The organism is Glycomyces tritici (assembly GCF_030403505.1).
In genome coordinates, this window is the sequence record NZ_JAUEMJ010000011.1 from 112725 (window position 1) to 168942 (window position 56218).

Annotated in this window: 49 protein-coding genes and 2 pseudogenes (1 of these 51 running past the window's edge); 21 read left to right on the forward strand and 30 right to left on the reverse strand. The window is 68.4% G+C overall.

The window, feature by feature from the left end; translation table 11 throughout:
• On the forward strand, positions 1–1206 hold the 3' portion of the coding sequence (locus tag QWI33_RS25550; protein ID WP_289959672.1) for an ATP-binding protein. It extends 1017 nt beyond the left edge of the window; only the last 1206 of its 2223 coding nucleotides appear in the window; the start codon falls outside the window, past its left edge; it ends in the stop codon at positions 1204–1206.
• A 62-nt stretch (positions 1207–1268) separates the two neighbouring features.
• Here QWI33_RS25550 and QWI33_RS25555 read toward each other — a convergent pair whose 3' ends face one another.
• Positions 1269–2216: a hypothetical protein gene (locus tag QWI33_RS25555; RefSeq protein ID WP_289959673.1), complete on the reverse strand. Its 948-nt coding sequence runs from the start codon at positions 2214–2216 to the stop codon at positions 1269–1271.
• A gap of 332 nt (positions 2217–2548) precedes the next feature.
• Here QWI33_RS25555 and QWI33_RS25560 point away from each other — a divergent pair, with 332 nt between their 5' ends.
• Complete coding sequence (locus tag QWI33_RS25560) at positions 2549–3889, forward strand: extracellular catalytic domain type 1 short-chain-length polyhydroxyalkanoate depolymerase (protein ID WP_289959674.1); 1341 nt, start codon at positions 2549–2551, stop codon at positions 3887–3889.
• A gap of 140 nt (positions 3890–4029) precedes the next feature.
• On the opposite strand, the gene QWI33_RS25565 is transcribed toward QWI33_RS25560, so the two are convergent.
• Positions 4030–4290 (reverse strand): hypothetical protein, encoded by a 261-nt coding sequence (locus QWI33_RS25565; RefSeq protein ID WP_289959675.1) that lies wholly within the window; start codon positions 4288–4290, stop codon positions 4030–4032.
• Entirely contained in the window at positions 4290–5102 is an 813-nt protein-coding gene (locus QWI33_RS25570) for a phytanoyl-CoA dioxygenase family protein (RefSeq protein WP_289959676.1), read from the reverse strand. The genes QWI33_RS25565 and QWI33_RS25570 overlap by 1 nt, the downstream gene beginning before the upstream one ends.
• A gap of 306 nt (positions 5103–5408) precedes the next feature.
• On the opposite strand from QWI33_RS25570, the gene QWI33_RS25575 reads away from it, so the two are divergent.
• Positions 5409–5534, forward strand: coding sequence for a hypothetical protein (locus QWI33_RS25575; RefSeq protein WP_289959677.1), 126 nt, complete (start codon positions 5409–5411; stop codon positions 5532–5534).
• A 109-nt stretch (positions 5535–5643) separates the two neighbouring features.
• On the opposite strand, the gene QWI33_RS25580 is transcribed toward QWI33_RS25575, so the two are convergent.
• Genes QWI33_RS25580 through QWI33_RS25590 form a run of 3 tightly spaced genes read right to left on the reverse strand, consistent with a single transcriptional unit; the run spans position 5644 to position 8844 of the window.
• Positions 5644–7257, reverse strand: coding sequence for a CotH kinase family protein (locus QWI33_RS25580; protein WP_289959678.1), 1614 nt, complete (start codon positions 7255–7257; stop codon positions 5644–5646).
• A 2-nt stretch (positions 7258–7259) separates the two neighbouring features.
• Positions 7260–7943 (reverse strand): DUF4956 domain-containing protein, encoded by a 684-nt coding sequence (locus QWI33_RS25585; RefSeq protein ID WP_289959679.1) that lies wholly within the window; start codon positions 7941–7943, stop codon positions 7260–7262.
• A 43-nt stretch (positions 7944–7986) separates the two neighbouring features.
• A complete protein-coding gene (locus tag QWI33_RS25590; protein ID WP_289959680.1) occupies positions 7987–8844 on the reverse strand; it encodes a polyphosphate polymerase domain-containing protein in 858 nt (285 codons plus the stop codon).
• A 187-nt stretch (positions 8845–9031) separates the two neighbouring features.
• Between QWI33_RS25590 and QWI33_RS25595 the strand changes: the two genes are divergently transcribed.
• Together QWI33_RS25595 and QWI33_RS25600 are read left to right on the forward strand one after the other, a co-directional pair.
• Positions 9032–9178 (forward strand): hypothetical protein, encoded by a 147-nt coding sequence (locus QWI33_RS25595; protein ID WP_289959681.1) that lies wholly within the window; start codon positions 9032–9034, stop codon positions 9176–9178.
• A 434-nt stretch (positions 9179–9612) separates the two neighbouring features.
• On the forward strand, positions 9613–9909 hold the full coding sequence (locus QWI33_RS25600; RefSeq protein WP_289959682.1) for a hypothetical protein: 297 nt from the start codon (positions 9613–9615) through the stop codon (positions 9907–9909).
• 201 nt (positions 9910–10110) lie between these two features.
• Here QWI33_RS25600 and QWI33_RS25605 read toward each other — a convergent pair whose 3' ends face one another.
• The gene (locus QWI33_RS25605) at positions 10111–11010 is read right to left on the reverse strand and encodes a helix-turn-helix domain-containing protein (RefSeq protein WP_289959683.1); all 900 of its coding nucleotides are present in this window, start codon (positions 11008–11010) and stop codon (positions 10111–10113) included.
• Positions 11011–11114: 104 nt separating this feature from the next.
• Here QWI33_RS25605 and QWI33_RS25610 point away from each other — a divergent pair, with 104 nt between their 5' ends.
• Positions 11115–11882 (forward strand): nuclear transport factor 2 family protein, encoded by a 768-nt coding sequence (locus tag QWI33_RS25610; protein ID WP_289959684.1) that lies wholly within the window; start codon positions 11115–11117, stop codon positions 11880–11882.
• A 217-nt stretch (positions 11883–12099) separates the two neighbouring features.
• Here the strand turns inward: QWI33_RS25610 and QWI33_RS25615 are convergent, their stop codons facing one another.
• A complete protein-coding gene (locus QWI33_RS25615) occupies positions 12100–14760 on the reverse strand; it encodes an RICIN domain-containing protein (protein ID WP_289959685.1) in 2661 nt (886 codons plus the stop codon).
• 537 nt (positions 14761–15297) lie between these two features.
• Here QWI33_RS25615 and QWI33_RS25620 point away from each other — a divergent pair.
• Entirely contained in the window at positions 15298–16485 is a 1188-nt protein-coding gene (locus tag QWI33_RS25620) for a serine hydrolase domain-containing protein (protein WP_289959686.1), read from the forward strand.
• Between the two features lie 109 nt (positions 16486–16594).
• Here QWI33_RS25620 and QWI33_RS25625 read toward each other — a convergent pair whose 3' ends face one another.
• The 4 genes from QWI33_RS25625 to QWI33_RS25640 form a co-directional block, all read right to left on the reverse strand.
• Positions 16595–17584 (reverse strand): elongation factor 1-beta/delta, encoded by a 990-nt coding sequence (locus tag QWI33_RS25625; RefSeq protein ID WP_289959687.1) that lies wholly within the window; start codon positions 17582–17584, stop codon positions 16595–16597.
• A gap of 2 nt (positions 17585–17586) precedes the next feature.
• Positions 17587–18165, reverse strand: coding sequence for a hypothetical protein (locus tag QWI33_RS25630; RefSeq protein ID WP_289959688.1), 579 nt, complete (start codon positions 18163–18165; stop codon positions 17587–17589).
• 193 nt (positions 18166–18358) lie between these two features.
• Complete coding sequence (locus QWI33_RS25635; protein ID WP_289959689.1) at positions 18359–19567, reverse strand: MFS transporter; 1209 nt, start codon at positions 19565–19567, stop codon at positions 18359–18361.
• 1 nt (position 19568) lies between these two features.
• The gene (locus QWI33_RS25640; RefSeq protein ID WP_289959690.1) at positions 19569–20285 is read right to left on the reverse strand and encodes a DJ-1/PfpI family protein; all 717 of its coding nucleotides are present in this window, start codon (positions 20283–20285) and stop codon (positions 19569–19571) included.
• Between the two features lie 115 nt (positions 20286–20400).
• Here QWI33_RS25640 and QWI33_RS25645 point away from each other — a divergent pair, with 115 nt between their 5' ends.
• Entirely contained in the window at positions 20401–21360 is a 960-nt protein-coding gene (locus tag QWI33_RS25645; RefSeq protein WP_353895560.1) for a GlxA family transcriptional regulator, read from the forward strand.
• A gap of 59 nt (positions 21361–21419) precedes the next feature.
• On the opposite strand, the gene QWI33_RS25650 is transcribed toward QWI33_RS25645, so the two are convergent.
• Positions 21420–21809 (reverse strand): TetR-like C-terminal domain-containing protein, encoded by a 390-nt coding sequence (locus QWI33_RS25650; protein ID WP_289959692.1) that lies wholly within the window; start codon positions 21807–21809, stop codon positions 21420–21422.
• Between the two features lie 152 nt (positions 21810–21961).
• Between QWI33_RS25650 and QWI33_RS25655 the strand changes: the two genes are divergently transcribed.
• Positions 21962–23158 carry an NAD(P)/FAD-dependent oxidoreductase gene (locus tag QWI33_RS25655; RefSeq protein ID WP_289959693.1) on the forward strand — a complete coding sequence of 399 codons (1197 nt, stop codon included), beginning with the start codon at positions 21962–21964 and terminating at the stop codon, positions 23156–23158.
• Between the two features lie 99 nt (positions 23159–23257).
• The gene (locus QWI33_RS25660; protein WP_289959694.1) at positions 23258–23689 is read left to right on the forward strand and encodes a YybH family protein; all 432 of its coding nucleotides are present in this window, start codon (positions 23258–23260) and stop codon (positions 23687–23689) included.
• Positions 23690–23791: 102 nt separating this feature from the next.
• Here the strand turns inward: QWI33_RS25660 and QWI33_RS25665 are convergent, their stop codons facing one another.
• Complete coding sequence (locus QWI33_RS25665; protein WP_289959695.1) at positions 23792–26563, reverse strand: DUF5005 domain-containing protein; 2772 nt, start codon at positions 26561–26563, stop codon at positions 23792–23794.
• A gap of 112 nt (positions 26564–26675) precedes the next feature.
• Complete coding sequence (locus tag QWI33_RS25670; RefSeq protein WP_289959696.1) at positions 26676–27956, reverse strand: ROK family transcriptional regulator; 1281 nt, start codon at positions 27954–27956, stop codon at positions 26676–26678.
• A 169-nt stretch (positions 27957–28125) separates the two neighbouring features.
• Between QWI33_RS25670 and QWI33_RS25675 the strand changes: the two genes are divergently transcribed.
• Entirely contained in the window at positions 28126–29628 is a 1503-nt protein-coding gene (locus QWI33_RS25675; protein WP_289959697.1) for a cellulase family glycosylhydrolase, read from the forward strand.
• A 145-nt stretch (positions 29629–29773) separates the two neighbouring features.
• On the opposite strand, the gene QWI33_RS25680 is transcribed toward QWI33_RS25675, so the two are convergent.
• From QWI33_RS25680 to QWI33_RS25705, 6 genes are all read right to left on the reverse strand, one after another.
• A complete protein-coding gene (locus tag QWI33_RS25680; protein ID WP_289959698.1) occupies positions 29774–30001 on the reverse strand; it encodes a hypothetical protein in 228 nt (75 codons plus the stop codon).
• A 489-nt stretch (positions 30002–30490) separates the two neighbouring features.
• On the reverse strand, positions 30491–31324 hold the full coding sequence (locus QWI33_RS25685) for an ABC transporter permease (RefSeq protein ID WP_289959699.1): 834 nt from the start codon (positions 31322–31324) through the stop codon (positions 30491–30493).
• An 11-nt stretch (positions 31325–31335) separates the two neighbouring features.
• Entirely contained in the window at positions 31336–32160 is an 825-nt protein-coding gene (locus tag QWI33_RS25690; protein ID WP_289959700.1) for an ABC transporter permease, read from the reverse strand.
• Complete coding sequence (locus QWI33_RS25695) at positions 32153–33094, reverse strand: ABC transporter ATP-binding protein (protein WP_289959701.1); 942 nt, start codon at positions 33092–33094, stop codon at positions 32153–32155. The genes QWI33_RS25690 and QWI33_RS25695 overlap by 8 nt, the downstream gene beginning before the upstream one ends.
• A gap of 52 nt (positions 33095–33146) precedes the next feature.
• Positions 33147–33437, reverse strand: a complete 291-nt coding sequence (locus QWI33_RS25700; protein ID WP_289959702.1) for a hypothetical protein — start codon at positions 33435–33437, stop codon at positions 33147–33149.
• Between the two features lie 40 nt (positions 33438–33477).
• Positions 33478–33852 carry a DoxX family protein gene (locus QWI33_RS25705; protein WP_289959703.1) on the reverse strand — a complete coding sequence of 125 codons (375 nt, stop codon included), beginning with the start codon at positions 33850–33852 and terminating at the stop codon, positions 33478–33480.
• A gap of 68 nt (positions 33853–33920) precedes the next feature.
• Between QWI33_RS25705 and QWI33_RS25710 the strand changes: the two genes are divergently transcribed.
• Together QWI33_RS25710 and QWI33_RS25715 are read left to right on the forward strand one after the other, a co-directional pair.
• On the forward strand, positions 33921–34583 hold the full coding sequence (locus QWI33_RS25710) for a TetR/AcrR family transcriptional regulator (protein WP_289959704.1): 663 nt from the start codon (positions 33921–33923) through the stop codon (positions 34581–34583).
• Positions 34580–35071 carry an SAM-dependent methyltransferase gene (locus QWI33_RS25715; protein WP_289959705.1) on the forward strand — a complete coding sequence of 164 codons (492 nt, stop codon included), beginning with the start codon at positions 34580–34582 and terminating at the stop codon, positions 35069–35071. The genes QWI33_RS25710 and QWI33_RS25715 overlap by 4 nt, the downstream gene beginning before the upstream one ends.
• Positions 35072–35177: 106 nt before the next feature.
• Here the strand turns inward: QWI33_RS25715 and QWI33_RS25720 are convergent, their stop codons facing one another.
• Positions 35178–36248: a flavin-containing monooxygenase gene (locus QWI33_RS25720; protein ID WP_289959706.1), complete on the reverse strand. Its 1071-nt coding sequence runs from the start codon at positions 36246–36248 to the stop codon at positions 35178–35180.
• A gap of 63 nt (positions 36249–36311) precedes the next feature.
• On the opposite strand from QWI33_RS25720, the gene QWI33_RS25725 reads away from it, so the two are divergent.
• The gene (locus QWI33_RS25725; RefSeq protein WP_289959707.1) at positions 36312–36626 is read left to right on the forward strand and encodes an ArsR/SmtB family transcription factor; all 315 of its coding nucleotides are present in this window, start codon (positions 36312–36314) and stop codon (positions 36624–36626) included.
• Positions 36627–36797: 171 nt separating this feature from the next.
• Here QWI33_RS25725 and QWI33_RS25730 read toward each other — a convergent pair whose 3' ends face one another.
• Positions 36798–38852: a cellulase family glycosylhydrolase gene (locus QWI33_RS25730; RefSeq protein ID WP_289959708.1), complete on the reverse strand. Its 2055-nt coding sequence runs from the start codon at positions 38850–38852 to the stop codon at positions 36798–36800.
• A 933-nt stretch (positions 38853–39785) separates the two neighbouring features.
• On the opposite strand from QWI33_RS25730, the gene QWI33_RS25735 reads away from it, so the two are divergent.
• Complete coding sequence (locus QWI33_RS25735) at positions 39786–42674, forward strand: glycoside hydrolase family 2 TIM barrel-domain containing protein (protein ID WP_289959709.1); 2889 nt, start codon at positions 39786–39788, stop codon at positions 42672–42674.
• A gap of 15 nt (positions 42675–42689) precedes the next feature.
• Here the strand turns inward: QWI33_RS25735 and QWI33_RS25740 are convergent.
• Positions 42690–42892 (reverse strand): annotated as a pseudogene (locus tag QWI33_RS25740) (hypothetical protein); the annotation flags it as partial.
• Entirely contained in the window at positions 42889–43305 is a 417-nt protein-coding gene (locus QWI33_RS25745; protein WP_289959711.1) for a pyridoxamine 5'-phosphate oxidase family protein, read from the reverse strand. The pseudogene QWI33_RS25740 and the gene QWI33_RS25745, both read right to left, overlap by 4 nt.
• 349 nt (positions 43306–43654) lie before the next feature.
• Here QWI33_RS25745 and QWI33_RS29515 point away from each other — a divergent pair.
• Together QWI33_RS29515 and QWI33_RS25755 are read left to right on the forward strand one after the other, a co-directional pair.
• Positions 43655–44068 (forward strand): annotated as a pseudogene (locus QWI33_RS29515) (universal stress protein); the annotation flags it as partial.
• A gap of 40 nt (positions 44069–44108) precedes the next feature.
• A complete protein-coding gene (locus QWI33_RS25755) occupies positions 44109–44552 on the forward strand; it encodes a universal stress protein (protein WP_435367606.1) in 444 nt (147 codons plus the stop codon).
• Between the two features lie 14 nt (positions 44553–44566).
• On the opposite strand, the gene QWI33_RS25760 is transcribed toward QWI33_RS25755, so the two are convergent.
• Positions 44567–45088: a flavodoxin family protein gene (locus QWI33_RS25760; protein ID WP_289959714.1), complete on the reverse strand. Its 522-nt coding sequence runs from the start codon at positions 45086–45088 to the stop codon at positions 44567–44569.
• Positions 45089–45197: 109 nt separating this feature from the next.
• Positions 45198–47900: a pyruvate, phosphate dikinase gene (gene ppdK / locus QWI33_RS25765; RefSeq protein WP_289959715.1), complete on the reverse strand. Its 2703-nt coding sequence runs from the start codon at positions 47898–47900 to the stop codon at positions 45198–45200.
• Between the two features lie 468 nt (positions 47901–48368).
• Here ppdK and QWI33_RS25770 point away from each other — a divergent pair, with 468 nt between their 5' ends.
• Both QWI33_RS25770 and QWI33_RS25775 read left to right on the forward strand, forming a co-directional pair.
• Positions 48369–48785 (forward strand): pyridoxamine 5'-phosphate oxidase family protein, encoded by a 417-nt coding sequence (locus QWI33_RS25770; RefSeq protein WP_289959716.1) that lies wholly within the window; start codon positions 48369–48371, stop codon positions 48783–48785.
• 169 nt (positions 48786–48954) lie between these two features.
• Positions 48955–49386: a universal stress protein gene (locus QWI33_RS25775; RefSeq protein ID WP_289959717.1), complete on the forward strand. Its 432-nt coding sequence runs from the start codon at positions 48955–48957 to the stop codon at positions 49384–49386.
• A 240-nt stretch (positions 49387–49626) separates the two neighbouring features.
• On the opposite strand, the gene QWI33_RS25780 is transcribed toward QWI33_RS25775, so the two are convergent.
• Positions 49627–50901, reverse strand: coding sequence for a peptidase inhibitor family I36 protein (locus QWI33_RS25780; RefSeq protein WP_289959718.1), 1275 nt, complete (start codon positions 50899–50901; stop codon positions 49627–49629).
• Positions 50902–51193: 292 nt separating this feature from the next.
• Positions 51194–52651, reverse strand: coding sequence for an MFS transporter (locus tag QWI33_RS25785; protein ID WP_289959719.1), 1458 nt, complete (start codon positions 52649–52651; stop codon positions 51194–51196).
• A 114-nt stretch (positions 52652–52765) separates the two neighbouring features.
• Here QWI33_RS25785 and QWI33_RS25790 point away from each other — a divergent pair, with 114 nt between their 5' ends.
• On the forward strand, positions 52766–53467 hold the full coding sequence (locus QWI33_RS25790) for a TetR/AcrR family transcriptional regulator C-terminal domain-containing protein (RefSeq protein ID WP_289959720.1): 702 nt from the start codon (positions 52766–52768) through the stop codon (positions 53465–53467).
• Between the two features lie 462 nt (positions 53468–53929).
• Positions 53930–54355 carry a peptidase inhibitor family I36 protein gene (locus QWI33_RS25795; protein ID WP_289959721.1) on the forward strand — a complete coding sequence of 142 codons (426 nt, stop codon included), beginning with the start codon at positions 53930–53932 and terminating at the stop codon, positions 54353–54355.
• Between the two features lie 141 nt (positions 54356–54496).
• On the opposite strand, the gene QWI33_RS25800 is transcribed toward QWI33_RS25795, so the two are convergent.
• A complete protein-coding gene (locus QWI33_RS25800) occupies positions 54497–55885 on the reverse strand; it encodes a thiol-activated cytolysin family protein (protein ID WP_289959722.1) in 1389 nt (462 codons plus the stop codon).
• Between the last annotated feature and the right edge of the window lie 333 nt (positions 55886–56218).

The window sequence follows — 56218 nt, forward strand, 5'->3', positions numbered from 1 at the left end:
CTGGACGCCGAGACCGCACGCACGTTCCGCCTGCTCGGATTGCACCCCGGCCCCTCGATATCAATATCCGCTGTGGCCGCCCTGGTCGGCATGTCGGCGTCGCACGCCCGCACGCACCTGGACCGCCTGTGCCGCGTGAACCTGCTCAACGAACCGGCCCCGGGGCGGTATGTCCTTCACGACCTGCTCCGCGCCTATGCCGCAGAGCTCGCGACGTCCGAGGAGAGCGCCGAAGAGCACCGGCGGGCCACCCTCCGCATGATCGACCACTATGTACTGACATCGCGCGATGCCGCTTTGCGGCTGAATCCGAGTCGGCGCACGCTCGCGCCGACACCGCCGACCTCCATCGAGCCGGAGCACATCGAGGACTCCGGGGCCGCAGTGGCATGGTTCCGCGCCGAATACCAGTCGATCCGCCAGATCGCCGAGCACGCCGCCGCGGCGGGACTCCACGCGCACACCTGCCATCTCGCCTGGAACCTCCGGGACTTCCTGTACCAGCAGGGGCATTGGCAGTTCATGGCGAGCATCCACTCGGCGGCGTTGGAGGCCGCCGAGGCCCTGGAAGATCGGTCGATGACCGCGTACGCCCACCGCAATATCGGCGTCGCGCTCACCCGGCTGCGCCGGTTCGACGCGGCTGAAGCCCATCTGCTCGACTCGCTCGCGCTGTCTCTGGAACTCGGGGACCATGAAGGGACGGGAACGACAGAGGTGTACCTCGCCTCGCTCGCGGAGGCCGACGGCCGGTTCGACGCGGCGCTCGAGCATGCGCGGAGCGCCCTCCGATCGGCGGGCAACGAACGCGGGAAGGCGATGGCCTTCAACGCACTCGCCTGGACGTCCATACTCGTGGGTGCCTACGCCGATGCCATCGAGTACGGCCGTCAGGCACTCGAGATCTGGGAGAAGGCCGGCAGCCAGGCGGGCACCGCCAACATTCTGGCCAACCTCGGCCGGGCCCACCACGGGCTCAACCGGCTCGACGAGGCGCTGGAGCATCTCCGGCGATCGCTCGCCGTCGCGGTGGAGCTGGGGAGCCGGTACTTGGAGGCCGAGGTCCTCGCCGTGATCGGGGAAGTCCACCACGACGGCGGCCGTCCTGACGAAGCCCGCGAAGCCTGGCGCGACGCCGAAGCGATATACCGCGCCCTCGGCCATCCTGAGGCGGAAAGTCTCAGCGCGAAACTCGCGACCGCATAGGCCGGGGCGACCAGCCGGCCGCCTTGACCTCATGCAGTGGGCCGGGCACGCCGCCGACGCAGTCAGTCCCCGACGAGCAGCGTTTCCTTGCGGGTCTGCAGCCGGACGAGACTGCGCTCGGCCTCCGCGTCCCGTTCCCCCAACGACCGAATCGTCGTCTGAACCGCATCTCGGATGGACCTGAACTGCTCAGTGGCGTTGCGGATCTGCCCGTTGCGCACTGCGTCGGTGAAGATGTTGTCGAACAGGACATCGGTGAGCCAGTTGTTCGGGATCGCGGGGACGCGGTGGCGCTGCTCGACACCGACGTCGACCAGTTCACGGCTGAACGCGTCGAGCGCCCACTGCGCGTAGGCCACGGCGCGGCCCGCCGAGTCGAGCTTGTCGTACTTGAACTGGCTGACCAGCTCGCCGCCGCCGATCAGGTCCCAGCCGGAGGCGGCACCGGCGCTGCCGAGCAGGCGCCCGACCTCGTCGACCCATTCCAGCGCCCGCCGCCCGGCGTCGCAGGCCTCCTTGAGTTCGCGCCGCTCAGCGCTCAGGCCGGCCGCCTGGTCCGCGATCGCCTCCAGTTCGCCGCCTGCGGGCAGACCCAGCATGAGCACGGCCCGTTCCTTGTCCGCCAGCAGTTCGCGGAACCGCTCCTCCGCGGCCTCGAATTCGGCTCCGGCGGCCTCGAGCGACGCCCGGTCCTGGATCAGCCGGCGGACTCGGGCCCGCTCCTGCTCCACTCGGATCTGCGCGGCCGCCGCCTCGGCGCGCTCGATGTCCAGTCGCTCCTCCCGGGCGCCGATGACCGCGGCCCACAAGGCTTTGAACGACACGCGCTCCAGCTGATCGACGTCTTTCTGCTCGCCGGCCGCTCGCTCCTCGGCGAGCTGCAGCGCCGCTTCGGCGGAGGCCACCTGCTGCTCGGTTCGGGCCAGCACCTGCTCGTGGTGCTGCTTGCGGCGCAACAGTGCTCTCGCTTCGGCCAGTTCCTTGTTCAACTGTTCGATCGCCTGGGGCATGGTTCCGATGGTATCGACGCGACCGTCCCAGCGGGGTCCGGCGGACGTGGACCCGTCATCGTGGAAACCGGCAACTAGTCAGCGGATTTCGACAACTGGATCGCAAGCTCGTGCCCTCGACACCGCGGCCCCAGGTCAAATGAACGCCATATATCGACCTATTTACATACAGGACTGTCATGGATAAGCTGTCCCCCAGCGCCTTAACGTTCGTGAGAATTCTCGAAACCATCGCTGGCGCGACGGGTTGTGAGCGATAACCAGACCGCGGGAGCGATCGGTGAGGTTTCCATGCCGCGCGCGACCCCCCACCTTGAAGGGAGATTCGATCGATGAAGCGAACTTTCAGAGCCGCGCTCGCGGCGGCCCTGTCGCTGCCGCTCATCATCGGGACCTTGCTGCTGACCGCGCAACCGGCGGCGGCCGCGACGATGAACCGAGTGACGAACTTCGGGACCAATCCGACCAACCTCAACATGTACCTGTACGTCCCCGACACGGTGGCGGCCGAGCCGGCGCTGCTCGTGCTCAACCACTACTGCGGCGGCACGGCCGGCGCCGTCTTCAACAGCATCGGGCGCGACTTCGTGGCGGCGGCCGACCGATACGGGTACATCATCGTCCTGCCCGAGGTCACCCGCCAGGAAGGCTGCTTCGACGTCGCCACCCCCGCGGCACTGACCCGCAACGGCGGCAGCGACTCCACGGGCATCATGTCGATGGTCGGCTGGGTCCGCCAGCGCTACAACGTGGACGCCGACCGGATCGTCGTCAGCGGCTTCTCCTCCGGGGCGATGATGACGAACGTCCTCGCCGCCGAGTACCCGGACGTGTTCTCCGCGGCCTCGTCGTTCTCCGGCGTGGCGGCCGGCTGCTTCGCCACGAACAACGGGTCCCTGTGGAACAGCCAGTGCTCCGGCGGGAACCTCATCAAGACACCGCAGCAGTGGGGCGACCAGGTGCGCGCCATGTACCCCGGATACGCCGGCGAGTACCCGCGGATGCAGGTATGGCACGGCACCGAGGACGACATCCTGCGGTACCCGAACTTCGGCGAGCAGATCAAAGAGTGGACCAACCTCAACGGCCTGAACCAGACCCCGTCGTCCACCGAGAACCTCGCCGGCGGCTGGGTGCGGACCCGGTACGGCGCCACCGGAACCCAAGCCACGGTCGAAGGCATGAGCATCGCGGGCTACGGCCATTCGCTGCCGCTCACGGGCATGTTCGCCAACGCCATCGCCTTCCTCGGCCTCGACGGCGGCGCCCCGGGCGGCGGCTCGGGCACCTTGCGCTCGGCCGCTTCGAACAAGTGCCTGGACGTGCCGAACCAGTCGACGGCCAACGGCGCGCGAACGCAGATCTGGGACTGCTGGACCGGCGCGAACCAGCAGTGGACGGCGACCGCCGCAGGCGAGTTGTCCGTCTACTCGGGCGGGAACCGGAAGTGCCTCGACGCCTCCGGCAACGGCAGTGCCAACGGCACGCCGGTCATCATCTGGTCCTGCCATGGCGGGGCGAACCAGAAGTGGAACCGGAACGCGAACGGCAGCATCACGAATGCCGCGAGCGGACTCTGCCTCGACGTCACCGGCGCCGGTACCGCCAACGGCGCCCTCGTACAGCTCTGGACCTGCAATGGCCAGAGCAACCAGCGCTGGACTGCCGGGTAGTCGCAGCGCGCAGCGGAGGCCCCGGCGAGCGTCGCCGGGGCCTCTGTTGCCGTTGCGGCTTATTGCGGTCTGTTTCGTCGGTTGCGGGGCCGTTGCCGGACGCCGACTGCGCGGGCGTTCGGCGACAGCGGGTCGGCCCTTTATTCGAGCTTCTCGAACCAGAACTCGTGCTTGAGGAACGAGGTGTCGTACTCGTGCCCCGGGTAGGGCGGGATCAGCTGCGAGGCCTGGAACAGCCGCCAGCCGTCGCGCAGCGCCTCGACGCCGGTCTCGTACGGCGGGTCGTCGCTGTCGCCGGTGGTCGGGTCGGTTTTGCCGGTGCCGTCGTAGTTGGCCCAGGCGAGGACGTGCGAGTCGAGTCCGGAGGTGTTCAAGTAGAGGACGAGGACTTGCTGCTTCATCAGACCCTCCCGGGGCGGTTGGCGACACGGGTCGCCCAGTAGTCGATGTCGAAGGCGGGGTTGTTGGTGAGCGCCCGCCACATCCTGATCCGGTTGTAGATCTCCAGGCGCGACGTGGCGTGCTCGCTCCAGGGGTGGTAGGTCGAGAGTTCGGCCGACACCTTCGGATCGTCCAGGTCGGACACGTCCCAGGTGCGCACCTGCGGCACTGTGGGGTTGAACCGGATCTTGTACATGTAGCGGCGGATGTCGGAGTCGTTGCGGCGTCCGCCGTGCCAGATGCCGTGGTGAAGCAGGACCACGGTGCCCGGCGGGCAGGTGAGGCGGGTCTGGCCGCGCAGGTTCTGGTAGCGGCCGGTGTCGGACTCGTTGGTGCGGCGCAGGTGCGAGCCCGGAACCGAGAGCGTCCCGCCCATGTCGGCCCTGACCTCCTGCGGGTAGTACATGAGCTGCACGTCGAACGCGTCGATCCGCGTGTCGATGATCGCGTCCCCGTGGAGCGGCTGCGCGCTGCCCTCGTTCGGCTCGCGGATGTGGGTGTGGTGGTGGTCGACGGTGGGGTCGGGTCCGACGAGGCTCTGGAGCGCCCCGGCCACGGTCGGGATCTCCAAGAGCGCCCGGGAGATCGAGCCCTCGGGGAAGGCCTGCTTCACCGGAGTGCCGTAGTCGACGTGCGGTTGCTGGCCGGCGTCGAACTCGGGGATGGCCCGCTCGTTGAGTTCGGCCGGCACGACCCCGTCCATACGGTGGTACCCGTTGGCGACGAACCGCGCCATCTCCACGGATGACAGTAGGTGCTGAGTGGTTGTCATACGACGAGACTAAGCGGAAATCTGCCTTCTGTAATTGGAAGAATTCACTGTTCAGTGGTTGATTTTCACTGTTAAATCGACACGGGTTGTCGTTGGCGGCCTTCCGAGGATTGCGGTTGCCGACAATGGGCCGTTTATGACAGGGCGCCCATAAGGGATGAATGGCCCAGGCGAGTAATCTTCCCGCTCCGACCGCGATCGGGCTCGCCCTCTCGCCGGCGGGCATGCCCTCGGCGAGCCGGGCGGTCCACGCCAGAAACGCCCCTCGGTCAGGACGCCGGGCCCGCCGGTCCGTCGCTCGACGAGATGCTGTGGCAGACCATCACGACCGTCGCCGACGCCCCGATTCCCGATCTCCAGACGTTCAACAAGGCCTGCCACCGCGAATTCGGCGCCTCGCCGCGCACCCTCCGGGGCAGCTCCCGCCATTGACCGTGCACGCCACCGGGACTCGCCGTGCGCAGCGGCACCCGCCGAGCGTGACGCGACGGGGGCCGGCAGCAATCCCCCCTGCCTGGCCCCCGTCGCGCCGGATCATCCCTCAGCTTGCATCGAGTTGTACTGCCAGGAACTCCTCGCGCTGCTGGATGACCGTCTTGAGCGACTCCGCCGACGCCGCCACATCGGCGGCGCCGTTGAGCTCAGCAGCCGCCGCCGCGGTCTCGACCGCTTCCTCGGCCGCACCACTGGCATAGATCCGTTCATAGAGGTCGTTATAGGCCTCCATGTAGACCTCCTGGAACGCCTCGGAGTCGAGGAACCGCTGCTTGAAATCGCCCGCGCCGGCGGACATCCCGCCGCCCATCCCCTCGGGCATGCCGCCGCCTTCGGGCATCTCCATGCCCTCCGGCATCTCCATCCCCTCAGGCATCTCCATCCCCTCAGGCATCTCCATCCCCTCAGGCATCTCCATCCCCTCAGGCATCTCCATCCCCTCAGGCATCTCCATCCCCTCAGGCATCTCGCCCATGCCGCCACCGCCGCCCATGATGGACCCGGACTCGCCGGGCGCCAGTTCGGCGTTGGTCAGTGACAGGTCGAGGTCCCAGGTGATGACCGAGATCAGACCGGTGTCGTAGTCGTACCAGAGGTAGTAGTTGCTACCGGGCCCTGCCATGTCGTCAGTGTTGACGATCAGGTTCTGCAGCGCCGTGTAGTTCGCGAACGATGCGACGTCGACCCAATCGGCGAGCTCGGCGTCGAAGGTCGCGTCGTCGGCCGATTCCAGCCACTCCAGGAAGTCGATGAGCGGCTGCACATCCGCCGACCCCTCCATGGTGACCTGTTTGAAATCGTCCTCGTACTCGCTGGGATCCTGGCCCTGGTAGGCGAACTGCCCCCCGGCCCGTCCCTTGTAGAGCACTCCTTCGCTCGCGCCGTACTCCTCGTCGGCCCAGGTCACGTCCATGGCGTCCACGACCCTGCGGGTCACCGCTGCAGATCCGTTGACCGAGACCTTCGAATAGGTCCAGTCGTAGCTCGGCTCGCCACTGGCCTCGATCAGCTCGAGCGCGACCGACTCGGTCAGGGTCGAACCGCCCATCCCCGAGTCGACGCGCAGCGTGATCTGCTGGTTGCCCTGGTAGACCTGGCCTTCGACGAACTTGGAGAAGTCCACCAGCCACGGCAGCGACTCCGGGTCCTCGAAGCTCAGCGAACTGCCCATGCCGCCGAAGCCGCCCTCGCCGCCGGGCATCTCCATGCCCTCCGGCATCTCCATGCCTTCGGGCATCTCCATGTTCTCGGGCATCTCCTGGCCGCCGACGGTGATCTCGCCCCCGAGGCTCGCCAGAGTCGAGTTGCCCTTCAGGCGGATGCCCACGTCGTTGATCGTGACGCCGTCGATGGTGATGTCGGCCTTGACCCACTCCTTCTCACCGGAGTCCTGGAACGTCTCGATCATCTTCTCGTAGTCGTCCTCGCTGTACTCGAGGCTGATCTCATGCGCCACCGTCGTGTCGAACAGGTCCGCAGTGCCCTGCACGTCGTTGGTGACGACGAACCCCTCGTTCGCGTCCGAGGTCACGACCGCGCTGACGCGGATCGTGCCGACCGCCAGCACCAGGACCGCGACCAGGCCGATCGACCCGGCGATGAGCTTCCAGTAGTGCCGGACGCTCACCGGGATCCGGTGCCGCAGTGCCTTGGCGTTCATGGCTACAGGTCCGTCTGGTCGTAGCCGGTCAGCACCGTCACCTGCTGGCCTTGCGTGACGTCGCGCAGTTCGGCGAGCAGGTCGGCGGGTTTCTTGCCGGACTTGAGCTTGACGGTGAACGTCATCTCCGTCAGAGCGCCGCCTCTGATCGTCTCCATGCTCACCTGCTCGTACTCGTCGGTGTGGCGGATCAGGACGTCGTCGACCTCGCCGGACAGGTCCTCGTGCGCCGGCACCTGCACCTTGACGACCTGGCGCTCGACGCTGTGCGCGAACCAGTTGAAGCGGTGCATGATGAGCAGCACCAGGCAGATCACGGCGGTCGCGATGATCGCCAGCAGGTAGAACCGGGTGCCGCAGGCCATGCCCACGCCCATCACCAGGAAGATGTACCCGACGTCGCGGGTTTCCTTGAGCGCGTTGCGGAACCGGATGATCGAGAGTGCGCCGACGAGCGCGAACGCGCGGGCGACGTTCGAGCCGACGATGAGCATGATCATCGCGATGATCATGCCCATGATGATCAGGGTCTGCACATAGGACTGGCTGTAGGAGACGTTGCGGTGGGTCCGGCGGTACACCAGCGAGATCACGCAGCTGAGCACGAACGAGAGCGATAGCGAGATCGCGATGTCGGCGACGCTGAACTCACCCGAGAGGTCGGTGAAGTTGGTCAGGAAATCCATCTGGACGGCTGCTTTCCGCAGTTAGTGGGCGATGCCCGATCGGTTACTGGACAATGGAGACCGCCGGTGCGCCGGCGCCCTCCGGCTTGGCGTGGACGGCGAAGTCGTCCTCGACGGGGACGTGGAACACCGAGCGCGGCGCCTGGCCGAACGCCTCGATGCTCTGGCAGTACTTGGAGACGCGGACGACCGCCATGCCCAGACGGGCCGAGAGGTCGGTGATCCAGTACGGGACCCGCTCGTTGGCCTTGACCTCCACGACCGCCCTCGCGGGCGGGATGATCAGCCGGTTCTCGACCTCGGCGCCCAGGTGGAAGTCACGGTCGCGGCCGCGCACCCGGTGGTCGATCGTCACCCGCAGTCCCAGGTCGGCGTCGTAGCCCAGGTATGCCTCGCGGTTGTAGGCGGTGATCGCGGTCGGACGCAGCCCGTGCCCCTCGACCAGCCCGAGGACCTCTTCGAGGAACGGCCCCTGCTCCGGTTCGTGCTCGATGAGGACCCGCTCGTCGCAGAGCCTGCGGGCCAGCAGGTACGGGACCTTGACCCGGCGCTTCTGGGTCACCCGGTTGACCCGCTGCTTGATCTCGACGTACACCGGGGTCTCGTCGGTGAGCTCGTGCCGCTCGCCGTAGGCGCGGACGCGGAGCTTCCGGCGGAAGTGCAGACCCTCGATCTTCTCCCAGTAGTACCGCAGGGACTTCGAGTCGTAGTACAGGCTGGTCACCGGGTAGCCGCCGCGCACGGTGTACGGGTCGGCCTCCATGCGCGCCCGCAGCTCCTCGCGCAGCCTGGGTACCTGGTCGTACGCGAGCAGGTACTTGATCTCGAACCGGTTGAACGAATGCAGCGCACTTGCGGTGCGGCGCAGGTGCGCGGCTTCTCCTCCGCTGAGTTGGCTCATCAACGCTCCTTGAATGCTTGGGAACGTTGACGAGTCAACCTGGCGAAGGTTTTAGTGAACTCATGGTGAACTCAAAGTTGACTCAGAGAAACGCCCATATCAGAAATAGCCATGCGGAAGGGATGACGCTACGTAGTCCTTCCGAACGGAAGTGCGCTACGCCGACGACTAGCAGCAGAGCCAGCTGTTGACCAGCAGCGAAGGTGATGGTTTGCATGGTGTGGATGCTGCCGCCAACACGCCGCGGTTCGTCGTCGATGAGGTGGTTGGTAACGCTGCCGACTCCGGCGATCGTTGCGACGGCAAAGGTGTTGAGGAGGAATCTGGACCGTGAAGGCCGTGCTGAGGACAATCCCATATGGGGCATGGTCGGCCCCGTCCCTCGATGCGGCCTCAATCCGACCTCAAAGCCGACTCGGAATCGGACTGCGAGCTGATCTTGAGCGGACTTCGAGCCGTTCTCGATTTCCAGGGCGAACAGTATGCCGGTATGCGCACCATTCCCTCCATGCCGCGGCATCTGCTGCATGCGGCTGCACTCACGGCCGCCGGCCTGCTCTTGACCGCCTGCGGAGCCGGAACGAAACCGAAGCGAATCCAGAAGAGAGCACTTCGTCAGGCGGCGATGCGCTGAGCGCCTATGTCACCTGCATTGAGGAACAGGGCGTCGACCTGCCCGAGGACTGGGCCGCCGACCTCGGCGACGGCATGCCGGGCTTCGATCCCGAGAGCGCTCCGACCAACATGCCCACGGATATGCCCACTGACATGTCCGGGGAGATGCCGACCGCCAGGCCCACCGGCGGCTTCGGCGGCGGTTTCGAAGCCCCGGAGGGTGTGAGCGACGAAGACTGGCAGTCGGCTCAGGAGGCCTGCGCCGACCAGTTGCCCATGGGCGGCGGCCCCGGCAGCGGAGCTCCGGGCTCGGGTGAGTCCGATGAGCTCACGGCCTACCGCGACTGCCTCGCCGAGCACGACGTGGAGCTGGGTGAGGACGTCTCGCAGTTCGACGCATCCGACCCGGACGTGGCGGCCGCGATCGAGGAATGCAGCCCTCGCCCCTGAAACGGGCACCGATTCCTGATTATTCAGTGCACGGGCGGGCCTGCACATGGCAGACCCGCGGTCGGCACGCACCGGCGGCCACTACTGGACTGGTCCGATCTCCGGCTACCACGGCGTGCGGTCGCTCTCCGGCATAGCGGCGAGCCGAACCGGCCGGTTAGGAGTGTCCGATTCCGATTTCGCGTCACGCACCGCACGGGTTCATCGTGGCTTGGGCGCGGTCGTCCGGCGGGCGGTGGTGCGGAAGGCGATCGGGGTCTGACCGACGCGTTGCTGAAAGTACTTGGAGAAGTTGGTGGCGTCGTTGAAGCCGAGGTCGCGCGCGATCCTCGCCGCAGTGCGGTCGGAGTGCGCGAGCAGCCGCTTGGCCTCCAGGATGATGCGCTGGTCGATGAACTCCTTGGCGCCCATGCCGGTCGCGGCGATCGCGGCGCGGGCGAGGGTGCGCGGCGAATAACCGAGCTGGGCGGCGTAGTCCTCGACTCGACGGCTGCGGGCGAATCCTCGTTCGACCGCGTAGCGGAACCGCCGGAACGCCTCGCCCGACTCGCCGGCGTGATGCTCCCCGGTTCCGCAGTGCCCCAAGCGGAGGACGAGAACCGCGAGCAGATGGCTCATGGCCGCGAGGTGGATCGGGAGGGGCAGCTCGCCGAACGACCGGAACTCGCGGTCCAGATGAGCCCGGGCCGCCTCGAGCGCGTCGTCGCAGGCCCCGGACGGGAAGCGGGTCGGGCCGCCCGGCTCGTCGACCCTGGCCGCTTCCGCCGTCTCGGGATCGAGGAAGTCGTTCTCGAACAGGATCATCGTCCCCTCGACACCATCGAGGGCCCCCCAGTGCTGGACCTGCCCGGGCCGCACCCACAGCCAGTCGCCGGGGCCGACCTCGAAGTCCACGAAGTCGACCATGAAGTCAAGGCGCCCTTCGGAGAGCGTGAGGATCTGATGGAAATGCGGCCGCTGGAGCCGCGCGAGCGTCGGCAGGTTCCGGCGCCGCAGCTCGCCGAGGTCCACCACCTCGACTCCGGCCGGGGAGCCGATCGGAGCGCGGAAGCCGACCTCCAGAATCCCCGCCGACCTATCTTGTCGGTTTTTCACCATCATCAGTCCCGAGTGTATCGGGCGTCGGCCCAGATCCGACCCTAGATTCGAGGAGCCAAGGCAGATGCGGCGCCGCCAGGTGGCGCACGAATACAAGGGAGGACGCCATGGGCAAGGGGAATGCGAAGGAAACGGTACTGACCGCTGCGAAGGAACTGTTCGCCGACAAGGACGTCACCGCCGTCGACCGCCTGGTCGCGCCGGACTACCGGCAGCACAGCGCCCTCGCCCCCGACGGGCGCGAGGGCCTGCGCGGTCTCGTCGCCAACCTCCCCGAGGGCTTCCGCTACGAAGGGGCGCGGGTGATCGCCGACGGCGACCTGGTCGCCCTGCACGGCGTCTACCACGGCTTCGGCCCCGATCCGCTGGTCGCGTTCGACCTGTTCCGCATCGACGGCGACGGCAGGCTCGCCGAGCACTGGGACGCCCTCACTCCCGTGGTCGAGCACACCGCCTCCGGCCGCACACAGATCGACGGCCCCACCGCAGCCACCGACCTCGACAAGACCGAGGCCAACCGCGCACTGGTCGTCGAGTTCGCCGAGAAGGTCCTCAAAGGCGCCGACTACTCGGCATTGACCGACTACATCTCCACCGGGCAGTACGACCAGCACAACCCTGAGGCCGCCGACGGCCTCGACGGCTTCGGCGCCGCCGCGGCCGCATGGGGCGAGCAGGGCAAGAACCTGGTCTACAGGCACCTCCACAAGGTCGTCGCGGAGGGCGACCTCGTGCTGCTCCAGTCCGAGGGCGAGTTCGGCGAACCGGTCGCCTACTGGGACCTGTTCCGCGTCGCCGACGGCAAGATCGTCGAGCACTGGGACATCGTGGCCCCGATCCCGGCCGAACTGCCCCACGGCAACGGCCTCTTCTAGAAGTCCGGCGCTGCGCTTACGGGCAGCGAGAGAGGACACCCTCCCGAGCATCGCTCGAGCGGTGGGGGGGGGGGGGGGGGGGGGGGGGGGGGGCGGGGGGCCCCCCCCCCCCCCCCCCCCCCCACCGCTCGACCCGTTGCGCCATCACTCCCTTAGGGGCTGCCTGCCAACGTATCGCCCTCACCTGGACCGCGTACCGTCCCGGCCCCGAAACCCCTTAGGCGGATACGAACTGCCACTGCTGGTTGGTCCCGCCGTTGACGCTCCATTGCACCACCTGCGCCCCGTCGTTGGTCGACGCGCCGGAGACGTCGGCCACCAGTCCGCTGTCACGGGCGACGATCGTGTAGTGACCGTCACCGGTGGGGCGCAGGTACCACAGTTGGTTGGTGCCGCCGTTGGCCGACCACTGCTGCAACTGCAGGCCCGCGGTGCTGCTGCCGGCGTTGACGTCGAGCATCTTTCCGGAGGCGTTGTAGCGCAGGGTGTAAGCGCCCTGGGCGGTGCTGATCGTCCATGTGGGAGTGCCGCTCTGCTGGATCGCCTTGGCGCCGTCGGCGGTGGAGTTGCCGGCGATGGTGAGGGGCTTGCCGCTGTTGCGGTTGACGATGCGGTAGGTGCCGGGTGCGGGTCCGGATTCGGTTCCGCCGATGGTGAAGTACTCGACCGCGTCGGTGAAGAGGGTGCTGCCGGACTTCGCCGTCGACAGCACCAGGTACACGCGGCTGCCGGTGGCGGGCGCGGTGAAGGACACCTGCTGGGTGGCCCGCGTGCCGAGCGGGATGGTCAGGTTGGTGCTGCCCGACGCGACGACCGTGCCGCTCGGGCTGTCGAGCCGGGCGGTCCAGGAGAAGTCCACCGAGGTGCCGGTGAAGCCGTCGTTGAACACGGTGATGGTGCGGGTGATCGCGGCGTTCCGGGCGTAGTTGGGCACGGCCTGCGGCAGCGGGAAGGTGCCGTTCGCGTCCGAGACGCCGGAGGCCGACCAGTACGGGAGGTCGACCGCGGCCACCGGGTTGAACGCCGCCTGCACACGCTGGATCTGCGCGTTGCTCCAGGGGTCCGGGAGGTTGTCCGCGCCGTAGACGGGGCGGCCGCCCTCCTCCGGCACGAAGTCGGTGGTCCGCACTCCGGGCACGACGCTGGCCCAGGAGGACAGCAGCGTGTACGGACGCAGGTCGCTGGCGTTCTTGCCGCGCTTGGCCAGGGTCGCCGTGGCGAACCACTCGAAGCCCTGCTTGGTGTTGCATGCCGGCCAGATGTACTCGCCTTCGCCGTCGGGCCGCCCGTTCACGGTCTTCAGGCCCTCCCCGTACCTGCCGAAGCCGTCGACGTAGTGCGGGATGACCGCGAAGTTGGCGTACGTCATCCCGGGGTACCCGTTGAGATTCCCGTCGACGCCCACCTCCACAATGACCGGCCGGGTGCCGTCGCTGCCGTTCATCGCCGCGTACAGGTCCTTCTCGAACTGCTCGGAGTCCTGGCCGCTCTGGTTCGGCTCGTTGGACTGGCTCCAGCGGATGACCGCGGGGTGGTTGCGGTCGCGCAGCACCAGCGCACGGGCGTGGTTGACCATGTTGTCGCGCCCGGCGATCCAGTCCTGCTTTCCAGAGGAGCCGCGGATCGCGGTCTCGCCGATGATCATCAGGCCCGTCTCGTCGGCGACATCCAACATGTACGGGCTCGCGGGCTCCTGGTGGATGCGCACCACGTTGAAGTTCAGCCGCTGGTAGTTGTCCACCGCTTGCGGCCAGCCGCCGTTGCCGGGCGACGGGGGCAGGAAGCCGGGCAGGGTGTTGTAGGCGTCGCCCTTGCCGCCGTGGTTGATCCGGTCGTAGTCGGCGCCTTGGAGGTTGTCGCCGCGGAAGTTCACGCGCACGCCGTTGAGGTAGTAGTAGTCACCGTTCTGGGTGGCCTCCCGGAACCCGAACCGGTACGCGGCGTCGCTGGTGTGCCCGTCATCGGCGACGGCGTGCACCGCCAGCCGGTGCAGCTGCGCCCGGTACCCCGACCGGTACGGCACGTTGGGCCACCAGTACGAGGCGCTGTCGAGGTTCCACGCGACCGGCCCGACGGTCACGGTCACGGTCGAGCGGGCCGCCACGGTGACCGTACGGCTGGGCAGCTCGGGGTAGCTGAAAGCCGTTCCGTTGCTGGACGACAGCGCCCCGGTCAACGTCACCGACCGGGAGCTGCCCGACGTGTTCCGCACCGACACGTCGTAGCTCAACGTCTTGTTCGCCACCGACGTGCGCACGAAGGTGTCGCTGACGTACACCGCCGGGTACACCCGCAGGAACGCGGACCGGAAGATCCCCTGCGGGATCGCCTCGCACCAGTCGGCGGCGTCGGGCACCAGGTACCGGCCGTTGGACGCCTTCAACGCGCCTCGGCCCTTCACGTTCACCGTGATCGTGTGGGTGGTCCCGGGCGCGGCGTAGGCGCTGATGTCGAAGCTCGAGGGGGTGAACGCCGTGGTCTGGGTGGCGACCAGGCGGCCGTCGACCGACAGTGTCGCCTGGTGATTGACGGCGCCGAACTCGATCCAGGTCGACTGCGGCTGCCCCGAGTCCGGCACGGTGATGCTGCGCGAGTACACCGCCTCGTTCACGTCGGTGAATCCTTGTTTGTACCAGCCGCCGCCTGGCACGCTGATCGACGTCGTCGCCCGGCCCGCCGGGGTGAAGCTCCACGTCCCGGCAAGATCGACGGACGCGAGCGCGGCATTGCCGGCGGAGACGCCATCGGTCGCGGCCGCCTCGACGGCGGCACCGGCTCCCTCCGGCGCCAACACGTGGATCGCGGCGGCCGGCAGGATGGCGGCGGACTGGAGGAGGCGGCGACGGGAGAGGTTGGGTTGGTCGGGTCGAGAGGCCATGGGGCTCCTTCGTTCGGGTCCGGTGGGGGTGGTGCCGGGTTTGCGGGCGGTCGGACCTCTGGCACGAGGACTCCGGCGGCCGATTCATTGCTTCTGCTCGTGCCGCCCGTGCTCGGCGTGGCCGGGGAGCTTGGCCGCCGAACCGACGTGGACGACGGCCGTCGAAGCCGGCAGTCCCGACGGTTTCCGGGCGCTGAGAAGGTCCGAGTCGAAGCACCGAATCGAGCCGGACACACGCCTCTCCGATCTGCCCCGAGCGGTCGACAGCATCACATCAGACGTAATACATGATACAACTAAATCGATGTTGGTCAATGCCGTGATGACCACTTCACCGAGCGCTCCATCCGTGAACGTTGATCGTCGTGGACGGTGATGGCACGACCGGCCTGGTGGTCGACTACGAGCACGAGGACGAGGCTCTTCCCAAGGTCGGCGAGCGTGCGGCCGCACCGGGCCTTGGGTAGGGCAGGCCGTACTACCGGACCGGGGGTCCGCAGGATCGTTTCATCCCGTTGCAGCCCATACGGTTCGATCATGAGAAAACACATGATCCCCGCCGCGGTCGCGGTGCTGGGCCTCGTCGGCGCGCTGACAGCGACGCAGATCGCCGCGGCCGACCCCCGGCCCGACACCGGCCGACTCGACACCGAGGCCCTGCAAGGCCGGCTCGACGACCTCGCCGACCTCACGGCCGGCTCCGTCCTCGTCGAGGTCCGCGACGGCGACGACACGTGGAGCGAAGCGGCCGGGACCCGCAGCCTCGACGAGGACGCGCGCCGGGCGCGCCCGGGCGACCGGGTCCGCATCGGCAGCGTCACCAAGTCGATGGTGGCCGCGGTCGTCCTCCAACTCGACGGCGAAGGCGAACTCGACCTCGACGCGCCCCTCTCCGACTACCTCCCGGACCTCCTCCCCTACGAGCAGCAGCCGACGATCCGACAGCTCCTCGGCCACACCGGCGGCGTCCCCGACTGGGTCCCGATCGCCTACCCGGGCATGGAGAACGGCGACCTGACCGAGGTCCGCGAGAACTACCGGACCCACTACGAACCCGAAGAGCTCATCGCCCTCGCCGCCCAGGAGGAGCCGCTGTTCGACCCGGGCGAGGGCTGGTCCTACTCCAACACCGGCTACGTGGCCCTGGGCCTGCTCATCGAGGAGCGCACCGGCCACAGCCTCCGGCACGAACTCCAAGAGCGCATCTTCGAACCCGCCGACCTCGACCACACGTACTTCCCGCGGGACGACACCGCCGGCATCCGCGGCAAGCACTCGACCCCCTACATCACCACCGGTGATCCCGACGACCCGTACTTCGACGCCACCGCGGTCTCCAACACCCAGCTGGGCGCCTCCGGCGGCGCCTTCTCCACTGTGGGCGATGTGAACGACTTCTACGACGCGCTCACCGACGGCACCCTGCTGACCGCCGACCAGCTCGCCGAGGCCACCGAGTTCACCGACACCGGCACGGGCTTCCAGTACGGCCTGGGCCTGGGCGGCGTCCAAGTCGGCTGCCCCGACGACCCCGAAGCACTCTTCCTCGGCCATGTGGGCGACGGCATGGGCCACCAGACCCAGTCCTTCCACTCCTTCGACGGCGAACGCCAGATCACACTGTCCTGGAGCATCGACGACAAGCACGCCTACACCGACCCCGACGCCTTCGACCAGGCCCTCTTCGCCCTCCTGACCACCGGATTGTGCGGTACGAACTCCTAGTCGGCGATCGGGAAGGCCACTGGAACGCAAGCGATCGTGCCCGCACGGCCGACATCGGCATCGACCGCGCCGCCGAGTGCTGAGATCGCTGACGCGGCGCGACGGTCGGTCAGAGGGTGATGCCGTCGACGCCGTTCGGGTTCGGGATCACGCGACTGGACGCCGCGGCGTCACCGCTGCCGAGCGGCGCCGCCACCTCCGCGAAGAACGCGACGAGCTCCTCGGCGAGTTGCTCCCTGTCCGCCTTGACGACCTCGGCGACCTGGTCCAAAGCCGCGAGTACCTGGTCCCGCAACTCGTCCGGATCCGAGGAGTCCATCGTCGGCTCGTCGGCCTGTTCGAGAGGCAGTTCCGAGAGGATCGTCTTGATGGTGCTCCCCACCCAGCCGACCGCGGCGGGCACGGCCGGGCCGCCGGGTGTGCTCACCAGGATGCCGATGAACGTCAGCCAGCCGATGATCGGCTCGAAATCGAGGTGGGAACCCGCCGGACCGTTGTCGATGGCGGTTCCGGCGGCCCTCACCAGGCCGTCGAGGTGGTGGCGGACCTTCATCATGATCAGGGAATCGAGCTGTGCCGCGTTGGCCAGCGCGTTCGCCATCGCACTGTGGGTCTGCGTCGACCTGGTGAGGTGATCGGAGTAGCCCTCCCGAATCGCGGAGCCGGCATCACCGTGCCAGCTCTCGAACCGCTCCTGCACGAGTGCGAGCTTGGCGTCGGTCATCGCGCCGCCGTACGACGCGGCCAGTTGCAGGAGGTCCTCCACCAGCGCGTCGAGGTCGCCTTCGTCCTTGTCGAGGAGGTTGTCGATGCCGACCATGATGTCGATGACGAAGTTCGTGGCGAGCGGCCAGCACAGGCTGCGCAGCTCTGCCTCCTCCGCCGCGGTCATGTGCGTCTCGAAGTCGAACGTCCAGTTCTCGCGCGGGTTCTGGCGCCCGCTCCCGGTGGGGTACCGCTCATTGAAGAACGCGTCGTAGCGGGACCTGACGTACAGCAGCTGGAGCGGTTCGCCGAACTGCGCGACCATCTCCTTGAGCTCGTCCTTGCTCGGCGGCGGGTCGTCCCGCATGTTCTGGAACGTGGCGAACTTCGGCATGGTCAGCGGTCTCTGCGTTCTTCGAGGGGCAGCCGGTCGCCGCCGCGGTCGGTCGGTCGGGGCCGTTCGAACAACGGCTCAGGTTCGATCTCGTAGTCCTGGTGGTCCGCCGGCTGCGGCGGGCCGCCCGAGAGCGCTTCCTCGTAGGCGGAGCCTCCCTGGGCGTCGAAGTTGTCGAATCGGTAGCCGCTGTCGGACTCGTACTCGCCCGCGTCGACCTTGGTGAACTCGGTTGCGACGGAGTCGGTCAGATCCTCGCCGGTCATCTCGAAGTCGCGCGCGCTCGCGTTGTCGGCCTGCCGGTACTCGTGTCCCGCTTCGGCCACGCTCACCCCGACCGCACGGTGGCTGTCGGCAGTCTCCTCGGTGACCGCGTAGAGGAAGCGCTGGCAGCGCATGATGGCCTCGCCGAGGGCGTTGCCCGCCGGCGAGCTGCTCATCGTCGGGATCAGTCCGCGCCCGGCGCTGTTGCCGATGGCGCCGAGCCGGTTGGCCATCTCGTCGTAGAAGTCGGCCGCGTACGGCAGCGTTATCTCCCCTACGTCGATCAGATCGTCGGGGTCGACTTCGAGTCCGGGCATCGCTTCCTCCCTTTCAGTTGTATTGGGGCGGTGAAGGAGTGCGGAACCGACCGTCCGCTGAAGGGCGACTTCAACATAGGGCGGGGCTCGGCCGATGTAAAGGCGATCGAGCGGCGGTTTACCGGCGGGATCCGGCGCTCCGGTACGTATGCGGTCTCGCTGCGGGCGGCTCGGTCCGGTCTCTCGCCGGCGGTCATCGCGTCGATGGCGGCGCCTTCTGCTCGGGATGCCACAGGAAGGTCGCCGCGATCCCGATGGCGAGCAGCAGGATCGACACTGTGAGCACGGCCGGGTAGCCGAGGGCCCCCGCCGCTGCGGTGGCCGCAGCGCCGGTACCGAGAGCGACCGCGGTGCCGATCGTGGTCACGGCGGTGTAGTCGCCGCCGGCGCTGGCGGGGCGCGCGAGCTCCATGCACACCGCGGTCACGGCCGTGACCGCGGCGGCGTACGTCAGATGGATCGCGGCGACGACCGCCGCGACGACGACCGGCTCGCCGTTTCCTGAGGCGGGTGCGAAGAGCCCGGTAACGGCGGCGGCCTGAGCAACGCCGAACAGGACCAGTGCGCGTCGCGGGCCGGTCCGTGCCGTGATGGGTCCCGCGGCCAGGCCGCCGGCGATCGCGGCCAGGCTGCCCAGGACGGTGACGACCAGTCCGATGCGGGTCAGCGACCAGCCGAGGTCGACCAGCATGGGGTTGAGCACGGCGAAGTAGACGCCGGTGCCGGCCCACATGAGCGGCAGCAGGACGAGTGCCCATGGGGCGACGCCCGGTGTACGCAGCAGACTCGGCAGGGAGCCGAAGCCGCTGCGGCCCCGGGACCGAGGCGGAGGCTCCTTGAACCGCAGGATCTGCGCGAGAGGCAGGAGCGTTCCCGCGGTCAGCGTGAGCAGCGCCGGCGCCCACCCCCACCGGTCGTAGACGAGGAGCACCGCGCCGCTGCCGAGGAGGGTGCCGAGGAATCCGGCGGCGGTCTGGACGCCGTTCGCGACACCGCGCCCGGCGGTGTCCAGCAGCCGGATCGACAGGGCGTCCGTGGCGATGTCCTGGACGCCCATGAGCACCCACATGACGATCACTACAGCGGTGACCGCCGTCAGGTCCGCGACCGGATCGAGCGCGATCAGTCCGGCGGTCGCCAGTGCCATCGCCGGTTGCGCGACAAGCAGCCAGGAGCGGTAGTGGCCCGAACGGCGACTGCCGAAGCGGTCGATCAGAGGGGCCCATAGGAAGCGGGCCAGTCCGATGAGGGTGAGCGCTTGGAAGACCGCGAGGCGCTCCAGCGGGACGTGCTGCTGGTAGAGGATGGTCGCGAGCCCGCCCATGCCCAGGAAGCTGGGGGCCAGCCACTGCGACGTCCACAGGCCGGCCAGGAGGACGTGCGTCTGCCGGTTCCCGCTCACGTCACCGGTCCGCCGGTTTCCCCGCGGCACCGTCGGGCCAGGCGTCGCGGACGAGTCGGTCGACGACGGGGGCGAACAGGTCTGCGGGCGCGCGCGCCCAGTCCAGCGCGCCTTGCGGCGGCGCGGGGTCGTACTCGAGGGCGTACTGGAGGGTTCGAGCGGTCGTCTCGCCGGCGAGGCGACCGGCCAGGTGGAGCGCCATGTCGATGCCGGCGGAGACGCCCGCGGAGGTGAGGACCGGTCCGTCTTCGACCCATCGGGCGGTCGCGGGGGCGGCGCCGAAGACAGGGAGGAGGTGGCGGTAGGTCCAGTGTGTGGTCGCCCGGCGTCCTTCGAGCAGTCCGGCGGCGCCCAGCAGCAGGGCGCCGGTGCAGACCGAGGCGACGATCTCGGCTCCTGCCGCGGCGCGGCGCAGGTAGCCGAGGAGCGTCCGATCGCCCATCGCGCGCAGCGTCGGCGCGCCACCCCCGGGGACGACGACCGCGAACGGCTCGGGCAGGTCGTCGAAGGTCCGGTCCGCGGCAATGGTCAAGGGCGTGTCGGTGGGCAGCGGCGCGAGCCGTTCGGCGACGACGGCGATCGCGAAGCCCGGGACCGCATGCGCGAGCGCGGAGAGGACCTGCAGCGGACCGGCGAGATCGAGGAGCGTGATCCCGGGGTAGAGCACGAAGGCGATCGTTTTCGGCTGCGGCCCAACGGTTCGCGAAGAAGCTGTCATGCCCACGAGCGTGCTTCCTGGTCCGCTCCGACGTGGACCGGGCGTCCGGAATCCTGCGAACCGCGTCCAGCTGACGGGTGTTGGTATCGTCGCGGCCATGTGGGAAGCGCGGCGCATGGTCCTCGTCGGATACGGGGGTGCCGAGATGCTCGACATCGCGTGCCCATCGGACGTGTTCGACTCGGCGAACCGGCTCGGCGCACGGCGGGCCTACGCCATCGAACTGGCCAGTGTGGACGGCGGTGCGTTCCGCTGCCAGTCGGGGCTGCGGCTCGTGGCCGACCGGCGTCTCGACCAGGTGCGCGGCCCGGTGGACACGCTCGTGGTCGCGGGCGGGCGGAGCCATGAGGCGGCTGCGGCCGACCCCCGGCTCATCGCCCAGGTGCGGAGGCTGGCACGGCTCAGCCGCCGCGTCGCGTCGGTGTGCACGGGCGCGACCGTCCTCGCCGAGGCCGGACTGCTCAACGGGCGGCGCGCCACCACCCACTGGGCCTATGCGGAGTGGCTCGCCGCCCGCTACCCGCAGGTGCGGGTGGACGCCGGGCCGCTGTTCATCCGCGACGGCCGCATCGCCACCGCCGCCGGCATCACCAGCGCGCTGGACCTCGCGCTGGCCTTCGTGGAGGAGGACGAAGGGGCTTCGCTGGCGCGGGAGGTCGCCCGCCGGCTCGTCACGTACATGCAGCGGCCGTCCAATCAGGCCCAGATCAGCGCGCTCCTGTCCGCGCCGCCGCCCGAGCACGGCGTCGTGCGCGATCTCGCCGCGCACGTGACCGCCCACCCGGGCGCCGATCTGAGCACGCCGGTCCTGGCGGCCAGAGCCGGCGTCAGCCCGCGTCAGCTCGCCCGGCTCTTCGAAGCCCACCTGCACACCACCCCGAGCAGGTATGTGCGGACGGTCCGCACCGAGGCCGCGGCGCGGCTGTTGGAGACGACCTCGCTGCCGCTGGCCGCAATCGCCCGACGCTGCGGATTCGGCTCCACCGAGACCCTCAGGACCGCGTTCCTCGACTACCTCGACGCCACGCCGTCCAATTACCGGCGCCTGCACCGCCGCACTCCAGCGCCCGAGTGACCCCGGGGACGGCTCGGGCGTCGAGACCCTAGTGCGTGAAGGAGTACGCGATCCGCGCCTTAAGCCAGGGTGAATCCGGCTTGGCGGAGCACTCGGCGGAGGTAGTCGCCGATCTCGGCCGGGTCGGCGGGATCGGGCCCGAGCAGCAGGTGCTGCATGATGGCGCCGTTCATCATGTCGACGAGCACGTCGACGTCCTCGGTCGGCGCCAGCACGCCGGCGGCCTGGGCCTGGATCATTGCGGCGCGGATCCGCTCGCGTCGCGGTTCGAGGTGGAGGCGCACATACGCTTCGAGCAGCCTGGGGTGGCTCGGCCCGGCCCCCAGGAGCCGGGCGGTGAGCGCACGGAACCGGGGTTCGGCCAGCATTTCGCCCCACCGCGGCAGGAGCTCGGCGGTGCCCATCAGGGTCTTCACCGGTACTGAACACTGCGTTGAGCGCTTCGCCATTGACGTCGTCTCGCCGTGGGATCGACAGTGGATCGCAACGACCACCCGCGCCCCCGCTTCTGACACTTCGTGACCTGCTTCACGTCCGAATCTGTCAGGAATCGCGGGCCAGCCCGGTTCAGGTCGCGAGCCACCCAGACAGGAGCAAGACCATGCAGCACCGCATCATCGTCCTCGGCGCCGGATACGCCGGCACCAGCGCGGCGGGCCGCCTCGCGAAGCGGCTGCACCCCGAGGACGTCGCCATCACGCTCGTCAACGCCGAACCCGACTTCGTCGAGCGCGTCCGCAACCACCAGTTGGCGGCGGGACAGGTCCTCAAGCACCGGCCCTTCGCCGCGATGTTCGCCGGCAGCGGTGTCGAGCTGAAGCTCGCGAAGGTCACCGCCGTCGACGCCGACGCCAAGACCGTCACCGTCATCGGCGCCGACGGCGTCGAGGAGCTCCAGTACGACACGCTCGTGTACGCCCTGGGCAGCGGCTGGAACGACCAGGGCGTTCCCGGCGTCGCCGAGCACGCCTACGAACTCGCCAGCCGCCCCGGCGCCCTCAAGCTGCGCGACTGCTTGGCGCGCACGGACGCCGGCGGCACCGTCACCGTGGTGGGCGGCGGACTCACCGGCATCGAGGCGGCCACCGAACTCGCCGAGGCGCGACCCGACCTCGGCGTCGTCCTCATCGCCCGCGGCGGCCTGGGCGACTGGGTCTCCACGAAGGCGCAGGCGCACCTGCGGAAGGTCTTCGGGAAGCTCGGGATCACCGTCCATGAGCACACCGACGTCGCCGAAGTCCGCGCCGACGCGATCGCCACCGCCGACGGCCGGGAGATCCCGGCCACGGTCACGGTGTGGACCGCCGGTTTCGTCGTCCACCCGATCGCCGCCGCCACCACGATGGAGACCAGGCCGGACGGCCGCATCGTGGTCGACCGCGACATGGCCTCGGTTTCGCACCCGGACGTGTTCGCCGTCGGCGACTCCGGCTACGCGATCGGTGACGCCGGCAAGCCGCTGCGGATGTCCTGCGCCACGGGCACCCCGATGGCCTGGCAGGCCGCCGACTCGATCGCGGCCCGCCTCACCGGCACCAAGGCCGGACGCACGTCACTGAAGTACTCGGGGCAGTGCATCAGCCTGGGACGCAAGAACGGCCTGGTCCAGTGGGTCACCCCCGACGACAGGACGAAGAACTCCTCGCTCCGCGGCCCCCTCGCCGCACGCATGAAGGACTTCGTCTGCGGGTTCGCCGCCTGGAGCGTCGCTCACCCCACCTTCGGCATGCCGGTCCGCCGCCACCGTGTGGCGGTCTCGCCCGAGCCCCGGACCGTTCGGCTCGGTTCCAACGCCTAACTAGGAAGCCGTCATCAAACCACTTCGGACAGATCGACGTGGACGTGAACAACGCCGGGTACGCCCAGATCAGCACCGTCATGAAAGGCGAGCACAACCATGAACACACCGAATGAAGCCGCTGTCGCCGGGAAGATCGATGCGATAGTCGAGGCACTCCGCGCCAAAGACCTCGACCACCTGGCAACGATCTACGCGGCAGATGTCGTCTCCTTCGACGTCGAACCGCCACTCCAGCACGTCGGCCTCGCCGCGAAACTGAAGAACTGGGAGAAGGTCTTCACGGTCTTCCAGGCCCTGGACTACGAAGTCCGCGACTTGGAGGTCACCGCCGGCCAGGACGTGGCGTTCGCACACGGGTTCGGCCGGCTCAGCGGCACCCTGGTGAACGGAACCGCGACGAACGGCATGTGGGTCCGCGCCACCTTCTGCTTCCGGAAGATCGACGGCGAGTGGCTGATCGTCCATGACCAGGTCTCCGTGCCGTTCGACCTCGCAAGCGGGAAAGGAGTCGCCGACCTCGAGCCTTGACGGTCCGCGACCATGCATCCGGCGGTTCCACACCGCCGGATCGCTCGGTTCGGGCCGGTCCGGCCCGAACCGAGCGATCCGGCTGGTTCGCCTTGCGACTTCCTAATTCAGGGTGAAGCTGATGAACCGTGGCTTGTAGATGCTCGGGTCCGTGTAGTGGGACCCCTCGGCGGTCATTCGACTGTCGAAGGTGTTGACGTTGTACGACATGACGAATCGATTGCCTGAACTCAGCGTCGCGTGGATGTGCGGGTTGTAGGCGAAGATCCGCTCGTCGTAGTACGGGACGCCGAACATGCCGGTCTCCGGCATCTGGTAGACCAGGCTCTGGTTGGTGAAGGGCCCGGCCGGCGAGCACGAGGTGTAGGCATACACCTTGTTGCTGAACCCGACCGTGGAGTCCTGGCTGACCAGGAGGTACTGGCCGTTCCACTTGGTCACCGAGTACTCGTTGGCGATGCCGTTGAGGCCGATGCCGGTGTCGGATTCGTAGGCGGTCCAGCCGTTCGCGGTCCAGTACTGCCACTTCGCAATCGCCCCGAGGTCGGAGCCATGGACGCGGGCGATGCGCTGCTTCTTGTTCGTGGGCGCGTCGGCGAGTCCGTAGATGTAGGTGTAGCCGTCCCCGGACTGGCTTGCCGGCAGGAGCGCCGAGCCCCAGGCTCCGGCCTGGGAGGGCAGGGCCTCGACGCTGATCGGGTCGCTCAGGTTCGACAAGGAGAAGGTCGCGACGACGTTCTGGTCGAACCGCCAGTCCCAGTCGCCGCTGCCGAACCGCAGGTACTCCTGGTAGACCACTTGCAGGTAGTCGGTGCCGTTCTGGCGGGAGATCATGCCGTCGCCGAGCCAGTACCAGTGGTTGGCCTCGGGCGGCGGCATGATCGCCTCAGGGTTGGCGGTGGTGCCGCCCTGGATGGTCGAGAAGCTGCCGCCGTCCTGTCTGACGAAGGTGCTGTTGATGAGCGGCGCGGTGACCGGTCTGGTGCCGTCGTCGTTGAGCGGCCCGAGGAACGTGTCGGAGAACAGCCACAGCAGGTCGCCGTCGGGCAGTCGCACCGAATAGGTGGAGTCCCCTCCGGTCCAGCCGTTCGGAGTGGTCTCGGCGTAGTCGAGGAACTGCTGCTCGGGTGCCACGCCGTCGTCCTGGAGGTTGCTGACGTTCAGGTTGGAGAGGTTGCACGACGGGCTGTCGAGCGGGACCAGGGACACGACGCGGAACCGGTACTCGCGGCCGTCGCCGTCGGCTTCGACGGAGTTGGTCTGCAGGTCGGTGCGGGTGGCGATGAGGGTGACGACCATCGGGTACGCGTAGTCGTTGACGGTGATGACGTTGTTCGCGTCGGGGTAGACCGCGCGTGCGGCGGTCGGGTACTCGGCGAGGGTGCCGGGGCTGCCCTGGGGGGACCAGACCATGGCCACGTACTCGAGGTCGTCGCGGTCCTCGGCCGCGATGGTGAGCTTGGACCGGTAGCCGTCGGTGGGGTCGCCGGAGTTCTGCATGGCGGAGAAGTCGAAGTAGGCGGAGCCGCCCGGTTCGATGTCGGCCGCGTAAGTCTCCTGGGTGCCCATGGGGACGGCGCGGGTGGTGCGGGCCGGGCGGTACTCGCCGAGGACGTGGTCGTCGGTGCGGTTGTCGCCCATGAGCTCGTCGCGCCACACGGTGCGCTCCTCGTCGGCGTACCCGTACCCGGCCATGGGGTTCGGCGGTGCGCCGCCCTGCTCCTCTGCGAGGCGGTAGTTCGCCACGGAGAAGCCGAGCAGTGTGGAAGGGATGTCGAGGCCGTAACCGGTGAGGACGGCCTTGATCGCGGTGATCGGCGTCGAGTCGTGGGCGCGGATGTGCTCCCAGGTCTTGCGGACCGCGTTCATGCTGCCGGTGGTCTCGTTCATGTAGAACGCCAATAGGAACGTGCTGTACTGGCGCGAGCTGCCGAGCTCCTCGGCGGCGTTGAGCGCCCTGCCGGGGTCGCCGAGGAACTCGGGGAGCGCGTGGGCGTACATCTTCGCCGCGGTCGGGTTCCGCGGGTCGTACGGCTGGAGGCGGTAGGACATGAGGCTGGCCCACTCGGCGGTCGACTCCATCCACCAGTTCATCGTCTTGAAGTCGCTGCCGCCCATCCAGTCGCGCACGTAGGCCCAGCCGATGTCGCCGGTGTCGTCCCAGTACTGGTACTGGACGATGTGGAAGAACTCGTGCCGGGGCAGGTAGTCGTAGTTGTCGCTGTCGTACAGGCCCGGGTCGGAGGGCAGGATGATCATCGGCTGGCTGTTGGCGCCGAACGGGAGCGTGAACGCGCCGCCGTTGAACCAGCCCTCCTGGGTGTCGTTGAGCCCCACGATGACCGCCCAGGGGCCGCTGCCGGGGTCGACCTCGTAGCCCATCGAGCGGTAGGCCGACTGGGCCTCGTCGATGGCGTTGATCATGTCGACCACGGCGGTCGCGCGGCCGTTGGCGCCGGCGGCCGCGGGGACGCCGCGGGTGTCGCCCGGGTTGTCCTTGACGTCGTAGAGGAACACGAAGTCGCCGGCGAACGCCTGGCACTCGTAGTCGTGGAAGTTGTAGTTGTAGGAGGAGGCGCAGTCGTCGGCGGCCGCGGTGGCGGCGTCCTCCATGGCGAACGGCTCCATGTCGAGCGACTCGGCGGTGATCTCCTGGCGCACGGCGCTGCTCTCGGCGGCCCGCGCCGAGTCCGCTTCGTACGGGCCGAACTCGGCGTCGCCGTCGTCGGTGAACGCGTCGAAGGCGGCCTGGTCGAACGGCTGGGGTTCGGGGACGCCCTGCTGCTGGAGCTCCTCGGTCTCCACCTCGGCATGGGGGGTGGTCTCAGGGGCCGATTCCGGTGGGAGGGCCTGGGTGGGCTGGATGACCAGCATGCTGACGAATACCGCTGTAGCGCAAGCGATCGGAAGTCTTCTCAAGACTGTCCTCCGTCCGATGGTATCGATACCAATGAGTATGGCAGCGATCGCCGCATTCGGATAGAGCTCAGTGGAGGAGAATTCCGCGCCCGCCGACCACCGGTCGGGCATGGACGCCGGCACCCCTCCCCTCCGCAGTCCGAGTCGGGCCGTGGGTCAGCTCGCTTTGCAGCACGAGGGCCGCTGCGCCGATCGCCGCTGCGTCGGGGCCGTTGACCGACGGCGTCACCCGCACCGGATGCGTCCGCCAGGTGACGGTGCGGCGGTCTACTTCCTCCTGGATCACGGTCGGGTAGACGGAGCCCGCTACCGCGAAGCTCGGACCGGCCAGGACGATCGCGTCCACATCGAAGAGGATGGTCATGGTGACGGCGGCGGCACCGAGGTAGCGGGCCGACCGCTCGATGAGCTCACGGGCGGCCGGATCGCCGGCGTCGGCAGCTGCCGCGATCCGCGCGAACTCGGTGAGGAAGTCGGCGGAGTCGGGGTCGGGCGCCAGTCGCTCGGCCAGCGCGGGCGTGGCAGCGGCCTGCCGGACCAGGGCTGCCGGGCCGGCGAAGTTCTCCAGGCAGCCGACGTTGCCGCATGGGCACTCTTCGCCGTTGACGTCGATCGACATATGGCCGAGTTCTACGCTGTTGGAGGAGCTGCCTCGGTATACCTCGCCGGCGACCACGATCCCGCCGCCGATTCCGCTGGCCATGTAGATGCAGCCGTAGGTGCTTCGTCGGTCGACCGCGCCCAGCCAGTATTCGCCGATCGCGGCGGCCGCGGCGTCGTTGTCGAGCAGCACGGGCAGGCCGAGGCTCTGCGCGAGTCGCTCCGCGACCGGGTATTCGAGCCATGGCTCGGAGGGCTGCGGGCTCAACAGGACCCCCGCTCGGCGGTCCTGCGGGCCGTAGCTGACCAGCCCGACCCCCAGCACCCGGTCGCGGTCGACGGCGGCCGTGGCCAGCAGATCGTCCACCTGCGAGGCGATAATCGGCAGTGCCTGGTCCGGCGGCATCGACGCCACACCATGGAACGAAGTCCGGGCCACCGGCCGGCCGGCCAGGTCGACGATGACGATGACGCAGGTGTTGCGCTCCATCTGGACGCCGACGCTGTAGCGGGCCCTGGGGTCGAGCTGCACCAGCGTGCGCGGCTTGCCGCCGGTGGGCGCACCTCGGCCGGCCTCGACGACCAATCCCTCGTCGATGAGCTCCCGCACGAGATCGGAGATCGTGGCGCCGGTGAGACCCGTCGCTCCCGCGAGCTCCACCCGGCTGATCGTGCGGGCCGCACGGATGGCGTCCAGGATCAGACCCCTGGTCCTTGATTTGCTTGTCCACGTCGGGCTGAGCGCCACGCGTGCCTCCTTCGCTGTCCTTGGTCGGGCTGCCCTGCTCGCCCTTTCTCGATCGGCTGCACGGTGATCACTAAGCATAGATCTATGTGAATGCTTGACTTTATTCGGCTGCCTAACTAAGGTGAAAAACGGAAGCGCTCCCATCCCTCACGAGAATCAAGGAGCTGACATGCGACATCGTCAGATACTGTTGGTCGCCGGCACCGCCGGCGCACTGCTACTGGGCGGCTTGGCAACGGCGACCCTTCCCGCATCGGCGGCCACCTCTGGCTGCACGGTCACCTATACCGTGCAGAGCGAGTGGCCGGGCGGGTTCCGCGCCGACCTGGACGTCACCAACCTCGGTGACGCGGTGTCCGACTGGACGCTGACCTTCGACTTCCCGAACGCCGGCCAGAAGGTCACGCAGGGCTGGAGCGCCGCCTGGACCCAATCCGGCACCAGCGTCTCCGCCGACAGCATGAGCTGGAACGGGTCACTGGGCACCGACGCCTCCACTTCGCTCGGGTTCGTCGGCACATGGCGCGACGCCAACCCCGAACCGGCGTCCTTCGCGCTCAACGGCACGCCCTGCACCGGCTCGACGACACCTACCGGGGACCCGACCGCCACCCCCAGCGAGGACCCGACCACCACCCCGCCGGCCGGTCCGGCGCCGCAGCTCAGCGTCTCCGGCAACCAGATCGTCACCGAAGACGGCGATCCGTACCGGCTGCTGGGCGTGGACCGGTCCTCCGCCGAGTTCGCGTGCGTGCAGGGCAAGGGCCTGTTCGACTCCGGCCCGGTCGACCAGGCGTCCGTCGACGCCATGAAGTCCTGGAACATCCACGCCGTGCGCCTCCCGCTCAACGAGGAGTGCTGGCTCGGCCTCAACGGCTCGCCCAGCGGCGCGGCCTACCAGGAAGGCATCAAGGAGTACGTCGATCTCCTGGTCGCCAACGGCCTCAACGTCATCCTCGACCTGCACTGGACCTGGGGCGCCTACACCACGGGACCGGACTGGCATTGCACCGATGTGCACGCCACCTGCCAGAAGCCGATGCCCGACGCGCAGTACGCCCCGCAGTTCTGGGCCGGCGTCGCCGACACCTTCAAGGGCAACGACGCCGTCGTCTTCGACCTGTTCAACGAGCCGTACCCGGACATGGCCAGCAACTGGGACAAGACGTTGGGCTGGCAGTGCCTGCGCGACGGCGGCACCTGCGCCGGCATCGGGTACGAGGTGGCCGGTATGCAGGACCTCGTCGACGCGGTCCGCGACACCGGTGCCACGAACATACTCATGGTCAGCGGGCTCGAGTGGACCAACGACATGCGGGAATGGCTGGCCTACATGCCGGAGGACCCGCTGGACAACATCGCCGCGTCCTGGCACTCGTACAGCTTCAACCGGTGCGTGACCGAGTCCTGCTGGGACAGTGAGATCGCCCCGCTGATGGAGGAGGTGCCGGTCGTGCTCGGCGAGTTCGGCCAGGACGACTGCGGGTTCGACTACATGCAGGAGCTGGTCGACTGGGCCGACGCGAATGGCATGGGCTACCTGGCGTGGACCTGGAACCCGTGGGGCTGCACCGGCGGCGCGGTCCTCATCAAGGACTGGGCCGGCACCCCGGAGCCCGGCGTCGGTGAAGGCTACAGGAGCCACCTGCTCACCCAGAGCCCCTACCTGTAACCCGACGAGACGCTGAGGCCGAGTTTACGAACTGAGAAAGTCTCCTGCTGAGTTCCGTTGTGCCACGACGGAACTCAGCAGGAGACTCTCGTTTCACACCGATTGCGGCGTCCAGCTCGACACCAAGGCCGGCGCCCTCGCCGGTTCAACGCAGGCAGGCGCGGAATGCAGCCAGTTCCGGGCGATCGGGTCGCGGGACCGCGGTGATCTCGGCGGTCAGGATCTCCTGATGAGTCTCTCCCGCCGCCAGGCGGATCACCCGCCGGTACTCGGCGCTGTCCAGGTCGACGACCGTCTGCGGGCCGACCTGCTTCCGGGGCAACGCGACACGCACCACCGGCTCGTGCTCACCGGGCTCGAGCTGCAGCCACATCCGGGTCCAGCTCGCCCGCCCGAACCGCCTGCGCGGCGGCCGCCGTGAACGGGAACGCCTGGAGCGGCCAATACACCAGGGGCCATGGCCATGAGGATCGTCGCGAGCGCCGTGTAGGCGGTGACCATGACCGCCAGTTTCCTTCGGTGGTGGCGTGGGTGCCGACGGCATTGAAGTTCGTGCCCGGCGCGAACAGGGCCCGAAACGGTCTGGCACCGACAAAGGTCAATGAACCTGGGCGTCAACGACATCAACCGTTTCGCACCGGTGCGGTACCCCCCAGGCGTCGAGCCGGGAACGAACCATCGTGCGACGACCTCGCGGTCGGCCTTGACCTGCAAGAGATCCAGGCGCGGCTGTGGCCGCCCGGGCCGGGTCGAGCCGCTGTTCACCTGCTCGACCCGGCCTTCAGGCGGCCGGCTCTCATTCAGTTCACCGATCGGTTCGGGCCTGCCCGGCATCTCATCGGTTTGCGGCCGGGGTGGGCCGTCAGTAGCGGCCTAGGGTCCCGCGCGATTTCGCGACGCGCTCAAGCCTGGTGAACAGGAAGATGCCGAGGCCGGTGAGCAGGACCGGCTGCAGCAGGATCCAGCCGAGGCCCCAACCCGCGTCGAGCTCGGTCAATGGTGCGCCGTCCAGGAGCATGGCGCGGACGGCCTCGACGCCGGGCGCGACCGGGATCAGGGCACGGCTGGCCGACGCGATCCAGTCCGGGAGTGCCGACAGGGGCACCAGGGTGCCGCCGATGATCGCGTAGACCGCGATCGACGCCTGGGTGATGCTCTCGATCCGCTTGAACACCAGTGTCAGGCCGCAGAGCACGAGTGCCAGTGCGCAAGTGCCGACCACGATCGCCGCCGCCGGAATGAGCGCACCCAGCTCGAACGGGAACGTCCCACCCTTCGCGGTCACCGCGATGAAGCCGGTGACCAGGAGGGTGGCGACCACCGGCAGCGCGCCGATCACCGCCGCCGCTTGGCGGCCCAGGATCAGTGCGGCAGAGGGGAGCGGAGTGAGATACGTCTGCTCGAGCACGCCCGACTGGAGGTCCCCGAGGTAGCTCCAGAACATGCGGTTGATCTGCTCGTGGATGAACGCGAGTCCGACCAGACCTATCAGGACCGGCACCAGCAGCTCCTCAAGGAGGTGGCCGCGCCCCATGAACATGACGATGAGGAGGTAGAACAGCGGGAAGGTGATCATCTCGATGACGACGGCACGCCAGCCGCCGGCCAGTTCGCGCAGGCCCTTGCCGACCTCGTTGCCGAAGGCGTTGGCCCAGCCCGCGGAGGCGAGGGCGGGGACGGAGACCATGGTGGTCATGTCGTTTCCTCTCAGTACTGGCCCACGCGGCCCTCGGCGATGGCGAGCCGTCGGTTGCGACGGAACAGCCAGGCGCCGAGGGCGGTGAGCATCGCGGTGTGGGCGATGAGAAGCGGCATCGTGCCCTCCCTCCAGACCGCGGCGAGCGAGTCGCCGTCGAACAGCACGCGGTTGATCGATTCGATGGCGAGGGTCGTCGGCAGCAGCCGCGCGGCGGCGGCCATCCACTCGGGGTAGAGCGACAGCGGCATGAAGGCGCCGTTGAGCATCAGGACCAGTGAAGTCAGCAGTGAGTGCAGCGATCCGACCGCCGGGCTGCGGATCGCCACGGCCGCCATGAGGAACGTGAACGCCAGGATGTTCGCCGCCAGCAGCAGGTACGGCATGAGCGCACTCCAGCGCCAGGGAATGTCGATCCCGACTGCCAGAGCGGGAACCAGCGAGGCGAGCACCGCGACGGGCAGTGCGAAGACCGTCGCCGTCGCGAGCCTGCCGATCATCGCCACCCATGGGGGTGCGGGCGACATGAGTGCGGCGGCGAACGTCCCGCTGCGTTGCTCCTCGATGAGGTCGGCGACCATGACCTGCCCTGAGTACTGGAGGAACCAGTAGGCGCCGATGGCGATCAGCGTGGCGGGCAGCAGGTCGGCGCGCAGTTCGCCCTGGCCCATGACGTACTGCAGGCCGAGGTACATCAGAACGCTGATGGCAAGCGTCACAATGTGACCGAGCGGATGAGCGAGCTGGTTGGCCAGTCCCTTGCGGACTTCGGCGGCCAGGACGGCCGCCCCGATCCGGACCCCCGCGACAGGGACCGCTGTGCGGATCTCAACCATGGACCGGCTCCTCGACCAGGGAGAGGAAGACCTCTTCGAGGCTCGGCTGGACCTGCACGAGGGACCGCAGCGGCAGCCCTTGGCCGCGGAGCGCCTCGATGAGCGCGTACAACTCGTCGCCGCCCTGCACGTGCCCGGTGACGACGGTGTCCTCGTCGCCGCGCACGGCGGTGAACCCGTCGGGCAGGGCGACCGGTTCGGCCCGCGCCTCGACTCGGATCTCGTAGTGGTCGTGCTGTCTGAACTGGGAAAGCAGCGTTCCGGTCGGCAGGTCGGTGACGACTCGGCCCGAGCTGACGACCGCGACGCGGTCGCAGAGCTCCTCGACGACGTCGAGCTGGTGGGTCGTGAGCAGGATCGTCTTGCCCTCGTCGCGGGCGAGCGTGCGGATCCAGTTCTTGACGGTGCGGGTGGCGGCGACGTCGAGGCCGAGTGTGGGTTCGTCGAGCAGGATGATGGCGGGGTCGGCGATGAGCGCCGCGGCGATGGCGACCTTCTGCTGCATGCCCCTGGAGAAGCCGCCGACCTTCTGGTGCCGCCGTTCCCACAGGTCGAGCTCGGTGAGCAGACGTTCGGCCCTGGCTGTCGCGGCGGATTTGCGCAGGCCCTTGAGGCGTCCGAAGTAGATCAGGTTCTGCCAGGACGAGAGGGTCCAGTAGACGTTGCGCGAGCCTTCGAGGACCGCGCCGAACTGGGCCATGGCGTTTGCGCGCTGATCGACGACGTGGAAGCCGTTGAGACGCGCCGAGCCGGAGGTCGCCGAGAGCAGTCCGGCGAGGATCTTGATCGTGGTGGTCTTGCCGGCGCCGTTGGGGCCGAGGAATCCGATGACGGACCCGGACTCGACGGTGAGGGAGACGTCGTTCACGGCGAGGGGTCCGGCCTCGCCGTATCGCTTGGCGAGGTTGGTGATCTCGATGGCGGGGACTGGCATGGCGGTTCCTTTTCGGAGGGGTCCCGGCCGTCCGGGCCGGGACCGGGAGGGATCAGTGCTCGTCGAAGACTTCGATCTCGTCGACGGTCGGGGATTCGACCAAGGCGAGCGCGGCGCGAGCGAGTTCGGGTGCGGGCGGGGTTTCGCGCGCGGCCCGGAGGCTGGCAAGGGAATCCCAGCGCCAGACGCCCGCCCATTCGGTCTCACTGACGCGGCCGAGCCAGGCGTCCTCAAGGCCGATGCCGGCTCCCTTCACTGCGGTGGCGAGGGCGGTGTGCTCGGCGCGCAGCGCGTCGATGTCGGCCGGGTCGACGGTGAATCGGGTGACGGTGATGGCGGACATGTGGTCGCTCCTTGTCTGTGTTGGCATCGTGGAGGGTCGGTTAGAAGTTGCCCAGGCCGAAGCGGCCCCAGGCGGTGAACGCGGCAAGCGCGAACAGGACGGCGTTGACGGCGATCGCGGCGAACTCGCCGCGGCGGGCGTGGGTGATGGCGGCGCCGACCATGAGAACGGCGGCCCCGACGGCGGCTATGGGGACGAGCACGGTCGCGGTGTCGAGGACGGCGGGCAGGATCAGGCCTGCCGCACCGAGGACCTCGACGGCGCCGATGGCCTTGACGACTCCATTGGGGAAGTCCTCTACCCAGGTCATGCCGCTGGATTGCAGCTTGTCCTTGCCGCTGAACAGGGTGAGCGTCCCGGCGAGGAGAAAGACGAGGGCGAGGAGCGAGGCGGTGATCCAGAGTGCGAGGTGCATGCGGGGCTCCTGTCGGAATTTCACTAGAGTCGTTCACTAGTGATCGTCACTAGTATTACACTCTAGGCATGAGCATCGTCAAGGGCACTGGGAAGCGGGCTGAGAAGGCCCGCCTCACCAGGCGCAGAATCCTCGCCGCGGCCGAGCGGCTGTTCATCGAGCACGGCTACGGGGCGACAACCGTCCAAGACGTCGCCGATGCCGCCGGGGTCGCGGTACAGACCATCTACTTCAGCTTCGGGAACAAGCGGACCTTGATGAAGGAACTGGTGGACGTCGTCATCGCAGGCGACGATGAACCGGTCGCCACCCTTGAGCGACAGTGGTTCCACGACGCGGTCGGCGCACCGAGCGCCGCCGAGCTGCTGGAGCGGTACACGGCCGGAACCGCCGGCATACTCGCCCGGCTCGCGCCGGTCCTCAAGGTGGCGGAGTCCGCCGCGGCCACCGATCCGGAACTCGCCGAGCTGTGGCGCAGCGAGGAGGACCCCCGCTACACCGTGAACGCCGAGGCGGCGCGGGCGCTGGTCACTAAACCCGATGCGGCAGAAGGCATCGGGGCCGAATACGCAGCCGACGTCCTGTACGGGCTGACGAGCCCTGAGCTGTTCCTCGTGATGGTGCAGACCCGAGGCTGGAGCAACGAGCAGTGGCGGGGCTGGACCCTGGCGAATCTGCGGACGCAACTATGCGAGACCCCGGCCGGAAACCCGCCGGAGGCGACGCGATGAGCGCCGCTCGGCAACCGCGGCCGGTGACAATGCGGCCGGTGGGCTGGGTAGAGGGGGGTCGCGAGGACTGGCACGAGGACCGGTGGCGGGGCGTCGGAGCGACCATCCGGCTCGACGCGGATCGGTTCGAGCCGTCCGCGACGCAGGGCCTGGACGAATTTTCGCACCTGGAAGTCGTCTTCCTCTTCGACCGCGTCGAGGAGCGGGATCTGCACCTGGAACCGCGACCGGCCCGCGGCAACCCCGCCTGGCCCCCCGTCGGCGTATTCGCGCACCGAGGTCCGTTCCGCCCCAACAGGATCGGAATCTCGCGTTGCCGTCTTGTAAAGATCGACGGCCTCACCCTGCACATCGCCGACCTCGACGCCCTCGCCGGCACGCCGGTCCTCGACGTCAAGCCCTACCTGCGGGAGTTCGCACCGAGGGACCCAGTGGCACAACCGGCATGGGCCGATGAGCTCATGCGCGAATACTACGACGGCGGTTGATCGCGACGGGCCCGGTGATGAGCGCGGTAGCGCGGACGATCGGCCCGGTTCGGAACGCGATGGGGGTGCAGGCGATGCGGCCGAGGAGCCGGCGTGCACCGCAGATCTACCCGATTTCCTTGCGGGAGTTCAATACGAGTGCGGCCAGAGGCCGGGCGATGCGGGCGGCGTCGTGGCCGACGCCGCGGATGCTGGCCGATGAGAGGCTGCGCTGCCATTCGAGGCCGACGAACGCCAGACCCGGCAGGTCGGTGGCGAGTCCGCCCCGGTGGCGGGGATGGCCTTCGGCGTCGATGACCTCGAGTGCGGTGAGGTAGTCGAGGGCGGGTCGGTAGCCGGTGGCGAGGATGATCGCGTCGACGGGCTCGCTGGTGCCATCGCTCCAGAGCACTTGGTTGGATTCCAACGAGGTGAACATCGGCCGGTGGTCGAGTCGCCCGGCGGCGATGGCGGTGCGGTAGCGGCCGGTGTCCAGGACCGGAACGGTGGGCGGGTGGGAGAGGAAGCGACCGATGGGGGCCGCGTCGAGACCGGTGATCGTGTACCAGAAATGCAGGTCTCGCCCGAGCGGCCGCTGGGGCGCGAAGCGGAGCTTCCCGCGGGTGGTGACGGTGACGCGAGCCGGCTCGGCGAGTTCCGTGGCGATCTGGATCGCGGAGTTGCCGCCGCCGACGACCACGACCCGCTGCCCGGCGAAGGGCTCGGGCCGCTGGTATTCGGCGGCGTGCAAGACGGTCCCGCAGAAGGAGGCGAGTCCGGGCAGAGCGGGCCGGTAGGGGTTCCTGAAACCGCCCGTGGCGGCGACGACCGTGCGGGCGTGCAGGGCACGGCCGTCGGCAAGCTCAGCGGTGAAGACCCCGTCACGGTGCTCGAGTGCCCGAACACAGTGGCCGGTGCGGATGTCGGCGTCGAGCTGCTTGGCGTACCCCTCGAGGTAGGCGACGACCTCATCGCGGCGGGGGTAGCGCTCGGGGTCGCCGGGGAAGGGCATGCCGGGCAGGGCGGAGTAGCGGGCCGGGGAGAACAGGGTGAGCGACTCGTAGTACTTCGGCCAGGCACCGGTCGGGGCGTCGCCGGCCTCGAGGACGACCGGTTCCACCCCCAGCCTGCGGAGGGCGCGTGCGGTGGCGAGGCCGGACTGGCCGGCGCCGATGACGAGGGTGTCGATGAGGTCCATGATCGCATCATATCGTCATTTCATGATTTCACGAAATGACGATATGAAGTTAGACTGGGACCTATGTCGACTGCACCGAGCGAAACGGTCCCGCCCGTACCCGACGAGGTGACGGGCCGGTTCTTGAAGGCCCTGGCGAGCGAGGCGCGTCAGCAGGTGATGCTCCTGTTCGCCGGTGGGGCCGAGTTGAACGTCGGCGAGGTGGCCGATCGGTTGGGAATCGGCCAGTCCACCGCCTCACAGCAACTTGCACAGCTCAAGGACGGCGGGCTGCTCACCAGCCGCCGGGAGGCGAAGACGGTCTACTACCGCGCGGACAAGGCCCGGATCGGTGCCGCGCTTGACCGCCTCCGCGCCTTCCTCGACGGCTGCTGCTGACGTCGCGGCCCGCGCCAAGACCTGGTAGCGCCCGCCCGGGAGCACACTGGGGCGGACCGGTGTCCGCGACAAGCTCGCAGCCCGCGACGGGAAACCGGCATGAACGGCCGCCGACCCGGAGCCGCTGCTCCGGGTCGGCGGTTCTCATTGTGATTGAAGGGGGTGCGGCCGCTAGGAGGCCGTTCCGGTCACTGTCGTGCCGTTCTTGACGACCGTGTAGTCGACCGACTCGCCGCCCCAGAGGTGGTACGTGATCGTGACGGGTTCGCCGTCCCTGATCGCGTTGACGAAGGCGCTCGGAACGGTGATCGAGCCGTTGATGTAGTCCGGCAGCCAGCTCACCTGCGACTCCTGGAACGCGGTCCACTCGGCGGGGCCGGCGTTCGAGCCGTCCGCGTAGTGGGCCTCCATCTGCTCGATGTGGTCGCCATTCCACTGCGTCGGGATGACGAGCGAGCCCGTCCCGGTCGCGTCCGAGAGGACGGCCTGGTCGAAGGTGATGATGTTGATGCGCCACGGGACGCCCGCGGAGAAGCGGGCCTCGATGGTGGCGTTGGTGCCGTAGGCCCGGTCGCCCGCGAGCCGGGTGAGGGTCGCGGCCTTGAAGGTCAGCGTGTCACCCGAGAGCGTGTAGTCGGTGCCCTCGACGAGCTGCGTGTCCCCGTCCCACACGCCCTCGAACTCGAGGCCGTTGAGGTCCAGCGTCTGCGACACGTCGCCGATGGTGCCGGCCTTCTCGAGGTAGATCCGGTCGAACGAGGTCGCACCCGAGCGGGTCGTCCAGCTGGCGGAGATCCGGTCCTGGAGGTACGGGTCGTGCCACTCCAGGGTGTTGCGGTTGAGGAACTGGATCGCGTCCCAGATCATCGTCGTGAAGTGGTACTCACGGGCCTGGAACTGCACGTCCTCGAAGAACTTCAGCATCTCCCCGTACTCGACCACCTGGGGACCGGTCACGCCGTAGTTCAGGATCGCCCACTCGCCCACGATGACCGGGATGCCGTTCGCCGTGAAGGTGTCGTGCGTACGCTTGAACGCGCCCGCGAGGTCCGCCTGGGACTGCTCCTCGTAGGTCGGGAACCCGGCGACGTTCACCGAGAACGGCCAGAACCCGTAGTAGTGGATCGTCGCGGCGACCATGTCGTCGTCGAGGCTGTCGATCATGGCCTTGACCGGGTCGAGGCGCTCCTGCGCGGCGTTGGTGTGCAGCGTCGGCAGGACCAGGAGACGGTCGTCGTTGCCGCCGCCGGAACCGCGGACGATGTCGTAGAAGACCTGGTTGAGCTCCTCGTTGTACAGGTCGCCCGCATCGTTCTCGGTGCCCGCGAACTGCGGTTCGTTATTGCTCTCGAACGACAGCCCTTCCGGGTAGTCCTTGAAGCGGGTCGCGATCTGCGTCCACATCGACTCGAACTTCGCCATCACGTTGTCGTGGTCGTTCGGCAGCTCGTCGAGCCACATCCACGAGTCGTGGTGGAGGTTGATCATGACCTGGAGGTCGTTCTCCAAGGCCCAGTCCACGACCTGAGCGACGCGCTCCATGCGCTCGGGCGCGATCGCGTAGTCCGGACCCGGGCCGGTGAACTCGTCCCAGGTGACGGGCAGGCGGATCGAGTTGTACCCCTCAGCCTTGTAGGTCTGGAGCAGTTCCTCGGTGATCATCGGGTTGCCCCAGGCGGTCTCGCCGCCCAGCGCGTCGAGGGTGTTGCCGATGTTCGTGCTCGGCTCCATGTCCGCGACCTGGTCCACGGCGTTGTCCCACTCCTGCGGGCCGCCCGTGGGGGTCTCGGTGGGCTCGCCGGTGGTGCCGTCGCAGAGGCGGCCGTTGAGGCGGAACTCGGTCGGGTCGGTGTTCTCACCGGACCAGGAGCCGGTGAACCCGAACGAAGTCGAGTCGCCGGTGGCGACCTTGGCGTTGTAGCCCAGGTTCTCCGCCTTCACGGCGTCGCCCGAGGGGGTGTGCTTCGCGTTCCACATGTTCGTGACGCGCTGACCGTCGGGCCAGGACCACTCGAGGCTCCAGCCGTCCACCGCCTCACCGAGGTTGGTGACCTCGACATCGGCGATGAAACCACCGGGCCATTCGCCGGTGACCTCGTATTCGACCTCGCAGCCTTGGGCTGCTTGGGCGCTGACCGCGCCGACCAGACCGGCCGTCATGGCGGTGACGGCGGCCGTGGCGATCACGCCGAGGCGCAGCCGTCTACGGACAGTGGTTGGACTCATTCGGGACTCCTTGCAGGAGAAGGGATTCATAAAGAAAGGGGGGTTCGGAAGCATCGAGGCATGTAGATTCCTGCTCGATTTCGAGTACGGTACTCAACCGCCGATGAGTTTGTCAACGAACAGAACCAAGTAAGCGCTCGCCGCATGACCCCGTGGGGACTCAAGTCGACATTGGGGACATAATTTGACGCCGTCGCCATAATTTTGGCGGCCAACCTCTTCAGGCTGCAGCATGTGACCGGTGGTTGGTTCTCTCTCTTCACAAAGGAGTGGGTGGGCGGCAGGTACACCGTTCCCCCGCTGCCCGTCCAGATCGGGCATGCCGCGGGCGCGGACGGTCGCCGCCGGTGCAGGCGTGTCGCCAAAGCGGTGAACGTCGATCGGTTCAGGTTTGGCCCGTGATATCGAGGACGAGCGCTCCCCCAGGCGCGAGGAGCGGGAGCCGCCGACGTCGGCGAGCACCGAGCCGGACAGGCGTAGGCCGCCGAGCGCGAGTCATGGCGGGGTCAGCGGTGGACCCTCGCGCCCAACGATGCGCCGTCTCCCCGGCTCCGCGCGCAAGGGCTAGGACACCTGCGAGGGCGACAGCGTCAACGGCACAGCCCCGGTCATCGGGACCGCCACGGCGCGTCGAACCAGCAGCGGTCGCTCCGTTACGTCAGCGCGAAAGCCGCCCCGCGCCCTGCGGAGCGGCTTTCGCATTGTGGCGCTTCAAAGCGATCTCGCGCGCGTCCGAAGCGTGAGCACTCGGGGAGAATTGACCACTACTCGGTGAATTCCGCCAACTGCGTCAGCGGGCGGACTAGCTACGTTCGACCGGTGACTGGCTTTGCTCTCGCGTCGGCCGACCGATTCGGCACCGCGTTCGTTGAAAGCGTCGATCCAGGGAGCGGGCGACTGGCGCCGCGAGCTGCGCTCGATACCGATGCGCCGGTGCTCTCCCTCGACGGCGACTGGCGGTTCCGCTGGTGCGCCGGCCTGCACGACCTCACCGAGGGTTTCGAAGCGCCCGGCTTCGACGCGAGCGGCTGGGCGGTTCTCGCCGTTCCGTCGATGTGGCAGATGACCGACCTGGATGGCGAAGCGCCGTATGGGAAGCCGCAGTACACCAACATCGCCTACCCCTTCCCGGTCGACCCGCCGCGGGTGTCCGAGGCGAACCCGACCGGTGAGTACCGGCGGACGTTCGAGCTGCCTGACGGGTGGCTCGAGAGCGGGCGCGCCGTGATGCGGTTCGAGGGCGTCGATTCGGCGTTCGCGGTGTGGATCAACGGCATTCGCCTAGGTGACGGCAAGGGTTCGCGGCTGCCGACCGAGTTCGACGCGACCGAGCATCTGGTGGCGGGTGAGAACACCGTGGCGGTTCGGGTCCACCAGTGGTCGGCGGGCTCCTATCTGGAGGACCAGGACATGTGGTGGCTTTCGGGGATCTTCCGGCCCGTCGCCCTCGTCCACCGCCCCGAGAACGGCATCGACGACGTGTTCGCGCACGCTGCTTACGACCACGCCACCGGCCTCGGCACCCTCCGCGTGGAGACCGCCGCGAACGCCCGCGTCACCGTGCCCGAACTCGGCATCGACATCGCCGCAGGCGAGAGCGCCACCATCCCGGTCGAACCGTGGACCGCCGAAACGCCACGCCTGTACGACGCCGTCGTCGCCACCGAGACCGAACGCGTGAGCCTGCGCATCGGCTTCCGCACCGTCACGATCGAGGACGGCGTCCTCAAGGTCAACGGCAAGCCGATCCTCCTGCGCGGCGTCAACCGCCACGAATGGGACCCCGACACCGGCCGGACCCTCACCGTCGAGACCATGCGCCACGACCTCGAACTCATGAAGCGGCACAACGTCAACGCCGTCCGCACCAGCCACTACCCGCCCGACCGCCGCTTCCTCGACCTCTGCGACGAACTCGGCGTCTGGGTCATCGACGAATGCGACCTCGAAACCCACGGCTTCGACGCCAGCACCTGGCGCGACAACCCGGCGAAGGACCCCGTCTGGCGCGACGCGCTCCTCGACCGCATGACGCGCATGGTCGAGCGCGACAAGAACCACCCGAGCGTGATCATGTGGTCCCTCGGCAACGAATGCCGCGAAGGCCAGAACCTCGACGCGATGGCAGCTTGGGCCAAGGAACGCGACGCGAGCCGACCGCTCCACTACGAATGCGACCTCCAGTGCCGCTATGCCGATGTCTACAGCCAGATGTACGTCGGGCACGCCGATCTCGAGCGCATCGGCCGCCGCGAAGAAGACCGATGCGACGACCCGGCGAACGACGAACGCCGCCGGAGCCTGCCGTTCATCCTGTGCGAGTACGCCTTCGCCATGGGCAACGGCCCCGGCGGCCTGAGCGAGTACCAGCGCCTGTTCGAGCGGTACCCTCGCCTCCAAGGCGGATTCGTGTGGGAGTGGATCGACAAGGGCGTGCGCAGGCGCACCGAGGACGGCCGCGAATGGTTCGCCTACGGCGGCGACTTCGGCGAACAGCTCCACGATGGCAGCGTCATCGCCGACGGGCTGGTCTTCCCCGACCGCACCCCCTCCCCCGGCCTCATCGAGTACAAGAAGGTCGTCGAACCGGTCAAGATCCGCATCAACGCCGAGACCGCGACCGTGTCGGTCGCGAACGGCTACGACTTCATCGACACCGCGCATCTGCGCTTCGAATGGCGGATCGAGGACGACGGCGAGCAGGTCGCGAGCGGCGTGCTCGAAGTGCCGGTCGCGACGGCCGGGGCGGCGGTCGTCGCGGACTGGCCCGAAGCGCTCGCGAAGGCCATCGCATCGCCGTCCGAGGGCGAGCGATGGTTGACCGTGAGCGCACGTCTCGCCGCCGACAACGCATGGGGCGAAACCGGATTCGAGCTCGCTTGGGGCCAGACGGCGCTGTCGGCGGCGCCGGTGCCGGTCGTAGACGGCCCGGGCCCCGCGCCCGTTGCCGCCGCGGACAGGTGCATGCTCGGCGGGGCCGTCTTCGACGGCTTCGGTCGCCTGACCTCTTTGGGCGGCATCGAGATGACCGGACCACGCCTGGACCTCTGGCGGGCGCCGACCGACAACGACCGGATCTCCTGGTTCGGCACCGGCCTGGCAGCCCAGTGGCGGAGCCGCGACCTCGCACTTGACCGGCTGGAGCATAAGACGCTCGCCGTCGAGGCGGACTCCGACGGGCTCGTCGTCACCACGCGAGTCGCCGCGGCGGGCGCGGACACCGCGATCGGCGCCGTGTACCGCTGGCGCGCCGACGCGGCGGTGCCGGCACGGCTCTGGCTCACCGTGGCAGTGGCGCCGGAGGGCAAGTGGGAGGCGCCGCTGCCACGCCTGGGCCTGCGGCTCGCGGTACCGAAGGCCCTCAACGAGGTCGAATGGTTCGGCGGCGGGCCCGGCGAGGCCTACGCCGACACCCGCGCGGCCGCCCGCGTCGGCAGGTTCCAGTCCACTGTCGCCCGAATGCAGACCCCGTACATGTTCCCGCAGGAGAACGGCTCCCGCATCGACGTGCGCTGGGCGACGCTGTCCGGCGGCGGCCGCACGCTCAGCTTCATCGGCGCACCGTCGTTCGCGTTCACGGTGCGGCCGTGGACGAGCGAGGACCTGGACGCGGCGCGGCACCCGCACGAACTCGTCGAACGAGGCGAGCTGTACGTCAACGTCGATGCGGCCCTGCACGGGATGGGCACGTCGTCGGGAGGCGTGGAGGTCGAGCCCGAGCACCGTCTGGAAGCGCGGACGACAATGTTCACGGTCGGCTTCGAGGCGGGCAGCGACCGATCAGTCTGCGACCGCCCCGGTCTTGGCCGAGCGGCTGGATGATCGCCGAGCGCCGGCGCCGATCGGCGCCGAGATCCCCTCGCTGACCCACTTGTAGACGCCGCCGTTCCAGCCTGAGTCCAGCTCGACCGACACGAGCGAGGTCGGCAGCTGGTACAGGAAGACCGCGGCGAGCCCGTAGACCGCCATCAAGGGGCGGCGCGCAGACTCGCGACCGAGCTCGTGATGGCTGCGTATGTCTCGTCGTCCAGCGAGGTCAGCTCCCCGTCGTGAGACGCAGGCCCGTCACTGCTTGCGGTTCGATGGCGATGACCATGTCCAAGGGGTGCTTCATCCAGGACTGGACCTGCAACGCGAGCTGCTCTGCGTGGGGATCGCGTGAGATGTCGGTGGCGGTGCCCGTGACGAGCACGCTCCAGCCGAGCCGGGTGCGCGGCTCGATCTCATCGGCCTGATAGGTCACCCGCGAGTCCGCTTGATGCCTTATCGCCCGTCCGAGCGCGGAGGTGTGTCGCGTGTAGATGATGATGCGGCCGTCGAGCACGACGTGGTTGAGCGGCCGAATGGTGGGGACGCCATCGGAGAGGAAGGCGACGCGCCCGAACCCGGCACGGCCGAGCAGTTCGAGCGCGAGCTTCGGGTCGAGTTCGACGGGGACTCGCTGGCTCTCCATTGCTTTCCTTCGCGACGATCTGGAAACACCGCGACCGAGCGGATGCGGTCTCCGAAGTCGCGACTGGCCGGGAACCGGCCAGGCACGCAAGGGCAGGCCGGCCCTTCGTGATTCGACCGTATCAAGGTTCCGGGTGGCAGGCCGTCGAACGTTCGATCGCATGCCCGGGCATCAATCAGGGCGCGATTGTTGGGCGTTCGCAGCCGTCCGCATATCCCAGTTGGGAACGCCTGCGTCATTGCGACGAGCCGCATCAGGAGCCGTACTGGGCAAGGATGCCAATTCGCAGCTTCACCTCAGGATTGCGGACAGACTGGAGCCGAGGACGGAGATCGAGGGGGCACTGCCGATGTCACGCGTTGTAGTGGGCATTGACGGCTCGCCGTCGTCGATCGCGGCCTTTCGCTGGGCGCTGAAGCAGGCGAAAGCGACCGGGGCTGAAGTCGAGGCGGTTCACGCTTGGCAGTTCCCGATCAGTTTCGGAGCGCCCGTGGCGCTACTGCCCGGGGAGGACATCGCCGCTGAAGCAGGGACTGCGCTGGCCGACGCCATCGAGCACGCCACAGCCGCTGATTCCGGGGTGACGGTCCACCGTCTGGTCGTGCTTGGCGATCCTGCCAGCGTCCTGCTCGGCAGGGCAGAGGGCGCGGATCTGCTCGTGGTCGGCGACCGCGGCTACGGCGGGTTCGCCCGCTCGCTGCTCGGGTCGGTCAGCCAGCACTGCATCCATCACGCGGCCTGCCCCGTCGTCGTCATCCGCGACGGACAAGAGCAGGCCGGGTTACAGCGAGGAAGTGGAAGCCATGTCGGATCGTGTGCGACGCCAAGGAGGCATCGTGGTCGGGGTGGACGGTTCGCCTTCGTCGCGACGGGCCCTGGACTGGGCGTTGCGGCAGGCCGATGCCACCGGCTTGAAGGTCGTGGCCGTGCTGGCCTGGCGGGCGCCGACCGGCTACGGGACCGGGGCGCTCGTAGCGCAGGGTGTGGACTGGGCGGACGAGGCGAGGGTTTCGCTGGAGGCGATCGTCGCGCCCGCTTCAGCACCGTGGCCGCAGGTGCCCGTCGAGCAGCGGGTCCTTGAAGGGCACCCGGCCGAGATCCTGCTCGCCCAGGCCCGAAGCGCCGACCTCCTCGTCGTGGGCAGCCGAGGCCACGGCGGGTTCGCAGGGGCACTGCTCGGCTCGGTGAGCAATCACTGCGTCCACCACGCGACCTGTCCCGTCGTCGTCGTCCACGACAGGGCATGAGCACACGAGCGGCCTCAGCCCTCTGCGGGGCCACTCGTCGAGTGCGCCGCCGCTGCGATCGCAGTCGCCCAAGAGCGGACGCGGTCGAGCTGACCCGGTACCAGTGGTCCGAGGGTCTTCTCGACCATGAAGCTCGCAGGGCGCGCGATGATCGCGAAGCCGCTGCGGCGCAGCCTGCGGGTCGCGGCGCGAGCAGCGGACCCGGGCACGTGGCTGATCCGTGTGTCGAAGGCGGCCGCCCGCGTGCCGGGGGCGGCTTTGGCCGCCTCAAGCCATTCCCGGACGCCGATCCCGGTGGAGACCAGTTCGTCCGGCGTCATGCCTGCGGCCTCTTGGCGTGAAGACGGGCGGCTCAACGTGAACCCGTGTGTAGGGGCGCCGAGCACCACCAGGCCGATGGAGGCGTCGATTGACGCCGGTGCCTCGCCGGCTTCGTAGAGCTCGACCTCCATGTGCTTCGCGAGTTCCTCCGAAAGGGCTTCGGCGACGGTCCTCGTGTTGCCGAACATCGATTCGTAGATCACTGCGGCTCGCATGGCGACCGCCTTTCTGCAGTTGGGAATGGACTTGGGCCCGGCCCCGACTTTGGAGCCGGGCCTCGTGCGAATCCCGATCGGGCGTCCGCGTCGTGGAGCAGCGCTCGGCTCAACGCGTGTCCATGTCCTCCTTCTGTGCGGCGACGGCCGCCCGGCCCGCTTCAAGGCGGGCGATGGGGACGCGGAACGGCGAGCAGGAGACGTAGTCGAGACCGATGCGGTCGAAGAAGCGAACGGAGGACGGGTCGCCGCCGTGCTCGCCGCAGACGCCGATAACGAGGTCGCGGTTGGCGGCCCGGCCCTCTTCGACCGCGAGCTCGACGAGGCGGCCGACGCCCTCTTCATCGAGGGACTCGAACGGGGAGTCGGCGAAGACGCCCTTGGCGAAGTAGACGGGGAAGAAGGAGCCTTCGACGTCGTCGCGGGAGAACCCCCAGGTCGTCTGTGTGAGGTCGTTGGTCCCGAACGAGAAGAACGCGGCGCGCTCGGCGATGCGCCCGGCCGTCAGCGCGGCACGGGGCAGTTCGATCATCGTGCCGATCGCCGCGTCGACGGCGATGCCGGTCTCGGCGGCGACTTCGTCGAGGACGCGGCGGATCTCGGCGTGCATGAGGTCGAACTCCTCGACGCTGCCGATGAGCGGCACCATGATCTCCGGGCGGGGGTCGCTGCCGGCCTTGATGCGGGCCGTGGCGGCGAGCGCGATCGCGCGGACCTGGACGGCCACCAGGCCTGGAACGGCCAGGCCGAGTCGTACACCGCGCAGACCGAGCATCGGGTTCTGCTCGTGGAGGCGTCGCACGGCCGCCAGGAGCCGGATGTCGGTCTCGTCGGGCTCGCCGCGTGCTTCGGCCAGCGCGACCTTGACGGACAGCTCGGTGAGGTCGGGCAGGAACTCGTGCAGCGGCGGGTCGAGGAGCCGGATCGTGACCGGCAGCCCGTCCATGGCGGCGAAGAGCCCGGTGAAGTCCCCGAGCTGGAGCGGGAGGAGTTCGGCGAGCGCGCTGTCGCGTTCGTCCTCGGTGTCGGCGAGGACGAGTCGTTCGACCAGGCGGCGGCGCTCGCCGAGGAACATGTGCTCGGTGCGGCACAGGCCGATGCCGTCGGCGCCGAAGCGCCGGGCTCTGGCGGCGTCTGCGGGCGTGTCGGCGTTGGCGTGGACGCCGAGGCGGCGGCGTTCGTCGGCGTACGCCATCATGCGGGCGACGGCTTGGACGACGGGGTCGGCTCGGTGCTGTTCGCGGGTGAGGCGGCCTTCGAAGTACTCCACGACCGGTGGCGGGACGACGGGGATCGCCCCGGCGTACACGGCTCCGGTGGCGCCGTCGATGGAGACGATGTCGCCTTCGCGCACGACGGCGCCGCCGGGGGTCGTGAACTGCTTGCGGTCGTAGTCGATCTGGAGGTCGTCGGCACCGACGACGCAGGTCTTGCCCATGCCGCGGGCGACGACGGCGGCATGGGAGGTCTTGCCACCGCGACTGGTGAGGACGCCGGCGGCGGCGATGATGCCGGGGAGGTCGTCCGGGCTGGTCTCCCGCCGGACCAGGATGGTCGGGCCTTCGCGTGATTCGGCGGTGGCGGCGTCGAAGACGGCCGCGCCGACGGCGGCTCCGGGTGAGGCGGGCACGCCGGAGGCGATCGGTTGGGCATTCGCCTCGGTGTCGAACCGGGGGAACATCAGCTGTGAGAGCTGCTCGCCGGTGACGCGGCCGAGGGCGTCTTCGATGCTGATGCGGTTGTCGTCGACCAGTTGGAGCGCGATGCGGAACGCCGCTGCGGCGGTGCGCTTGCCGATGCGGGTCTGGAGCATCCACAGGCGCCCGTGCTCGATGGTGAACTCGATGTCGCACAGGTCCTGGTAGTGCGCTTCGAGGAGCGCCATGATGCGCAGGAGTTCGGCGTAGGCGGCGGGGTCGAGTTGCTCGAGCTGGGCGAGCGGCACGGGTGTGCGGACGCCGGCGACGACGTCTTCGCCTTGGGCGTTCGCTAGGTAGTCGCCGTAGACGCCGGGAGCGCCGGTGGCGGGGTCGCGGGTGAAGGCGACGCCGGTGCCCGAGTCGGGCCCGAGGTTGCCGTAGACCATCGACATGACGTTGACGGCGGTGCCGAGGTCCTCGGGGATGCGTTCGCTGCGGCGGTAGACGCGGGCGCGGTCGGTGTTCCAGGAGTCGAAGACGGCGCGGACGGTCATGTCGAGCTGCTCGCGCGGGTCCTGCGGGAAGTCGATCCCGGTGGCGGCGTTGACGATCCGCTTGTAGTCCGCCACGAGGTCGCGCAGGGCGGCGGCGTCCAGGTCGATGTCGCGTCGCGCGCCGCTGCGGTGTTTGGCCTCTTCCAGGGCCTTGGTGAACTCCTCGGCCTCGATGCCCAGGACCGTGGCGCCGAACATCTGGATGAGGCGCCGGTAGGAGTCCCAGGCGAAGCGTTCGCCGCCGGCGGCGGCCAGGCCGATCACGGCCTCGTCGTTGAGTCCGATGTCCAGGACGGTGTCCATCATGCCGGGCATGGAGAACTTCGCCCCTGAGCGGACGGAGACGAGCAGCGGGTCCTCGGGGTCGCCGAGGCGTTTGCCGCGATCGGCCTCCAGGCCCGCCAGGTGCTTGTCGATCTCTTCGGCCAGGCCCGGAGGGTCGTCGCCGGTGGCGAGGTAGCGGCGGCACGCCTCGGTGGTGATGGTGAAGCCGGGCGGGACGGGCAGGCCGAGGTTGGTCATCTCGGCGAGCCCGGCGCCTTTGCCTCCCAGAAGGTCGCGGTGGTCCTTGTCGCCTTCGGCGAAGGCGTACACGTACCTGTGCGTCGTCGCGGTCATCGCAGTGCCTTTCTTCGTCAGGTGCTCATGGTTCATTTGATGCCCGAACCGGCCCGTCCAGCTTGGGCCCATCGGGACTGGCGGGGGGAGCTAACGGTCCGAAAGCATCGGCCGTCGGGCGCCGGGACGGTCGCGGAGGCTCCGGGCGAGCGGGTCGGGTTCATCGCCGATGCGGGCAAGTCGGAGCTTGATGTCGACGGCTTGGACGCCGCAGGGGGCGGGTATGACCGGGTTGACGATGCCGCGGCGCGTTCGACGAAGGCGTCGACCATCGGCTGGACGAGCACTGCGGCGTCTTCGTCGCCGGGGATGGGCGCGACCACGAGGTGGCACCTACGCTCGCCGCCCCGCGTTCGCGCGATCCGGCCGCGTAACGCTGCTACGGTCGAATCGAGGGCGCGAGCCGCCTGTCATGGAACCGAGCCGCCACCGGCGAGACCGCCGGCGGCAGGCAGCGCGGAGGCTGATGTGGAGCACGAGCGAGAGCCGGTCCGACTGGAGCCCAAAGTCGCGATGGGGTACCTGATCCACGCCGAGTACGGGCGCGTCGCGTTCGTCGTCGACGGGCTGCCGGTCATCAGGCCGCTGAACCACGCCGTGGTCGATGGCGAGATCGTCGTGTACACCCACCACGCCTCGGCGTTCGCCGAAGCCGTCAAAGCGCAGCCGGGACTGCCCGTCTCGTACCAGTCCGACGAGATCAAGGCCCACAGCCACTTCGGCTGGAGCGTGCTGGTCACCGGCACCGCGACCGACGTCTCCGACCACCCCCGCGCCGCGCAGCTGGGCAGGCAGGTCCAGTCGTGGATCGACCGGCCCCACGACATGGTCATCGCCATCCATCCCCGCGAAGTGACCGGCCTGCGCCTGAGCATCACCCACTGAGCCCGCTTCCGCTTCTCGTGACCACCGGCCCCAGGGCGAGGGACCTTCGGCACTGATTCAGCGCCCCCGCCGCGGCGAGACTGGAGACCGAGAGGAAGGAGCGGGTCATGTCGAACCGCAATCAAGAGCGGGGCATCGTCGTCGGTGTCGTCGCATAAGGAGCAACGAAATGGTGGATCAGGTACCCGAACGCATCGTCGTAGCGATCGACGGCTCGCCGGCGTCGCTCGACGCCCTACGGTGGGCGATCGACCATGCCGATCGTCTCGGCGCCGTCGTCGAGGCACTGCACGTCTGGCAGATCCCCAACGAGTACGGCGTCCCGATCACGAGAGTGCCCGGCGAGAACTTCGAGGGCACGGCCAAACGCGCCCTGCAGGGCTCGATCGACGAAGTCCTCGCCGGCCGGACCGATGCACCGGTCGAGGCGGCGACCCTCCAGGGGTATCCGCCCAAGATCCTGGTCGAGCGCTCGAAGACCGCGGACCTGCTGGTCGTCGGCAGCCGCGGGCGAGGCGCGTTCGCCGGCACCCTGCTCGGTTCCGTCAGCCTCCACTGCGTCACCCACGCCGAATGCCCGGTCGTCGTCGTCCGGGGCTGAACACGATGGACACGCTTGGGCCGCGACCGATGGTCGCGGCCCGTGCGTGTCCGTTTAGAAGGGACCGAAGTCCCTGCATCCGGAGCATTTGGTCGCTGTGACGGCACCGCTCGAACTGGTGACATGGAGTGACCGGCCGCGGCATCGACGGGCGGCCTCCATGCTCGACAGTGACGCGGCATTGGCGGCCGGTACCTGCGCAGGTTCCGGCCGCAGTCGAAGGAAGTGCCCCAGCAGGAGTCAGGCGGACTTGCCCCAGTCCTCGGCGAAGAGGCCGTAGAGCTTCTCGTGCGCGGAGTTCTTGTCAGGGAACGCCACCTGCACTTGGACGTGCAGCTCCTTCCCGGCGAAGATGATGTGCTTGCCCTGCTCGGGCGGCGGGGAACCGAGGAGGACGGTCCCGTCGGCGCCATCCTTGATGATCACGCCCCAGAACGTGTCGGTGAACATCTTGGCGAGGTGCGCCTTCGCGGGGAGCTGCTTGAATCCCAACCGCCACCGTTCAACGGACTTGGTGTCGGCGGTCAGGACGATGTTGTAGGAGTACACGTGCTCTTCGACGCCGCTGGTGGTGTCCGACCAGCTTCCGGAGAACTGGTAGGTGACGTTGAGGTTCTGCTTCTCGACGGTGAAGGTGGTCCGCGCCTCGGTGGACCGGATGCCGCCGGAGACGGCGGTGGCGTGGACGGTGTGCTCGCCGAGCGCCCATGCTTCGGCGTGGGCGTACGCCCACATGTCGCCGGTGACCGGCACGGTGCCGAGGGCGGTGTCGCCGTCTTTGAGTTCGACGGCGCCTGCGTGGAATGCGTGCCCCTCGATGTGCGCCGAGTCGTCGACGTGCGCGCCGTTCTTCGGGGTGGTGATCTGCACGGTCGCGGTGGGTTTCACCAGGTAGAAGTTGCGGTAGGCGCGGCCGGACTTCGCGCTGCCGTGCACGGCGAGGACAGCGAGTTCATGCTTGCCCTCGCTCCAGTCGGTGCTGGGCGTGAAGGTCCACTGGCCGTTGGAGACCGGAACGGTGCCGATGAGCTTGAGCTCGTCGTAGATCTCGACCTTGTCGACCGCCCCGGGGGCGGTGCCCGAGACGTGCTGCGTGGCGTTCTCGACCTTGGCATCGGCGAGCGGCTGGTCGATGACCGGCACCGGTACGACTTCTTTGTACGCGAGGGCGGACTGCGGCTGGTCGTTCCACGTGCCGGTGCGGCTTCCGGGCAGCTTGTACTTCGTGAGGTCGGCGATCTCGCTCTTCGCCGGCACGGGGAAGCGGTGGCCGCCCTGGTCGATCTTGGTGAACAGGGCGTTTTCCTCGTTGGTGCCGTTGACGACGGAGGAGACGCCGTCGTCGGACTGGTTGAAGCCGTGTTCTGAGAAGTTGTTCGAGGTCGATCCGGCAGGGATGACGAGGATGGAGGTTCGGGGGCCGTCGACATTGAAGTTGATGTCGGCGAACAGGCAGAACGTGTTGGGCGGGCATTGGTCTTTGCCCCTGCCGTGGATGACGTACGGTTCGGTCACGTCGATTCCCTTCCTGTTGTCAGGATTGTGCGGTAGATGACGTTGTATGCCGGTATCCACCGCATAGGCAAGATTAAATCGGTAACCGCATGAGTGTCTATCGCAAATGCGACAGTAAGCGCAGGTAGCGCAGAGATCTTAAATCGGTAGGAATCGCTCCCGGTGAGCGTCTGATCCGAACGGGACCGCCCTCGACCTCCGGGCGACGAGGAGGTCGAGGGCGGTCCTCGCTATACCTTGCAATGAGGGGCCCGCGGTGCAGAGCGGCTCGACGGCCGCGCGGGAACCGCCGCTAGTACGACGTCAAGACGGGCTCGTCGTGGTCCTCGTCCGAGTGCACTGCGGTGCGCGTCGCCTTCAGCAGCGGCGCGCAGGCGATCGCCGTGGCGATCAGGATGCCTGTCGCGACAGCCAGGGCGATGGTGTAGCCGTGGACCGGTGCCGCATCGAGTGTGGCGTCGGCGTTCTCCGCCAGGTAGGAGGCGGTCGCGCTCGTGGCGACGGTGTTCAGCAGTGCGATGCCCAGCGCCGCGCCGAGCTGCTGGGCCGCGTTGTAGGTCGCCGACGCGGCGCCGATCTCGTGGCCTCCCATCCCGGTGGTGGCCAGGATCGCGGTGGGCGTGATGACCAGGCCGAGCCCCAGCCCGGTGAGCACCATCGCGGGAACGAGGAAGAGCGGCAGGACGTTCGCGGTGTCCGCTTCCAGCCGGGTCAGCAGGAGCATCCCTGCCGCGGCCGCGAGCAGGCCGGGCAGGATCAGGGCCGCGTTCGGGACGCGGCCGTACAGGCGGCCCGCGATGAGCATCGAGCCGACCAGGGCCGCGACGGCGTTGATGATGAGCGTCAGGCCCGCCTGCAAAGGCGTGTATCCGAGTACGGCCTGGGTGTAGTAGCTCATGAAGAGGTAGAAGCCGAACATCGAAAGGATCATGAGCGTGATCGCGATGAACGCGCCCGCGCGGGCCCGGTGCGCCAGGATGCGCATGGGCAGCAGCGGGTCCGATGTCCGGCGCTCGACCAGGACGAAGACCGCCAAGAGCAGGACGCCGCCCGCGAGGAGGCCCAGGACCACGGGCGAGTCCCAGCCGCGGGGCTCGGCCTCGTTGAAGGCGTAGACGATGGCGACGAATCCCGCCGAGCTGAGGACCGCGCCGGCGACATCGAGTCGGCCGGTGCCCCGCACGGGGAGGTCCTTGGGCACCAGGGCCGTGCCGATGAGGGCGAGGACCGCGATGGGCACGTTGATGTAGAGGCACCACCGCCAGCTGGCGTACTCGGTGAGCAGGCCGCCCGCGATCAGGCCGACGGCTGAACCCGCGGCGCCGATAGCGGCGAACACGCCGAACGCGCGGCCCCGTTCGCGCGGATCGGTGAAGGTCGTCGTCAGCAGCGCCAGCGCGGCCGGGGCGAGCAGGGCGGCGAAGACGCCCTGCAAGGCGCGGGCACCGAACAGCATCGCCGGGTCGACGGCGAGACCGCCGAGTGCGGAGGCGGCCGCGAACCCGGCCAGGCCGACGCCGAACGCGCGCCGGTGGCCCAGGAGGCCGCTGATCCTGCCGCCGATCAGCAGGAGGCCGCCGAAGGCCAGCAGGTAGGCGGTGATCGCCCAATGCCGGCTCGCGTCGCTCATCCCCAGCTCGTCCTGTGCGGACGGAAGGGCGATGTTGACGATGGTCCCGTCAAGGACCACCAGGAGTTGTGCCGCTGCCACCACGGGCAGGGTCCATCGTGCTGCGCGTGACTCAGTCATGTCGCCTCGTCCTCATCGCGAATCCTCTCGAACGTTGTTCCATGAAACTAACAGTGTTAGTTGCATCGAGCACCGTACTACACTGAGGCTCGATTCAGGCGAAGGAGGGTCGGCATGAGCGGAAAGCACGATGCCGAGGAGGTGCGCAGCGTCTGGCTGCGGCCGGCCCGCACGGCGAAGGAGGATCCGCCGCTCTCATTGGCGCGCATTGTAGAAGCGGCCGTAGCGCTCTTGGACGAAGAGGGCATCGAGCAGCTCTCCATGCGCAGGCTCGCCCAACGCCTGGGCGTCGCCGCTCCCTCGCTGTACTGGCACGTGAAGACCAAGGACGACGTCGTCGACCTCGCAGTCGACGCGATCTTCGGCGAGGTGGCCCCGGCCCCCGAGCGGGCGGTCGGCTGGCGCGACGACCTCACCGCGGTGCTCGTCGCCTGGCGCACCGCGCTGCTGCGACACCCTTGGGCCGCAGCGGTCACCGCCCGGCGCCGTCCGAGCCTGGGGCCGAACTTCCTCGCGCAGATGGAGACGCTGCAGTCCACGCTCGTCCGCACCGGCTTCACCGACCACGCACTCCGCGCGGCGACCTGGGCGCTGTACAACCACGTCATGGGCTCGGCCTCCACCGAGACCGCACTCCACATCAGCGACGAAGAACGCCGCATCGGCCAACAACGGCTCCAGTCCGAGGCCGACCGCTACCCGACCCTCGCCGCCCAGCGCTACCTCTACGACGACGACTGGGAAGGCAGCTTCCACAACGGACTGCGCTTCCTGCTCGACGGACTCGCACTCCAACTGGACACGGACGCGCCCTAGCGCCCTCGCGGGCACCTCGAGAGCATCGGGCCATCCGGCACGCCGGCCCTGGCTCGCCCGAGCATGAAGCCGGGGTCCACCTCAGCGCCTTACCAAGCCCCCACTGCCGTGATCGGTCAGCCGAGCCGCACGGCATGCACGTTCTGCAGCTCCCCTGAGGCCGGTTGAAACTCCGTGGCGGTGGCGCCTTGCTCGGTGATGGTCATGAGCGCTGTGCCTCCCGGGCTTGGAATCGGAGTGCCGACAGTCGATCGACCACGCAATGAACGGTTTTCGCAATCCATGGTGATCGTGTCGGTGATTCGGCCGAACCCCACCGTCGGATATCCGTCAGCGGCGATCACCGTGAATCGCGCTCCGGCGCCTGTGCCGATCCTAGGGTTTTCCGTGTCGTATTACGCGACCGCAGCAAGTCGCCACCGAAGCGGCCATGCCGGACGCGAACCGAGGAGGGAGACGGCGATGTCCAGGAAGTTCAGGGCCGCCTTGACGGCTGCCGGTGCGGCCGTGCTCATGGCCACCGGCTTCACCGCCGGGACGGCGTCCGCGGCACCGGCCGATGCCCCGGAGGCATGGGACGACTGCGCCAAGGGCCACGTCTGCATGTGGTCGAAGCCGGACTTCAGCGGTGAGAAGCTCGTCGATTGGAATCCGCGCCATGCCGGCGGCGCGCTCTACAATCTGTCGGCCTCGACCGAGTACCGGGCCAGTTCAATCCGCAACAACTCCAATTTCCCCGTTCGTCTGGCCAATCAGCGCGACGGCACCGGAATCGGCCTGTTTCTCGTCTGCGCGCATACGAGTCGTCGCGACCTCTACGGATTCGACAACGCCACCAAGAGCATCGTGACGTTGCACCAATGCAGGCCCCCGGTGGAGCCCGAATGAGCGCAGACCGAGCGGTGCCGCTGATGCGGCAGGGGCTTTGCGGCAGGCTCAACACCGGGCCGCACGGCCCCTGACCGCCGCGTGCTCTGCCCACGCACGGCGACGCCCGTTTCGTGGAATCCGCCGGCTGGAGTCCGCGCTTCAGGAGAACGACGTGGTTTCGTACTCGTAGTGCTCGCTCATCGTTGCGAGTTCATCGTCGAGCGTCTTGAGGACGAAGCCGATGGGCTCGAAGTCCTCGAGGTTCTTCTCCTCGCCGAAGTAGTCGGCCAGCGCGCCGTCTTTCATAGCGGCTTTGATCGCCTCCGTGTCGCCGCCTTGCGCGAAGACCTTGATGTCGGATTTTGCGAGTGTCTCTTTGTGCGCGTCTTTGACGTCGGTGCCGACTTCGGCGCCGAACCCGTTGTAGGAGGCTTGCGCAGCGGCCGTGAGGTCGCTTTCGGACGCTTTCGAGGTGATGGTGATGGCCACGATCCGCCCGTAGATGACATCGGAGACGAGCAGCGGAGGGTTGTCCCGGTCCATCGTCCCCAACGTCTTCAAGCGGGCGAGCCGCTCTTCGGTGAACTTGTCGCTGAACAGATCTTCGGGGCTCACGATCTGCACGCTGGCGGTGAAAGCCCGCTGCTGCAGGAAGGCCAGCACGGTGTTCTGGTTTTCCTTGCGGTTGCTCTCGACGTTAAGGCTGGCGGCGAAGCCGCCGTATTTTCCGGAGACGTTCAGTGAGAGCGCCGTCTGCTCGCTGGTCTGGGCCTCGGCGATGGAGAACCGGATGTCGGACGAGGTGCATTTTCGACCCGCCACCGCCTCCTTGATCGCGCCGTAGACCGCGTCGTAGATGGGCGGCACTGGGCTGATCTTGCCGCTGTTGAGCGCGGTGATCACCGGGGTGAGCGGCACGCGCTCCTCCGTTTCGACCTTGGCAGAGGTGAGCGCCCCATTCGCGATGGCGGTCTTGGACTGCACGATCGCCCCGGGGAACAGGTCGCCGAAGGCCGAACGGAACGTCATCAGGGTCTGAGGGGTTCGGACCACTCGCCACCGCTGCGTGGTGATCGTCGTCCAGCCGCCCAACCAGACTGGCTCTGTCGTGGTGTGCAGGAGCGTCTTTCCATCCGGATGGGGAGGAGCCAACTCCTTCCAGGACTTCCACTCCCGCAAGTGCTCACTGACGTCCGCCTTGGCGTCGCGAGCTCCGGTGCCGACCTTCGACACCGCGTAGGCGTCATCGCCCATTCGAGCGATGACGCGTAGCCGATGCGCTTTGGCGATATTGGGAAGCTGCAACGAACCGAGGTCCGGCCCTTTGGCGACGACCCGAGGCGCCTCACCCTCGGCGCCTTCAAGGACGACCTGATAGTGGTCGGCTCCATTGACGTTCCAGTCCAGCTCCCACGATCCGTCCGGGTGGGCGATTGCCCACGCGGGGGCCACGTCCTTGATATGGGGCATCGGCGGTCGCTTGGGCTGTTGTTCGGGCCCGCCGTGATCCTTGGTTGGCACGGCGGTAGTGGTCTGCTGTTGCACCATTGCGATCTCCTCGATCTAGGCGTCGGCGTGCACTGCGCATCGCCAGTCACTGAACGTGAGAATATCGACACATTCCGCGCTACCGGCTGGTTCAATCCGGACACCGCGCTCGATGCCGTCTCGACCCCGCCCGAAGACATGCTGAACCCGCAGGTCAATGTCTCTATTCGCTGCTGGGACGCCGCCTCGTGTCAACTTCCCGACATCGCGGATCCGACCGTGCCTGGTACCGCTGACGGCGCTCAGCTCACCTTGACGACCATGGGGCGGTCACCGTCGGCGCCGCGGCCCCTACGACACCGGGCTTCCGTTCGCACTGGCCTGGGCCGCTTC

Bases quoted from the DNA above. Each gene is read 5' to 3' on its own strand.
- QWI33_RS25700 (WP_289959702.1), bottom strand. From the start codon at position 33,437: ATGTCCGCCATCACCGTCACCCGATTCACCGTCGACCCGGCCGACATC.
- QWI33_RS25625 (WP_289959687.1), bottom strand. From the start codon at position 17,584: ATGCCGAAGTTCGCCACGTTCCAGAACATGCGGGACGACCCGCCGCCG.
- QWI33_RS25650 (WP_289959692.1), bottom strand. From the start codon at position 21,809: ATGGCGAAGCGCTCAACGCAGTGTTCAGTACCGGTGAAGACCCTGATG.
- QWI33_RS25720 (WP_289959706.1), bottom strand. From the start codon at position 36,248: ATGGACCTCATCGACACCCTCGTCATCGGCGCCGGCCAGTCCGGCCTC.
- QWI33_RS25605 (WP_289959683.1), bottom strand. From the start codon at position 11,010: ATGATGGTGAAAAACCGACAAGATAGGTCGGCGGGGATTCTGGAGGTC.
- QWI33_RS25640 (WP_289959690.1), bottom strand. From the start codon at position 20,285: ATGACAGCTTCTTCGCGAACCGTTGGGCCGCAGCCGAAAACGATCGCC.
- QWI33_RS25565 (WP_289959675.1), bottom strand. From the start codon at position 4,290: ATGAAGCAGCAAGTCCTCGTCCTCTACTTGAACACCTCCGGACTCGAC.
- QWI33_RS25620 (WP_289959686.1), top strand. From the start codon at position 15,298: ATGAGAAAACACATGATCCCCGCCGCGGTCGCGGTGCTGGGCCTCGTC.
- QWI33_RS25560 (WP_289959674.1), top strand. From the start codon at position 2,549: ATGAAGCGAACTTTCAGAGCCGCGCTCGCGGCGGCCCTGTCGCTGCCG.
- QWI33_RS25775 (WP_289959717.1), top strand. From the start codon at position 48,955: ATGGTGGATCAGGTACCCGAACGCATCGTCGTAGCGATCGACGGCTCG.
- QWI33_RS25800 (WP_289959722.1), bottom strand. From the start codon at position 55,885: ATGGTGCAACAGCAGACCACTACCGCCGTGCCAACCAAGGATCACGGC.
- QWI33_RS25730 (WP_289959708.1), bottom strand. From the start codon at position 38,852: ATGAGTCCAACCACTGTCCGTAGACGGCTGCGCCTCGGCGTGATCGCC.
- QWI33_RS25680 (WP_289959698.1), bottom strand. From the start codon at position 30,001: ATGTGGCTGCAGCTCGAGCCCGGTGAGCACGAGCCGGTGGTGCGTGTC.
- QWI33_RS25655 (WP_289959693.1), top strand. From the start codon at position 21,962: ATGCAGCACCGCATCATCGTCCTCGGCGCCGGATACGCCGGCACCAGC.
- QWI33_RS25715 (WP_289959705.1), top strand. From the start codon at position 34,580: ATGAGCGCCGCTCGGCAACCGCGGCCGGTGACAATGCGGCCGGTGGGC.
- QWI33_RS25785 (WP_289959719.1), bottom strand. From the start codon at position 52,651: ATGACTGAGTCACGCGCAGCACGATGGACCCTGCCCGTGGTGGCAGCG.
- QWI33_RS25705 (WP_289959703.1), bottom strand. From the start codon at position 33,852: ATGCACCTCGCACTCTGGATCACCGCCTCGCTCCTCGCCCTCGTCTTT.
- QWI33_RS25645 (WP_353895560.1), top strand. From the start codon at position 20,401: ATGGTCCTCGTCGGATACGGGGGTGCCGAGATGCTCGACATCGCGTGC.
- QWI33_RS25710 (WP_289959704.1), top strand. From the start codon at position 33,921: ATGAGCATCGTCAAGGGCACTGGGAAGCGGGCTGAGAAGGCCCGCCTC.
- QWI33_RS25555 (WP_289959673.1), bottom strand. From the start codon at position 2,216: ATGCCCCAGGCGATCGAACAGTTGAACAAGGAACTGGCCGAAGCGAGA.
- QWI33_RS25600 (WP_289959682.1), top strand. From the start codon at position 9,613: ATGTCCGGGGAGATGCCGACCGCCAGGCCCACCGGCGGCTTCGGCGGC.
- QWI33_RS25695 (WP_289959701.1), bottom strand. From the start codon at position 33,094: ATGCCAGTCCCCGCCATCGAGATCACCAACCTCGCCAAGCGATACGGC.
- QWI33_RS25570 (WP_289959676.1), bottom strand. From the start codon at position 5,102: ATGACAACCACTCAGCACCTACTGTCATCCGTGGAGATGGCGCGGTTC.
- QWI33_RS25665 (WP_289959695.1), bottom strand. From the start codon at position 26,563: ATGCTGGTCATCCAGCCCACCCAGGCCCTCCCACCGGAATCGGCCCCT.
- QWI33_RS25675 (WP_289959697.1), top strand. From the start codon at position 28,126: ATGCGACATCGTCAGATACTGTTGGTCGCCGGCACCGCCGGCGCACTG.
- QWI33_RS25630 (WP_289959688.1), bottom strand. From the start codon at position 18,165: ATGCCCGGACTCGAAGTCGACCCCGACGATCTGATCGACGTAGGGGAG.
- QWI33_RS25585 (WP_289959679.1), bottom strand. From the start codon at position 7,943: ATGGATTTCCTGACCAACTTCACCGACCTCTCGGGTGAGTTCAGCGTC.
- QWI33_RS25795 (WP_289959721.1), top strand. From the start codon at position 53,930: ATGTCCAGGAAGTTCAGGGCCGCCTTGACGGCTGCCGGTGCGGCCGTG.
- QWI33_RS25685 (WP_289959699.1), bottom strand. From the start codon at position 31,324: ATGACCACCATGGTCTCCGTCCCCGCCCTCGCCTCCGCGGGCTGGGCC.
- QWI33_RS25660 (WP_289959694.1), top strand. From the start codon at position 23,258: ATGAACACACCGAATGAAGCCGCTGTCGCCGGGAAGATCGATGCGATA.
- ppdK (WP_289959715.1), bottom strand. From the start codon at position 47,900: ATGACCGCGACGACGCACAGGTACGTGTACGCCTTCGCCGAAGGCGAC.
- QWI33_RS25580 (WP_289959678.1), bottom strand. From the start codon at position 7,257: ATGAACGCCAAGGCACTGCGGCACCGGATCCCGGTGAGCGTCCGGCAC.
- QWI33_RS25690 (WP_289959700.1), bottom strand. From the start codon at position 32,160: ATGGTTGAGATCCGCACAGCGGTCCCTGTCGCGGGGGTCCGGATCGGG.
- QWI33_RS25610 (WP_289959684.1), top strand. From the start codon at position 11,115: ATGGGCAAGGGGAATGCGAAGGAAACGGTACTGACCGCTGCGAAGGAA.
- QWI33_RS25755 (WP_435367606.1), top strand. From the start codon at position 44,109: ATGTCGGATCGTGTGCGACGCCAAGGAGGCATCGTGGTCGGGGTGGAC.
- QWI33_RS25760 (WP_289959714.1), bottom strand. From the start codon at position 45,088: ATGCGAGCCGCAGTGATCTACGAATCGATGTTCGGCAACACGAGGACC.
- QWI33_RS25590 (WP_289959680.1), bottom strand. From the start codon at position 8,844: ATGAGCCAACTCAGCGGAGGAGAAGCCGCGCACCTGCGCCGCACCGCA.
- QWI33_RS25575 (WP_289959677.1), top strand. From the start codon at position 5,409: ATGCTGTGGCAGACCATCACGACCGTCGCCGACGCCCCGATTCCCGAT.
- QWI33_RS25615 (WP_289959685.1), bottom strand. From the start codon at position 14,760: ATGGCCTCTCGACCCGACCAACCCAACCTCTCCCGTCGCCGCCTCCTC.
- QWI33_RS25725 (WP_289959707.1), top strand. From the start codon at position 36,312: ATGTCGACTGCACCGAGCGAAACGGTCCCGCCCGTACCCGACGAGGTG.
- QWI33_RS25745 (WP_289959711.1), bottom strand. From the start codon at position 43,305: ATGGAGAGCCAGCGAGTCCCCGTCGAACTCGACCCGAAGCTCGCGCTC.
- QWI33_RS25790 (WP_289959720.1), top strand. From the start codon at position 52,766: ATGAGCGGAAAGCACGATGCCGAGGAGGTGCGCAGCGTCTGGCTGCGG.